At 66.5% G+C, this 55792-nt stretch carries 58 protein-coding genes and 1 tRNA gene (2 of these 59 cut by a window edge); 40 read left to right on the top strand and 19 right to left on the bottom strand.

Annotated features, from left to right (window positions below; translation table 11 throughout):
• Positions 1–376, top strand: the 3' portion of a protein-coding gene (locus tag KK488_RS06160; RefSeq protein ID WP_214622254.1) for an amino acid permease. The gene continues 1154 nt to the left of window position 1, outside the view; 376 of the gene's 1530 nt are visible here — the last part of the coding sequence; the start codon falls outside the window, past its left edge; the stop codon is at positions 374–376.
• A 90-nt stretch (positions 377–466) separates the two neighbouring features.
• Here KK488_RS06160 and KK488_RS06155 read toward each other — a convergent pair whose 3' ends face one another.
• The 5 genes from KK488_RS06155 to metX form a co-directional block, all read right to left on the bottom strand.
• Positions 467–1609 carry a 5-methyltetrahydropteroyltriglutamate--homocysteine S-methyltransferase gene (locus KK488_RS06155; RefSeq protein WP_214622253.1) on the bottom strand — a complete coding sequence of 381 codons (1143 nt, stop codon included), beginning with the start codon at positions 1607–1609 and terminating at the stop codon, positions 467–469.
• Between the two features lie 216 nt (positions 1610–1825).
• Positions 1826–3076, bottom strand: coding sequence for a multidrug effflux MFS transporter (locus tag KK488_RS06150; protein WP_214622252.1), 1251 nt, complete (start codon positions 3074–3076; stop codon positions 1826–1828).
• Positions 3077–3168: 92 nt separating this feature from the next.
• Positions 3169–3762, bottom strand: a complete 594-nt coding sequence (gene metW / locus KK488_RS06145) for a methionine biosynthesis protein MetW (protein WP_214622251.1) — start codon at positions 3760–3762, stop codon at positions 3169–3171.
• Entirely contained in the window at positions 3759–4193 is a 435-nt protein-coding gene (locus tag KK488_RS06140; protein ID WP_214622250.1) for a GNAT family N-acetyltransferase, read from the bottom strand. The genes metW and KK488_RS06140 overlap by 4 nt, the downstream gene beginning before the upstream one ends.
• Positions 4190–5335: a homoserine O-acetyltransferase MetX gene (metX, locus tag KK488_RS06135; RefSeq protein WP_214622249.1), complete on the bottom strand. Its 1146-nt coding sequence runs from the start codon at positions 5333–5335 to the stop codon at positions 4190–4192. Before metX ends, KK488_RS06140 begins: the two co-directional genes overlap by 4 nt.
• A gap of 92 nt (positions 5336–5427) precedes the next feature.
• Between metX and KK488_RS06130 the strand changes: the two genes are divergently transcribed.
• Genes KK488_RS06130 through KK488_RS06120 form a run of 3 tightly spaced genes read left to right on the top strand, consistent with a single transcriptional unit; the run spans position 5428 to position 8036 of the window.
• Positions 5428–5952 carry a flavodoxin family protein gene (locus KK488_RS06130; protein WP_214622248.1) on the top strand — a complete coding sequence of 175 codons (525 nt, stop codon included), beginning with the start codon at positions 5428–5430 and terminating at the stop codon, positions 5950–5952.
• Between the two features lie 54 nt (positions 5953–6006).
• A complete protein-coding gene (gene hisC, locus KK488_RS06125; RefSeq protein WP_214622247.1) occupies positions 6007–7128 on the top strand; it encodes a histidinol-phosphate transaminase in 1122 nt (373 codons plus the stop codon).
• A complete protein-coding gene (locus KK488_RS06120) occupies positions 7128–8036 on the top strand; it encodes a prephenate/arogenate dehydrogenase family protein (RefSeq protein ID WP_214622246.1) in 909 nt (302 codons plus the stop codon). The genes hisC and KK488_RS06120 overlap by 1 nt, the downstream gene beginning before the upstream one ends.
• Positions 8037–8088: 52 nt before the next feature.
• Here KK488_RS06120 and KK488_RS06115 read toward each other — a convergent pair whose 3' ends face one another.
• The 5 genes from KK488_RS06115 to dapD all read right to left on the bottom strand — a co-directional run bounded on the left by KK488_RS06115 (position 8089) and on the right by dapD (position 12787).
• Positions 8089–8559, bottom strand: a complete 471-nt coding sequence (locus KK488_RS06115; protein WP_214622245.1) for a hypothetical protein — start codon at positions 8557–8559, stop codon at positions 8089–8091.
• A 91-nt stretch (positions 8560–8650) separates the two neighbouring features.
• Entirely contained in the window at positions 8651–11023 is a 2373-nt protein-coding gene (locus KK488_RS06110; RefSeq protein WP_214622244.1) for a ribonuclease R family protein, read from the bottom strand.
• A 65-nt stretch (positions 11024–11088) separates the two neighbouring features.
• On the bottom strand, positions 11089–11544 hold the full coding sequence (locus tag KK488_RS06105; protein ID WP_214622243.1) for a GNAT family N-acetyltransferase: 456 nt from the start codon (positions 11542–11544) through the stop codon (positions 11089–11091).
• Positions 11545–11552: 8 nt separating this feature from the next.
• Positions 11553–11912, bottom strand: a complete 360-nt coding sequence (locus tag KK488_RS06100) for an energy transducer TonB (RefSeq protein WP_214622242.1) — start codon at positions 11910–11912, stop codon at positions 11553–11555.
• 32 nt (positions 11913–11944) lie between these two features.
• Positions 11945–12787: a 2,3,4,5-tetrahydropyridine-2,6-dicarboxylate N-succinyltransferase gene (dapD, locus tag KK488_RS06095; protein WP_214622241.1), complete on the bottom strand. Its 843-nt coding sequence runs from the start codon at positions 12785–12787 to the stop codon at positions 11945–11947.
• 169 nt (positions 12788–12956) lie between these two features.
• Between dapD and KK488_RS06090 the strand changes: the two genes are divergently transcribed.
• The 5 genes from KK488_RS06090 (at position 12957) to KK488_RS06070 (ending at position 18467) form a co-directional block, all read left to right on the top strand.
• On the top strand, positions 12957–13385 hold the full coding sequence (locus KK488_RS06090) for a GlcG/HbpS family heme-binding protein (RefSeq protein WP_214622240.1): 429 nt from the start codon (positions 12957–12959) through the stop codon (positions 13383–13385).
• 5 nt (positions 13386–13390) lie between these two features.
• Entirely contained in the window at positions 13391–15493 is a 2103-nt protein-coding gene (locus KK488_RS06085; RefSeq protein ID WP_214622239.1) for a malate synthase G, read from the top strand.
• Positions 15494–15835: 342 nt separating this feature from the next.
• Positions 15836–16522: a response regulator transcription factor gene (locus tag KK488_RS06080; RefSeq protein ID WP_214622238.1), complete on the top strand. Its 687-nt coding sequence runs from the start codon at positions 15836–15838 to the stop codon at positions 16520–16522.
• A complete protein-coding gene (locus tag KK488_RS06075; RefSeq protein WP_214622237.1) occupies positions 16519–17874 on the top strand; it encodes a sensor histidine kinase in 1356 nt (451 codons plus the stop codon). The genes KK488_RS06080 and KK488_RS06075 overlap by 4 nt, the downstream gene beginning before the upstream one ends.
• A complete protein-coding gene (locus KK488_RS06070) occupies positions 17871–18467 on the top strand; it encodes a hypothetical protein (protein WP_214622236.1) in 597 nt (198 codons plus the stop codon). The genes KK488_RS06075 and KK488_RS06070 overlap by 4 nt, the downstream gene beginning before the upstream one ends.
• Before the next feature lie 62 nt (positions 18468–18529).
• Here KK488_RS06070 and KK488_RS06065 read toward each other — a convergent pair whose 3' ends face one another.
• The 3 genes from KK488_RS06065 to KK488_RS06055 form a co-directional block, all read right to left on the bottom strand.
• Complete coding sequence (locus KK488_RS06065; protein ID WP_214622235.1) at positions 18530–19684, bottom strand: iron-containing alcohol dehydrogenase; 1155 nt, start codon at positions 19682–19684, stop codon at positions 18530–18532.
• A 119-nt stretch (positions 19685–19803) separates the two neighbouring features.
• Positions 19804–20820, bottom strand: coding sequence for a helix-turn-helix domain-containing protein (locus KK488_RS06060; protein WP_214622234.1), 1017 nt, complete (start codon positions 20818–20820; stop codon positions 19804–19806).
• 153 nt (positions 20821–20973) lie between these two features.
• Complete coding sequence (locus KK488_RS06055) at positions 20974–21396, bottom strand: DUF4168 domain-containing protein (RefSeq protein WP_250890115.1); 423 nt, start codon at positions 21394–21396, stop codon at positions 20974–20976.
• A gap of 288 nt (positions 21397–21684) precedes the next feature.
• Here KK488_RS06055 and KK488_RS06050 point away from each other — a divergent pair, with 288 nt between their 5' ends.
• Positions 21685–22638 (top strand): AraC-like ligand-binding domain-containing protein, encoded by a 954-nt coding sequence (locus KK488_RS06050; RefSeq protein WP_214622233.1) that lies wholly within the window; start codon positions 21685–21687, stop codon positions 22636–22638.
• Positions 22639–22764: 126 nt separating this feature from the next.
• Positions 22765–23772: an AraC-like ligand-binding domain-containing protein gene (locus KK488_RS06045; RefSeq protein WP_214622232.1), complete on the top strand. Its 1008-nt coding sequence runs from the start codon at positions 22765–22767 to the stop codon at positions 23770–23772.
• A gap of 15 nt (positions 23773–23787) precedes the next feature.
• Here the strand turns inward: KK488_RS06045 and KK488_RS06040 are convergent, their stop codons facing one another.
• Both KK488_RS06040 and KK488_RS06035 read right to left on the bottom strand, forming a co-directional pair.
• Entirely contained in the window at positions 23788–25374 is a 1587-nt protein-coding gene (locus KK488_RS06040) for a Na+/H+ antiporter (protein ID WP_214622231.1), read from the bottom strand.
• A 95-nt stretch (positions 25375–25469) separates the two neighbouring features.
• Positions 25470–25544: transfer RNA gene (locus KK488_RS06035), tRNA-Thr, on the bottom strand.
• A 114-nt stretch (positions 25545–25658) separates the two neighbouring features.
• Between KK488_RS06035 and KK488_RS06030 the strand changes: the two genes are divergently transcribed.
• The 8 genes from KK488_RS06030 (at position 25659) to dnaA (ending at position 35183) form a co-directional block, all read left to right on the top strand.
• Positions 25659–25817, top strand: coding sequence for a hypothetical protein (locus tag KK488_RS06030; protein ID WP_214622230.1), 159 nt, complete (start codon positions 25659–25661; stop codon positions 25815–25817).
• Between the two features lie 201 nt (positions 25818–26018).
• Entirely contained in the window at positions 26019–26645 is a 627-nt protein-coding gene (locus KK488_RS06025; protein WP_214622229.1) for a CerR family C-terminal domain-containing protein, read from the top strand.
• Between the two features lie 4 nt (positions 26646–26649).
• On the top strand, positions 26650–27651 hold the full coding sequence (locus tag KK488_RS06020; RefSeq protein ID WP_214622228.1) for an HlyD family secretion protein: 1002 nt from the start codon (positions 26650–26652) through the stop codon (positions 27649–27651).
• Between the two features lie 144 nt (positions 27652–27795).
• A complete protein-coding gene (locus KK488_RS06015) occupies positions 27796–29544 on the top strand; it encodes an ATP-binding cassette domain-containing protein (protein WP_349356856.1) in 1749 nt (582 codons plus the stop codon).
• Positions 29541–30698 carry an ABC transporter permease gene (locus tag KK488_RS06010; protein ID WP_214622227.1) on the top strand — a complete coding sequence of 386 codons (1158 nt, stop codon included), beginning with the start codon at positions 29541–29543 and terminating at the stop codon, positions 30696–30698. The genes KK488_RS06015 and KK488_RS06010 overlap by 4 nt, the downstream gene beginning before the upstream one ends.
• Positions 30695–31807 carry an ABC transporter permease gene (locus KK488_RS06005; RefSeq protein WP_214622226.1) on the top strand — a complete coding sequence of 371 codons (1113 nt, stop codon included), beginning with the start codon at positions 30695–30697 and terminating at the stop codon, positions 31805–31807. The genes KK488_RS06010 and KK488_RS06005 overlap by 4 nt, the downstream gene beginning before the upstream one ends.
• A 4-nt stretch (positions 31808–31811) precedes the next feature.
• Positions 31812–33275, top strand: a complete 1464-nt coding sequence (locus tag KK488_RS06000; RefSeq protein WP_214622225.1) for an efflux transporter outer membrane subunit — start codon at positions 31812–31814, stop codon at positions 33273–33275.
• Between the two features lie 471 nt (positions 33276–33746).
• Positions 33747–35183, top strand: coding sequence for a chromosomal replication initiator protein DnaA (dnaA, locus tag KK488_RS05995; protein WP_250890140.1), 1437 nt, complete (start codon positions 33747–33749; stop codon positions 35181–35183).
• Between the two features lie 306 nt (positions 35184–35489).
• Here dnaA and KK488_RS05990 read toward each other — a convergent pair whose 3' ends face one another.
• Positions 35490–36329, bottom strand: coding sequence for a flagellin N-terminal helical domain-containing protein (locus KK488_RS05990; RefSeq protein ID WP_214622224.1), 840 nt, complete (start codon positions 36327–36329; stop codon positions 35490–35492).
• Positions 36330–36711: 382 nt separating this feature from the next.
• Between KK488_RS05990 and KK488_RS05985 the strand changes: the two genes are divergently transcribed.
• The 20 genes from KK488_RS05985 to ung all read left to right on the top strand — a co-directional run bounded on the left by KK488_RS05985 (position 36712) and on the right by ung (position 53658).
• Positions 36712–37968: a sigma-54 interaction domain-containing protein gene (locus KK488_RS05985; RefSeq protein WP_214622223.1), complete on the top strand. Its 1257-nt coding sequence runs from the start codon at positions 36712–36714 to the stop codon at positions 37966–37968.
• A 17-nt stretch (positions 37969–37985) separates the two neighbouring features.
• Positions 37986–38342 carry a flagellar hook-basal body complex protein FliE gene (gene fliE / locus KK488_RS05980; protein ID WP_214622222.1) on the top strand — a complete coding sequence of 119 codons (357 nt, stop codon included), beginning with the start codon at positions 37986–37988 and terminating at the stop codon, positions 38340–38342.
• Positions 38343–38348: 6 nt separating this feature from the next.
• The gene (gene fliF / locus KK488_RS05975) at positions 38349–40100 is read left to right on the top strand and encodes a flagellar basal-body MS-ring/collar protein FliF (RefSeq protein WP_214622221.1); all 1752 of its coding nucleotides are present in this window, start codon (positions 38349–38351) and stop codon (positions 40098–40100) included.
• On the top strand, positions 40093–41106 hold the full coding sequence (fliG, locus tag KK488_RS05970) for a flagellar motor switch protein FliG (RefSeq protein ID WP_214622220.1): 1014 nt from the start codon (positions 40093–40095) through the stop codon (positions 41104–41106). Before fliF ends, fliG begins: the two co-directional genes overlap by 8 nt.
• Positions 41099–41764, top strand: a complete 666-nt coding sequence (locus KK488_RS05965) for a FliH/SctL family protein (protein ID WP_214622219.1) — start codon at positions 41099–41101, stop codon at positions 41762–41764. The genes fliG and KK488_RS05965 overlap by 8 nt, the downstream gene beginning before the upstream one ends.
• Positions 41761–43089: a FliI/YscN family ATPase gene (locus tag KK488_RS05960; protein ID WP_214622218.1), complete on the top strand. Its 1329-nt coding sequence runs from the start codon at positions 41761–41763 to the stop codon at positions 43087–43089. The genes KK488_RS05965 and KK488_RS05960 overlap by 4 nt, the downstream gene beginning before the upstream one ends.
• The gene (locus KK488_RS05955) at positions 43086–43514 is read left to right on the top strand and encodes a hypothetical protein (protein WP_214622217.1); all 429 of its coding nucleotides are present in this window, start codon (positions 43086–43088) and stop codon (positions 43512–43514) included. The genes KK488_RS05960 and KK488_RS05955 overlap by 4 nt, the downstream gene beginning before the upstream one ends.
• Entirely contained in the window at positions 43511–45229 is a 1719-nt protein-coding gene (locus KK488_RS05950; protein ID WP_214622216.1) for a flagellar hook-length control protein FliK, read from the top strand. Before KK488_RS05955 ends, KK488_RS05950 begins: the two co-directional genes overlap by 4 nt.
• A 12-nt stretch (positions 45230–45241) precedes the next feature.
• Entirely contained in the window at positions 45242–45871 is a 630-nt protein-coding gene (locus tag KK488_RS05945; protein ID WP_214622215.1) for a flagellar basal body-associated FliL family protein, read from the top strand.
• A gap of 38 nt (positions 45872–45909) precedes the next feature.
• Complete coding sequence (locus KK488_RS05940; protein WP_250890114.1) at positions 45910–46782, top strand: flagellar motor switch protein FliM; 873 nt, start codon at positions 45910–45912, stop codon at positions 46780–46782.
• 15 nt (positions 46783–46797) lie between these two features.
• Entirely contained in the window at positions 46798–47130 is a 333-nt protein-coding gene (fliN, locus tag KK488_RS05935) for a flagellar motor switch protein FliN (RefSeq protein WP_214622214.1), read from the top strand.
• Entirely contained in the window at positions 47127–47396 is a 270-nt protein-coding gene (locus tag KK488_RS05930; RefSeq protein WP_214622213.1) for a FliO/MopB family protein, read from the top strand. The genes fliN and KK488_RS05930 overlap by 4 nt, the downstream gene beginning before the upstream one ends.
• Positions 47389–48219: a flagellar type III secretion system pore protein FliP gene (gene fliP, locus KK488_RS05925; protein WP_250890113.1), complete on the top strand. Its 831-nt coding sequence runs from the start codon at positions 47389–47391 to the stop codon at positions 48217–48219. The genes KK488_RS05930 and fliP overlap by 8 nt, the downstream gene beginning before the upstream one ends.
• Before the next feature lie 16 nt (positions 48220–48235).
• Complete coding sequence (gene fliQ / locus KK488_RS05920; protein WP_214622212.1) at positions 48236–48508, top strand: flagellar biosynthesis protein FliQ; 273 nt, start codon at positions 48236–48238, stop codon at positions 48506–48508.
• Positions 48505–49284 (top strand): flagellar biosynthetic protein FliR, encoded by a 780-nt coding sequence (gene fliR, locus KK488_RS05915; protein WP_214622211.1) that lies wholly within the window; start codon positions 48505–48507, stop codon positions 49282–49284. The genes fliQ and fliR overlap by 4 nt, the downstream gene beginning before the upstream one ends.
• Before the next feature lies 1 nt (position 49285).
• Complete coding sequence (locus KK488_RS05910; protein WP_214622210.1) at positions 49286–50431, top strand: EscU/YscU/HrcU family type III secretion system export apparatus switch protein; 1146 nt, start codon at positions 49286–49288, stop codon at positions 50429–50431.
• A 57-nt stretch (positions 50432–50488) separates the two neighbouring features.
• The gene (locus tag KK488_RS05905; RefSeq protein ID WP_214622209.1) at positions 50489–50923 is read left to right on the top strand and encodes a hypothetical protein; all 435 of its coding nucleotides are present in this window, start codon (positions 50489–50491) and stop codon (positions 50921–50923) included.
• Between the two features lie 98 nt (positions 50924–51021).
• Positions 51022–52410: a flagellar filament capping protein FliD gene (gene fliD, locus KK488_RS05900; protein ID WP_214622208.1), complete on the top strand. Its 1389-nt coding sequence runs from the start codon at positions 51022–51024 to the stop codon at positions 52408–52410.
• A 72-nt stretch (positions 52411–52482) separates the two neighbouring features.
• Complete coding sequence (gene fliS, locus KK488_RS05895) at positions 52483–52851, top strand: flagellar export chaperone FliS (protein ID WP_250890112.1); 369 nt, start codon at positions 52483–52485, stop codon at positions 52849–52851.
• A gap of 81 nt (positions 52852–52932) precedes the next feature.
• A complete protein-coding gene (gene ung / locus KK488_RS05890) occupies positions 52933–53658 on the top strand; it encodes a uracil-DNA glycosylase (RefSeq protein ID WP_214622206.1) in 726 nt (241 codons plus the stop codon).
• On the opposite strand, the gene KK488_RS05885 is transcribed toward ung, so the two are convergent.
• On the bottom strand, positions 53655–54041 hold the full coding sequence (locus tag KK488_RS05885; protein WP_349356855.1) for a type II toxin-antitoxin system VapC family toxin: 387 nt from the start codon (positions 54039–54041) through the stop codon (positions 53655–53657). The genes ung and KK488_RS05885 overlap by 4 nt on opposite strands.
• The gene (locus tag KK488_RS05880; protein ID WP_250890111.1) at positions 54038–54274 is read right to left on the bottom strand and encodes a type II toxin-antitoxin system Phd/YefM family antitoxin; all 237 of its coding nucleotides are present in this window, start codon (positions 54272–54274) and stop codon (positions 54038–54040) included. The genes KK488_RS05885 and KK488_RS05880 overlap by 4 nt, the downstream gene beginning before the upstream one ends.
• A 185-nt stretch (positions 54275–54459) precedes the next feature.
• Between KK488_RS05880 and KK488_RS05875 the strand changes: the two genes are divergently transcribed.
• Positions 54460–55401: a DUF808 domain-containing protein gene (locus KK488_RS05875; protein ID WP_214622205.1), complete on the top strand. Its 942-nt coding sequence runs from the start codon at positions 54460–54462 to the stop codon at positions 55399–55401.
• Positions 55402–55493: 92 nt separating this feature from the next.
• Here the strand turns inward: KK488_RS05875 and KK488_RS05870 are convergent, their stop codons facing one another.
• Positions 55494–55792: the 3' portion of a hypothetical protein gene (locus KK488_RS05870; protein WP_214622204.1), read on the bottom strand. Its footprint extends 37 nt past the window's final position; only the last 299 of its 336 coding nucleotides appear in the window; its start codon lies off the right edge, out of view — the gene reads right to left on this strand; its stop codon occupies positions 55494–55496.

Raw genomic sequence — 55792 nt, 5'->3', positions numbered from 1 at the left:
CTTCGTGACCCTGTTCGCAGCCTTCTTCCCGGTCGGTCTGCTCGCCGACGTGTCCAATGCTGGCACGTTGTTTGCCTTTGCGGCGGTGTCGATCGCGGTGTTGGTGCTGCGCAGCACGGACGCCGGCCGCCTCCGTCCGTTCCGCACCCCCGCCATCATGATGACCGCGCCGCTCTCGATCATCGGTTGCGCGTATCTGTTCTACAGCCTCGATGCGAAGACGAAGCTCATCTTCGTTGCCTGGGCGGCGATCGGTCTTCTCGTCTATTTCACCTATAGCCGCGCGCGCAGCCATGTCGGGCGCGGGACGATCGAGGTACACGAGGCTGACAGTGATCTTCCGCCTTCGTCGGTGCCGCCGATCCCCGGCGCCTGATTAGAAGAGCCAGAACAGAAAGGGCCGCCCGACTGGATCGGGCGGCCCTGTTCTTTGTCTCGCCCGCGGATCAGGGCGCTGGCCGAAGGATCAGTCCGCGCCCCAAACCTCGGCGGCGACGTCCATGACGAGCTGCATCTTGGCGGTCTGCTGCTCGAAGGCGATATCGTTGCCATGAACCGTCGAGGCGAAGCCGCACTGCGGCGAGAGCGCGAGCTGGTCGATCGGGCAGAACTTGGCGGCCTCCTCGATGCGGCGCAGGATCTCGTCGCGCGTCTCCAGTTCGCCGAGCTTGGTGGTGACGAGGCCGAGCACGACCTGCTTGCCCTTGGGCACGAAGCGCAGCGGCGCGAAATCGCCCGAACGCGCATCGTCATATTCCAGCAGGAAACTGTCGATGCCGACCTCGTTGAACATGATCTCCGCGACCGGCTCATAGCCGCCCTCGGCCGCCCAGCTGGAGCGGAAATTGCCCCGGCACAGATGCATGGCGGTGAACATGTCGGCCGGCGCGGTTGCCAGCGCATCGTTGATCATCTTGGCATAATGGCGCGGCAGGTCATCGGGATCGAGGCCGCGCTTGCGGGCATTCTCGCGCTGCTTGTCGTCGCACAGATAAGCAAGGTTGGTGTCGTCGAGCTGCAGGTAGCGGCAGCCGGCGGCGGCGAGATCGGCGACTTCTTCCTGATAGGCCGAGGCGACGTCCGCGAAGAAGTCCTTCATGTCCGGATAGACCGCCTCGCTGATGCCTTCGCGGCCGGCGCGGAAGTGCAGCATGGTGGGCGAGGGGATCGTGACCTTGGCGGTCTCGCGCGTGACGCTCGCCAGATACTCGTAATCGGCGCGCTGGATTGGCCTGGCATGCGCGATCTTGCCGACCACGACCATCTTGGGCGGCGCGAAATGGACGTCCTTGCCGATGGCATTCTGGAACTGGACTTCCATGCCGCCTTGCTCCTCGATGCCGTCGAGCTGGAGCAGGAAATCGGTGTGGAAGAACTTCCGGCGGAACTCGCCATCGGTGATCGCCTTGAGGCCGAGGCTCTCCTGATAGGCGGCGATGTCGCGAATCGCCTCATCCTCGACGGCGCGCAGCGCGGCTGCGTCGATGGTGCCGGCCTGACGGGCATCACGCGCCTCGATCAGGGCCCGCGGGCGCAGAAAACTGCCGACATGATCGGCGTGGAAGGGGGGCTTCGCTTTCGTGCCCGCATCAATCTTGTCGTGCTTCATCGTCTCTCTCCGATGCTGTGGAAGCAGCACATATAAAGTAATCTTTATATATAAAAAGCTTTATATGTGATGAATTCGGAACGTGCGCCATACCGAGCCGGAACGACGACGGGACGCGCGGGGCGCCAACGCCGCAAAACGGGCCTCGATCACCAGAAATCCAGGATAGGTCCAGCATTCGCTGCGCGGACGCACGAAGTCAGAAAAGGCCGTGCCTCAGGGCGTCGGATGATTGGGCCGCAGCCCGGCGAGGCGGGGCCGCGTGAACAGCTTCCCCTTTTCCGCCCACAGGATGAAGCCGAGCGCGATGAGGCCGGTCACGAAGAAGCCCTGCGCGAGCGGCCCGGTGGTGCCGTCGAAGCGTTGGCCAGTCATCGCGCCGATCGCTGTCGCCAGCGCCATGCGCGCGAAGCTCTGGAAACTGGCGGCCGAGCCGGCGATCCGGCCGAAGGGCTCCATGGCGATCGAGCCGAAATTCGATCCTGTGAAGCCGACCATGCCCATGTTGATCGCGACCAGCGCGACGAAGAGGACCAGCGGCTCGGGGTGAAGCCGGCTCGCAAGGAGCTGGAGCAGGCTCAGGGTGATGAAGCCGAGCAATGCGGTGTGAGACACGCGGCGCGCGCCGAACCGCTCGACGATGCGGCTGTTCGAGAAATTGGCCAGGCCCATCGACCCCGCGACGCAGGCGAAGGCGATCGGGAAGACATCGGCCGCGTGGAACACGTCGTAGAAGATCTGCTGCGAGCTGTTCAGGAAGCCGAACATGCCGCCCATCATGAGGCTGGCACCCAGCATATAGCCGACGCCCTGCCGATCGGTGAGGCAGCTCAACCAGTTGCGCGCGATGGTCGGGATCGCGATGGGCTGACGATACTCGGCATGCAGCGTCTCGGGCAGCCGGAACCAGGCCCAGGTGAAGACCATGGCCGCGGCGACGGCGAGGACATGGAAGATCTTGCGCCAGCTTGCCACCTCGAGAACGAGCTGGCCGATCGACGGCGCGAGCACCGGCACGAGCATGAACACGATAATGATGAGACTCATCAGCCGCGCCATCTGGTCGCCGGCGAAGCGGTCCCGGATCACCGACACGGCGAGCACGCCAAGACCTGCGGCGAAGAAGCCATGGACCGCGCGCATCGTCAGCAGAATCTCGTAGGTCGGCGAGATGCCGCTGGCGAGGCCCCCGATCGCCGAAAATGCGATGGATAGCAGCAGCATCGGCCGGCGCCCGAACCGGTCCGAGAGCGGGCCAGCGACCAGCGAGCCCACCGCGTTGGCCATCATGTAGGTCGAGATCATATACTGCATGTTGTTGGGATTGGTGACATGCAGGGCCGCGCGGATCGCCGGAAAGGCCGGCAGCATCGCGTCGATGGCCAGCGCGTTCAGCGCCATGATTGACGCCATCAGCGCCACGAATTCGCGGTCGCGCATCGGGAAGGGCTTTGTCTCGGCGGACATGGGATTCGGCCTGATCGTTTGCTTGCTATTATTAACCGGGTGGTGTCCTATGCACGGACAGGCCCGATTTTGCCAGCCCGTGAGCGGAAGAATTATCCCCGCAGCAGAAACACCGCATGCTCGGCGAAGAGATTGGCGTTGGTCGAGCCGGTCTCGCGTCCGCCATTGAGGAACCATTGTCCGTCGATCTTCCAGCCATGCTCGCGCACCATCGCGCGGAAGTCGTCGATGGTCACATGATGGATGTTGGGCGTGTCGTACCAGAGATGCGGCAGGATCTTGTTGACCGGCATGCGCCCGCCGAACAGCAGGGAGAAGCGCCCGCGCCAATGCGCGAAATTGGGGAAGGAGACGAAGGCCTGCTTGCCGATACGCAGCAATTCCTGAACGACCTTGTCCGGCCGGCGCGTGGTCTGCAAGGTCTGGCTGAGGATGGCGTAATGGAAGCTGTTGTCGGGATAATAGCTCAGATCCGTGTCGGCGTCCCCTTGCACCACCGAGAGGCCGCGCGCCACGGCGCTGGCGACATTGGCAGGGTCGATCTCCAGCCCGCGCACGTCCGCTCCGGCAGAATCGCGCAGCGCCGCCATCAGCGCGCCGTCCCCGCAGCCGACATCGAGCACCCGCGCGCCGCGCGCGACATGTCGGGCGATGAGCGCCAGATCTGGGCGCAGCGTATCGGTCACGACGCCTGGCTCAGCATGCTGGCGAAATCCGACGCGAACCGCTCCATGTAGCGATCGGGCCGCATCAGCGCGTTGAAGCCGAGCGCGGCATAGACGCCGTGGGCATCCGCCGTGGTCAGGCCAATGCGGCGCAGGCCCTGAAAATCGGGATGGTCGAGGAACCAGCCGACCATGCGCCGTCCGAGCCCCTGGCCCCGCGCCGGCTCGTCGACCCAGACGTCGGCAAGCCAGGCGAACGTCGCATGATCGGTAATCATCCGCGCGAAGCCGATCTGCGCGCCGTCCGCATCGTAGGCGCCAAGGCAATGCGAGCCGGCGATGGCCCGCTCGACGATCTCGCGTGCGATGCCGGGCGACCAATAGCTGGATGCGAGCCAGTCGTGGATGCGCGCGACGTCGAGCCGCGGCTTTTCGTCAGAGAGCGTGATCATTCGCCGGCCCGCAGGAACCCGTCGATGACCCGGTTCATCTCCGGCGCCTCCAGGAGGAAGGCGTCATGGCCGAAGGGGCTGGCCAGCTCGACGAAGCTCGCCTCGCGCCCGGCTGCATGCAGCGCATGGACGATGTTGCGCGATTCCCGCGTGGGATAGAGCCAGTCGGTGTCGAAACTGATCAGGCAGAAGCGCGCCCGCGTCCGCCCGAAGGCGAGCGCGAGGCTGCCGTCATGATCCTCGGCGAGATCGAAATAGTCGGTTGCGCGTGTGATGTAGAGATAGGAGTTGGCATCGAACCGCTCGACGAAGCTGATGCCCTGGTGGCGCAGATAGCTCTCGACCTGAAAATCGGCGTCGAAACCGAAGGTCTTGCTGTCGCGCCCCTGCAGCCGCCGCCCGAACTTCTCGGTGAGGCCTGCCTCGGAGAGATAGGTGATGTGCGCGGCCATGCGCGCCACGGCGAGGCCCGCTGCGGGCGCGTCGCCATCGGCATAATAATTACCGCCCCGCCAGCGCGGATCGGCCATGATCGCCTGGCGCCCGACCTCGTGGAAAGCGATGTTCTGCGCGCTGTGCCGCGCGGTCGAGGCGATGACGATGGCGCCGCGCACCCGATCGGGGAAAATCGTTGGCCAGGCGAGCGCCTGCATCCCGCCCATCGATCCGCCGATGACGGCTTCCAGCTTCGCCACCCCGAGATGATCGAGCAGCATTGCCTGCGCGCGCACCATGTCGGCGATGGTGATGACCGGGAAGCGCATCGCGTAGGGCACGCCGATTACCGGGTCGACGCTGGCCGGACCCGAGGAACCGAGGCAGCTTCCCAGTACATTGGCGCAAATGATGAAATGACGATCCGGGTCGATCGGCTTGTCCGGCCCGACAGCGCGGGTCCACCAGCCCGGTTTGCCCGTCACCGGATGGCTCGAGGCGACGAACTGGTCGCCGGTCAGCGCGTGGCAGATCAGGATGGCGTTGCTGCCATCGGCATTCAGGCTGCCATAGGTCTCGTACGCGATGTCGACGGGCGCCAGCGCCCCGCCGCCGTCGAGCTTCAGCGGTCCGGGCAGCCGGACGGTCCGGCGCAGGCCGAAGCGCTGGTCGGTCGCGGCGGCGGCGATGTCGCTCTGCACGGACATGGCCCAGCGATTGAGCCGATGCGCAGGGCTTGTCAATCGGTGGGCACTTTTGTGGGATTGACGGGCAGCGGGTGGGCAGGTTCAACGGCTTTGTGACGGAAGCGATCGACAATACCGGACCCGTGCTGGTGATTGCAGGATCGGCACGCGCCGACGGCACCACGATGTTGATCGTGCGCCGGCTGCAGGGGTTGCTTGGCGAGCGGGCGGACGTCATCGATCTTGCAGAATGGCGCATCGAGCCGTTTCGCTATGGCGGCTCGCTGGACCGGGACGATTTCCGCGCGATCGCGCGGGCCATGGCGGCGCGGCGGCACACCATCTTTGTGACGCCGGTCTACTGGTACGCGATGAGCGGGATCATGAAGATCTTCTTCGATCGGTTCACCGATCTTCTGCGCCAGCCGGAGGGCCGAGCGCTGGCCGGTGGCACGCTGTCGTGCGTGGTTACCGGCACGGATCCTACCCCGCCGCCGGGCTTCGAGGAGCCCTTCGCACGCACCGCTGCCTTCTTCGCAATGGATTGGGGCGGGAAGACCTACGTGATGTCCGATCGCGGCAAACCGCTGGACGAAACGGCGCTGGCGCCGCTGGCCGGGCTTGCAGGACGCATCTGACCGCGCAAAGCCGCCCTTTGCCAATCACCCCGCGCGCCGCTAAAGGCGCAGGCCATGACAGACACAGATATCCTCACCGCCGACGCCCCCGTCCCCAAGGACTGGATCATGGCGATCGCACCCTATGTGCCCGGCAAGTCCAAGACGGACGACGGGCGCAGCGTCGCCAAGCTTTCCTCCAACGAGAATCCGTTCGGTACCTCGCAGGCCGTGCGCGATGCCTTCGTCTCGGCTGCGCCGGTGCTGGAGCGCTATCCGGACAGTGCCGCAGTCGAGCTGCGCACGGCATTGGGCGCGCATTATGATCTCGATCCGGAGCGCATCCTTTGCGGCACCGGCTCCGACGAAGTGTTGCACATGGCGGCCGGTGCTTTTGCCGGGCCGGGCGACGAGGTCATCTATGTGCGCTATGGTTTTACGGTCTATCCGATCGCGACCCGCCGCGTCGGCGCGACACCGGTGGTGGCGCCGGACAAGGATTATGCGACCGATGTCGATGCGATCCTGGCACGGGTGACGGACAGGACGCGCATCGTCTTCGTCGCCAATCCGAACAACCCCACTGGCACCTATTCATCGCGCGCAGAGATTGCCCGTCTGCATGCGGGGCTGCCCCGCCACGTGCTGCTGGTGCTTGATCAGGCCTATACGGAATATCTCGATTCGCAGGATGACGATGGCGGACTGGAACTGGCCCGTACCCAGCCCAACGTTCTGGTGACGCGTACCTTCTCGAAGATTTTCGGCCTGGCGTCGGCGCGCGTTGGCTGGGGCTATGGTAGCCCCGCTGTCATTGATGCGATGAACCGCATCCGCCAGCCCTTCTCGTTCAGCATCGCCGCCGGACGCGCGGCGATCGCGGCGCTCCATGACCGCGATTTCGTCGAGCGCAGCCGTGCGCATAATCTGGAATGGCGCACGCGCTTCGAAGCAGAGATCAACGCGCTCGGCAACAAGGGCCTGCGCGCCGTGCCATCGAAGGCGAATTTCAGTCTCGTCCTGTTCGAGGGCGAGACCAGTGCCGAGACGGCATACAAGGGCCTGATGGACGCTGGCTATATCGTGCGCTGGCTACCGGGGCAGGATCTGCCACATGGCCTGCGCATCACCATCGGCACGCCCGAGGAGATGACCGGTCTCATCGCCGCGCTGCGCAAGATTGTCGGCGCCGCCTGATGATGCCGTTCACGCGCATCACCATCATCGGCCTCGGCCTGATCGGCTCGTCGCTGGCGCATGCTATCCGCGCCTATCTGCCCACGGTGCGCGTGACCGGCCATGATGCGAGCCCGCAGGTACGCGAGATCGCGCGGCGCATCGACCTGTGCGATGACATTACCGATACGGCAGGCGCGTCGGTCGTCGATGCCGATCTGGTGATCCTCTGCGTGCCGCCCGGCGGGATGAAGGCGGCGGCGATGGCGATCGCCGATGACCTGCCGGCCGAGGCGATCCTGTCGGAAACTGCCTCCTGTCAGGCAAGTATCATCGCGGCGATCCGCGAGGTTCTGCCGGACGTTACGATGGTCCCGGCGCATCCCGTCGCCGGCACGGAGAATAGCGGGCCGGAAGCGGGTTTCGCGACCTTGTTCCAAAACCGCTGGTGTATCCTGACGCCGCCTGAGGGTACCGATCCTATCGCGATCGCTCGCGTCGAGGAATTGTGGAAGCGGATCGGCGCCAATATCGAGATGATGGACCCGGCGCATCATGACCTTGTGCTCGCCATCACCAGCCACCTGCCGCATATCATCGCCTACACGATCGTCGGTACGGCCAGCGACCTTGAGGACGTAACCCGCAGCGAGGTGATCAAATTCTCGGCCGGCGGCTTTCGTGACTTCACCCGCATCGCCGCCTCCGACCCGACCATGTGGCGCGACGTGTTCCTGGCAAACAAGGACGCCGTTCTGGAAATGCTCCAGCGCTTCACCGAGGATCTGACCCAGCTCCAGCGCGCGATCCGCTGGGGCGACGGCGAGGCATTGTTCGATCATTTCTCCAAAACACGTGCGATTCGCCGCTCGATCATCGAGCAGGGGCAGGATGATGCCGCGCCGGATTTCGGGCGCCATCACGAATAGGACTTCGACTGGGCCGGGTCTGTTTCGGCTGCGGACAAGCGCGGTCAGGCCCTCATCCATAGCGGGTGTGGACGGTCGTCACCTTGAAGGGCAACTCGATGTCGAGCTTCACGCTGGGCGTGGAAGACCGGCCGCCAGCCAGGCCCGGCGGCCGCACGATGACGGCGTTGCACAGCACGCCGGCCGCCGAGAAGCACCATTTTTCCAGCCATTCCCGATATTGCGTGGCGAGGTAGCTCGGACAATAGCCGACGGTCCGGCCGCCGATCTCGATGGCTACGGTATTTCTCTGGAGAGGGTTGCCATCCCGGCAGACGAGGGCTGCGATGCACTCCTGCCGGTCCCCGTTCGCCTTGCCGGCCGGGGCGAGATCGCGCAGCGTCTCTTCGAACGGCCCGACGCTGATCACGTCGAACGCAAAATCTCTCCGGCCATGCAGGAACAGGCCGAGACCCGGCCCTGCGGGTGCGGCCGCAGGGCGATGTGTCCGTCCCGCAAGGAGGCGAAGGAAAGAGGCGACCATTCCCGCTCCCATGCTCCATGTGCCCCGGAGCGTTTAGATCAGGCGATAGCTATCACCCTAGACGGGGAATGTTACACTCGTTGTGCGCGCATCAGCGCCTTTTGGTCGGTCCGCGCTTCGAGCTGGTGTGGCGGATGTTCGCCGGCCTGCCCTGCCGCCGGATCGGTCGGCCCGCGCCCGGCCTGCGCCGGTCGCCGCCGCGCACCGGGAGGTGGCTCGCGCCGACTGGCAGCTCGAAGCGCAGCGCGCCGCTGACCGGATCGGCCTCGACCAAGCGTAGATCGATCATGTCGCCGAGCGCATAGCGGGTGCCGCTATGCTCGCCTTCCAGAGCGTGATGCACCTCGTCATAACGGAAGCGCTCGGCGCCCAGCGTCGAGACCGGCACCAGCCCGTCACCGCCGAGTTCCACCACCGTCGCGAAGAAGCCGAAATTCTGCACGCCAGTAATGCGGCAGGCCAGGACCTCGCCGACCCGCGCCGAGAGGAACGCCGCGACATAGCGGTCGATCGTCTCGCGCTCCGCCTCCATCGCGCGGCGCTCATACTGGCTGATCCGCTCGCCGATCGGCGCGAGATCGGCAACGTCCTCGGCTGACAAGCGCGTGCCCGCGGCGATCGCCTTGTCCTTGGGCGCGGGTAGCTCAAGGCTGTAAGCACCCACCAGCGAGCGGTGGACCAGGAGATCCGCATAGCGGCGGATCGGCGAGGTGAAGTGTGCATAGCTGCCGAGCGCGAGGCCGAAATGCCCGGCATTGCGCGGGCCGTAATAGGCCTGCGTCTGGCTGCGCAATATCTGCTCCATGATCTGCGGGCGGGCGGCGGCATCGTCTGGGATCTGGGCGATGATGCGGTTGAAGGTCTTGGTGGTGATGACCTGACCGAGGGCGAGCGGGATTTCGAACGTGTCGAGATAATCCTTGAGCGCCGTCAGCTTCTCGCGGCTGGGCGGCTCGTGGATGCGATACATGACCGGCGCCTTCTTCGCCTCCAGCGCCTTGGCCGCCGCGACATTGGCGCTGATCATATATTCCTCGATCAGCCGGTGCGCATCGAGCCGCTCGCGGATCGCGATGCTGACGATGCGGCCGGCCTCGTCCAGCACCACGCGCCGCTCGGGCAGATCGAGATCGAGCGGATCGCGCGCTGTGCGCGCCTTGTCCAGCAGCCGCCAGCAGGCCCAGAGCGGCTTCAGCGCCGCCTCCACCAAATTGTCCGCCACCAGCCGGTTGAGCATCAGCGGATCGAAGCGCGGATCGGCGATGCTCGGGCCTGGCCGGCCGGCATCATGATCGATGGCGAGCTGCGCCTGCTCGTAGGGAATGTTGGCCGCGACGCGGATGACGGCGCGGGCGAAGCGCCAGCCCGTAACCTTGCCATGCTTGTCGATGACGAGGTGACAGGCCATGGCGGCCCGGTCCTCGGCTGCGCGCAGCGAGCACATGTCCGACGACAATGCATGGGGCAGCATCGGCACGACCAGATCGGGGAAATAGACGCTGTTGCCGCGCCGCCGCGCCTGGCGGTCGAGGGCTGAGCCGGGGCGAACATAATAGCTAACATCGGCGATAGCCACGATCGCCCTGTAGCCGCCCTCATTGGCGGGATCTTCATCCGCCGCAGCCCAGACCGCATCGTCGAAATCGCGCGCGTCGACCGGGTCGATCGCGACGATGGGAAGGTGACGCAGATCCTCGCGCTGGTCGGCATGGAGGGGCAGGTCATGGACCTTCGCGGCTTCTTCCTCGGTCTCCTCGGGAAATTCATGGGGGATGCCATATTTGTGGATGGCGATCAGGCTGAAGCTGCGCGGCTGGAAGGGATCGCCCAGCACTTCCGTCACACGTGCAAAGACCTTGGGCGGCCGCCCGCTGGTCTCGGCGAGGACGAGATCGCCCAACTCGGCCTCTCCCGCGTCGCTGATCGCGGTCTCGTGGCGGACGCGCTTGTCGACCGGGCGCAGGACGAGCTTGCCGCGCTCATCCTTGCCGACGACGCCGAGCATCTGCTCGGCGGCACCGGCGAGCTTCTTCATCGGATGGGCGATCCAGCCCCGGCCGGCTTCCTCGGTGCGCGCGAGGATGCGGTCGCCCACGCCCAGCGCGCCGCGCTTGCCGCGCTCCATGACGCGCAGGCGCGGGATGGGGATGCCCTCCGCCTCCCAGCGCTCGGGGACCGCGATCACCTGCCCGCCCTCGGCATCGACGACGCGCAGCACCGTTACTTTGGGCACGCCGCCCATCTTGTGAAAAGCGCGCGCCGGGCCGCTGTCGATCAGGCCTTCGTCGGCCATGTCCTTGAGCAGGGCCTTCAGGAGGATCTTCTCATTGCCTTTCAGCCCGAACGCCTTGGCAATCTCGCGCTTGCCGGCCGGCGTGTCGGACTCCGAGATGAAGTCGATGATCTGCTGACGGCTCGGCATGCCGGCCGGTTTGATGTGCCTGGGTTTGTGGGGTGATGCCATGGGCCGGGTATAGGGATCGGCGCGCGCGAGGGCCAATCAAATGAGGGTGATACCGGCGATGCGGCTCAGGACAGGGCGAGATTGTAGCTGTAGAAGGCCGTCTCGCGAACCCAGCCATTGGCTTCATAGATGTTTTGCGCGGTCAGATTGTCGATGGCCGTTGAGAGCGTCAGCCGCGCCGCGCCCTCCGTTCGGGCGAAATCGGCGGCGGCGGCGAGCAGGGCTTTGCCGACGCCGAGCTTGCGGCGCTCAGGGGCGACATACAGGTCGTTCAGAATGAAGATGCGCTGCATGCGCGTCGAGGTGAAGCTTGGGTAGAGCTGGGTGAAGCCGAGCGCCGCGCCGGCCTCGTCGAGCGCGAGGAAGATGGTCGATTGCGCGCGCTTGAGGCGCTCGGACAGAAATGCGCGGGCGCCCGACAGGTCGGAGGGCTGGGCGTAGAATTGGCGATAGGCGTCGAACAGCGGGACGAGCTGATCGAGGTTGACGATGGTGGCCTGGTGGATGTGCATGGGGATCATGTCCAGTGTCAGTTGGCCATCTTCCTCCAGTCGATCTTGCGGGTCTGGACGGATCGAACGGCACGTCCTTGTTCATCCTTAGCGGGCGTGACACGCGCCCTTCGCAGGACCAATGCACAAGATTGGCCATCAAGCTTGCCCGACCCGCTCGTTTCGATGATCGCGCAGTTTTCCGCACGGCCTTTTTCGGTGACGTCGAACTGGACAGTCGTGACGCCGGTCTTGGATTTGGCTGCGGCGTCCGCCGGATAATCGCCATCGTCCTGCCAAGTGCGGGGCTTGGGCAAATCGGACTGCGCCACTGACGGCGCTGCGATGAGCAGCGCCGTCAGTATTGCGGATATCGGCTTAGTTTTTCCCCGTCTCATGCCGTTTCACTAACATGAGGACAGGTTGCCCCTCAATCCCGCAGCAGGTCGTTGATCCCAGTCTTGGAGCGCGTCTGCTCGTCGACGGTCTTAACGATGACGGCGCAGTAGAGGCTTGGGCCGGGCGTACCGTCCGGGAGTGGCTTGCCGGGGAGCGCGCCGGGGACGACGACCGAATAAGGCGGCACTTCGCCCATGAAGACCTTGCCCGTGGCGCGGTCGACGATCTTGGTCGATTGGCCGATGAACACGCCCATGGACAGCACGGCGCCCTTGCCGATGCGCACGCCCTCGACGACTTCGGAGCGCGCGCCGATGAAGCAGTCATCCTCAATGATGACCGGATCGGCCTGTAGCGGCTCGAGCACGCCGCCGATGCCGACGCCACCGGAGAGATGCACGTTCTTGCCGATCTGCGCGCAGCTGCCCACCGTCACCCAGGTATCGACCATCGTGCCCTCGCCGACATAGGCGCCGATATTGGTGAAGCTCGGCATCAGGATGACATTCTTTGCGACATGCGCGCCGGCGCGCACGACGGAGCCGGGCACGGCGCGGAAGCCGGCGGCGCGGAACTCCGCCTCGCCCCAGCCGGTGAACTTGCTCGGCACCTTGTCCCACCAGTGACCGGCGCCCGGGCCATTGTCGATCAGGCCATTGTCGTTGAGGCGGAAGCTCAGCAGCACCGCCTTCTTGAGCCATTGATTGACCTGCCAGCCATTTGCCGTGGGCTCGGCCACGCGCGCTTCGCCCGAATCGAGGAGCGCCAGCGCGCGGTTCACCGCGGCGCGCACGTCCCCGCCGGTGGTGAGGCCGATATTGGCGCGGTCGTCCCAGGCCGTGTCGATGGTGGCGATCAGGGTCGTGTCGGTCATGGCGTCCTCTCGAGAGTCGTCTTTGGGGCGGAGTTGCGCGCCCCATAGGACAAAATGCCCAGCTGTGCACCCCGAACAAATCGTGAGAATTCGAACTATCGCCCGCGCGCGTGGACGGATATTGCCACACGGAGTATCGACATGCGTTACCCCAGATCAGGAGAGAGACATGGGCCAGATCACGCTTTCGCAAGCCAATGCCATCATCGCCGGCGCCTTCGCCAAGGGGGCGGAAGCGCGCCTCAATCCGCTGAGCGTCGTGGTGACGGATGCCGGCGGGCATCTCATCGCCTTCCAGCGTCAGGACGGCGCCTCGTTCGGCCGTGCGCAGATCGCGACCGGCAAGGCGGCGGGCGCGCTGGCGATCGGTGCTTCGTCGCGCCGGCTCGGCGTGATGGCGGAAGAGCGGCCCTGGTTCCTCGGCGCCTTTACCGCCTCGGCGCCGCATCCGGTGATCCCGGCGGCGGGCGGCGTGATCGTGGTCGATGCGAGCGGCGCATTCCTGGGCGCGGTCGGCGTCACCGGCGACACCTCGGACAATGACGAGGCGGCAGCGCTCGCCGGCATCGCGGCGGCCGGCCTCAAGGCGCAGGGCTGATCGTCATGACGAAGCAAGTGACACGCGCCGGCCTCTCGGTCGCGGCCGAGCTGGCGGACTTCATCGAAGGCCAGGCGCTGCCCGGCACGGGACTTACGGCTGAGGCTTTCTGGCAGGGCACGGCGGACATCTTCGCCCGCTTCGCCCCGCGCAACGAGGCGCTGCTCGCCAGGCGCGACGCTCTGCAGGCACAGATCGATGCCTGGCATCTGGCGCGCGCGGGCAAGCCGATCGATCAGGCGGAATATCAGGCCTTCCTGCGCGAGATCGGCTATCTGGTGCCCGAGCCGGCACCCTTCACGATCGGGTCCGACAATGTCGATCCCGAGCTCGCCAGCATGGCCGGGCCGCAGCTGGTCGTGCCCGTGCTCAATGCGCGTTTCCTGCTCAACGCGGCCAATGCGCGCTGGGGCAGCCTCTACGACGCGCTCTACGGGACGGATGCGATTCCGGGCAAGGCGGCGCCGGGCGGCTATGATGCGGCACGCGGCGCGCAGGTGATCGCCTGGGCCAAGGCCTTCCTCGACAAGGCAGTGCCGCTCGAGTCCGGCAGCTGGGCCGATCTCGGCGATTCATCGGACGGCATCGCACTGGCCGATCCGTCGCAATATGTTGGCAGGAGCGAGACGAGCCGGCTGTTCCGGCACAACGGGTTGCACATCGAGGTGGTCTTCGACCCGGCGCATCCGATCGGCCGGGACGATCCCGCCGGTATCGCCGACATCCTGCTCGAATCCGCGCTCTCGACCATCGTCGATCTGGAGGATTCGGTCGCGGCGGTGGACGCGCAGGACAAGGTCGCGGCCTATGCCAACTGGCTCGGCCTGATGAAGGGCGATCTGGAAGCGACCTTCGAGAAGGGCGGCAGGACGCTGACGCGCAGACTCGACGCAGACCGCGTTTATGCCGGGCCGGGTGGCGCCGAGGTGGTCCTCAAGGGCCGCAGCCTGCTGTTCGTGCGCAATGTCGGGCATCTCATGACCACGCCGGCGATTCATCTGGCCGATGGCGAAGAGGCGCCGGAGGGTATTCTCGACGGCATCGTGACGAGCCTGATCGCGCTGCACGATCTCAAGGGCCTCGGCCAGTTCCGGAACAGCCGCACTGGCGGCATCTATATTGTGAAGCCCAAGATGCACGGGCCGGATGAATGCGCCTTCACCAATGATCTGTTCGACGCGATCGAGGATCTGCTGGGCCTGTCGCGCCACCAGCTCAAGGTCGGCGTGATGGACGAGGAGCGGCGCACGTCCGCAAACCTGGCCGCCTGCATTCATGCGGTGAAGGATCGCGTCGTGTTCATCAACACCGGCTTCCTCGATCGCACCGGCGACGAGATGCACACCTCGATGCGGGCCGGGCCGATGATCCGCAAGGGCGACATGAAGAGCGCCGCCTGGATCAAGGCCTACGAGGATCGCAACGTGCAGATCGGCCTCGCCGCCGGCTTCTCGGGCCGCGCGCAGATCGGCAAGGGCATGTGGGCTGCGCCGGATCGCATGGCCGACATGCTGGAGCAGAAGGTCGGCCATCCGATGACCGGCGCCAACACCGCCTGGGTGCCTTCGCCGACCGCCGCGACCTTGCACGCGACGCACTATCACGCTGTCGATGTCGCCGCCCGGCAGGCCAAGCGGGCGAGGGAGCCGGTCGCCCCGCTCGACGCGCTGCTGACCATTCCGGTCTCGCCCGGCACCAACTGGTCGCAGGAGGAGATCGCGCAGGAGCTGGAGAATAATGCGCAGGGCATTCTCGGCTATGTCGTGCGGTGGATCGATCAGGGTATCGGCTGCTCCAAGGTGCCGGACATCAACGATATCGGCCTGATGGAAGACCGCGCCACGCTGCGCATCTCCTCGCAGCATATCGCCAACTGGCTGCTGCATGGGGTCTGCACCGAGGCGCAGGTCAATGCCGCGTTCGACAAGATGGCGGCGAAGGTCGACGCGCAGAATGCGGACGACCCTCTCTACAAGCCAATGGCAGGGCATCCCGAAAGCATGGCCTGGCAGGCCGCGCGCGCGCTCGTGTTCGAGGGGATCGCACAGCCCAACGGCTATACCGAGCCGCTGCTGCATATGTGGCGGCGGAAGGTGAAGGGAGACTGACCCTCTCGCCCGCAGGGGTAAGGGCATGACTCCACAGCCCTTGTCATAAATCTAACAGCCATTGTCACCGGACAGCGCCGCCCCCCGCGCGCTACACCTGATCCCGCAGCATCGAACCGCGTGGGCGGAGCAGCGGCGCTTCTGGGTGTGCCCTGTTCTGTTGCGGAGGACGGCGTGTCGGATGGCTCTGGTGGGCGGGCAATCCGACAGGGTCGAGCGGCGCGCCAGTGCGACCCGGCGCGCCGCTCGGCTGTTTCCGCGGCGAGAGGCCAAGCAGGAGCGGAGATTGTACAGCGCGCGCGAACGGATATACCGATCGGCGGGAGAGACGGTGGGGGACCGATGACCAGCCTCAATATCCTCTATGTCGAAGATGATCCGCTGGCCGCGTCGGCCGTGCGAGCGCTGGTCGTGCAGGGCGGCGACCGGCTTGCCTGGGAGCAATCGGGACAGGCAGGGCTGCAGCGCGCCGCGGCGGAGCAGTTCGACGTCATCATTCTCGATCGCATGCTGCCCGATCTCGACGGGCTCGTCATCGTGTCGCGCCTGCGCGCGGCGGGCGTCGAGACGCCGGTGCTGATGCTCTCCGCGCTCGGCCGTAGCGAAAACCGGATCGAGGGGCTGGATGCCGGGGTCGATGATTATCTCGCCAAGCCCTATGAGCCGCCGGAGCTGCTCGCCCGCGTGAAGGCGTTGCACCGCCGCTCATCGGGCAAGGTGCATGGCGCCGTGATCATGTTTGGCGCGCTCGAATGTCATGTGAAGGCGCGGACCGCCTTCCGGTGCGGCCGCCACATCGCCCTCAGCCCCCGCGAGTTCGAGCTGTTCCGCTATTTCATGGAGAATGCCGGTGAGACGGTGACGCGCGAGATGCTGCTGCGCGACGTGTGGAACATGAATTTCGATCCGCAGACCAATGTCGTCGACGTCAATATCGGCCGCCTGCGGCGCAAGCTGGAGGACGGCTTCAAGACGCCGGCGCTGGAGACGATCTGGGGCGCGGGCTATCGGCTAACGGCCTGCGAATGACGCCAGCCGCCAGGACCAGGCGCGGTTCGTCGATCGTCTGGCGTGTCGCCAGCGCCTCGCTGCTGGTGGCGATGCTGGCCGTGGCCATGCTGTTCGCCGTCTCCTGGTCGACGGTCGAGCGCAGCGCGAGCGAGGCGCTGGCGGCGACCGTGACGACCGATCTCGCCGGCCTGATCGACATTCACGCCAGCTCCGGCGAGACCGAGCTGATCCGGCGCGTCGCGGATCGCAAGGATGTCGTCAATCTGGAGGGGCGTCCGGCGCATTATCTCGTCGCGCGCGGGGACGGCCGGCCGATCGCCGGCGACATACGTGCCTGGCCGCATCTCTCGGCCGCACTGTCCGAGCAGGGCTACGTGACGCTGACCGGCGGCACGAAGGTCTATGCGCGGGCTGCGAAGCTCGCGCCGGACCTGCAACTGCTCGTCGCGCGCGAATATGCGCAGGATCGCGAGACGCTGTCGCGCCTGACGCAGATCTTCCTCGGCGTCGGCGCGGCGATCATCCTCGTGGTCGGGCTGGTCGCGGTGCTGACGGCGCGGGGTCTGGCGCGGCGGATCGAGCGGATCAACGAGGGATTGCGCGCGGCGGCGGAGGGCTATCCGGCTGCACTCGAAAGCCCCAGCCATCCCGGTGACGAGGTCGACGAGCTGGCCCGGCAGGGCGCGCGATTGCTCGCCCGCCAGGCGCAGCTGGTGCGGGTGCAGAAGCACATGTCCGATCATGTCGCGCACGAGATCCGCACACCGCTCATGCATCTCGATGGCCGCCTCGCCGCCGCCCTGGAGGCGCGCCCGGAGCCGGGTGGCAAGGGCGCGCTGACCCAGTCCCGCAGCGACATTCGCGGCATCGTCGCGATGCTGGATTCGCTGCTCGACATCGCCTCCAACGAAGGGCGGCGCGGCGATCTCGCCGGCCTTGCGGAGCTGGACCTGTCGAGCTTGCTCAGCGATCTTGCCGCGCTTTACGAAGGCAGTGTCGAGGAGATGGGCCTGACGCTGGAAACCGCGATCGAGCCGGGCGTCACCATGCTGGCCGAGCGGATGCAGATCGTCCGTCTGGTCTCCAACCTGCTCGACAATGCGATCAAATATGTGCCTGCCGGCGGGCGCGTCTCGCTGACCCTGACCCAGGGACCGCGCATCATCATCGCCGATGATGGCCCCGGCATCCCGCACGAGGATCGCGCGCGCATCTTCGAGCGGTTCGCGCGCAGCGCCGGCCAGGTCTCGCAGCCCGGGCATGGCCTCGGCCTTGCCCTTGCGCGCGCGATCGCGCAGCGGCATGGGCTGATGCTGCGCCTCGCCGACAGTGCGCGCGGCGCCTGCTTCATCGTGGAACCGGAGGCATGACACCTATCTTCCTCTCATCTCGCACGATCCTGTGCCTTGCCGTCGGCCTGCTGCTCGGCGGCTGCGCGCAATCCCGCGCCGTTAAGACGGCACCCGCATCCTATGCCGCCGAGCCGGCGCTGGCGGTTGCGCAGCTCCTGGCGGCGGCAGAAATGGTCGTTGCGCAGCCGGGTGCCGACAAGCCCGCCCTGGCGCCGACCCTGGCCGCGCTCGACGCCCTTGGCGCGCATTCCGCCGCCAATGAGGCCGATCCCGTTCCGCAATGGCGCGCGCTGGTGCCCGGCGGCCAGTCCGCGCCGCCGATGCGAGGGCGCATGCTGGGGCCTGCCTATCGGCGCGGTACGGTCGAGGCTGGCGCTCGCGTGACGCTGGATCAGCTGTTCGATGGCGGCCGGCAGGCCCGGGTCGCCGTGGCGACGCCCGGTGCCCTGCCGGTCGGCATGGCCGTTCTCGATGGCGCCGGCAAACCGGTCTGCCCGAGCATTGCGCGGCAGGGCCAATGCAACTGGGTTCCGCCGTTCAGTGCGCGTCACCAGATTGTGATCAGCAATCCGGGGGCGAAGCCCGCTGTTTATTATCTCGTCATCGACTGAGCGCGGCCAACGCTCCATCACCCCAGCGAACACTGGAGTGACGGTCAAGGGATCAGTCCCGGCTACAGCGCCGCTTCATAGATGCGCGCCGCGTCCTCCTCGGTCATCACGCGCAGGTTGCGCTCGAGCAAGCGCGTCACTTTCATGGCGCTGAAGGCCATGCGGGGAATGGAATTGGCGCTGATGCCCATGCCGGTGAGACCGGCGGGGATACCGATCCGCGCGGAAAGCTCGGCGACCAGCTCGATGCCGGCGCGCGCCGTCGCTTCGTCGCTGCCACCCTCCGCGACGCCGAGCGCCCGGCCGATCTCGGCATAGCGGGCCGGTGCGGCCTCCAGATTGAACCGCAGCACATGGGGCAGCAGGATCGAATTGGCGACGCCGTGCGGGATGTGGAACTCACCGCCCAGCGGATAGGCCAGCGCATGGACGGCGGCCGTGTTCACGGGCCCCAGGCACATGCCGCCATAATAGCTTGCCCGCAGCATCGCCTCGCGCGCGACCAGATCAGTGCCATCGACGCAGGCGCGCTCGATATGGCCAGCAATCAGCCGGATACCTTCCAGCGCGAAGATATCGACCACCGGATGCGCGAACTTGTTGGCAAAAGCCTCGATGCAATGGGTGAGCGCGTCGATGCCCGTCGACGCGGTGACGGCGCGCGGCATGGAGACGGTCAGCTCGGGATCGAGATAGGCGAAGTCCGGCACCAGATATTTGCTGACAACGCCTTTCTTGAGTTCTTCATCCTCGTCGCCAAGGATCGCGATCGGCGTCACCTCGCTGCCGGTGCCAGCGGTGGTCGGCACGCAGGCGAGCGGCAGCGACCGGCTGGTCAGCAGGTCGACGCCGATGGTCTCCTTGAGCTGTTGGCGCCCGTCGATCAGCGCCGCGACCAGCTTGGCGACGTCCATCGCACTGCCGCCGCCAAGGCCGACGACACCGTCGGCGCCGCACGCTTTTGCCTGCGCCATCGCGTCGTGGAAATTGTCGATCGTTGGTTCGCCGGTCAGCGCATCCCAGACGGTCACGCCGATGCCACGCCCTTCAAGCGCGGCGATGAGCGGGGTGCACAGGCCGCGCGTGGGCGGCGTTGTGACGAGGAAGACGGATTTGACGCCCAATGTCGCGAAATCATCGGCGCAACCGATGACGACGCCCTTGCCGATCCGGACCGTCCCGACATTGTGGATCGTCACGGGCGCATTGAGGGTCATTTTGGAACTTCCGTCGATATCGTTCTTGGGCCCGTCCATTTGCGAATGAAGGGCCCAACTCGCTTGCACGAAGCGGAACTATGCATTGAACGGAAGTCGTCGACGCCTGGGCAGCGGCGTTACCCGGCCTCTGCACCGACCGCGCGCAAGGGCATCCCGACACCGAGTTTTTCGCGGCGATAGACGCGCGGCGCCTGACCAAACCGCTCGCGGAAGCTGCGCGCGAAATGAGGGGCGCTGTTGAAACCCCAGCCAAAAGCGATGTCGGTGATGGTGAGATGCGCGGAGGCGGGATCGGCCATCTGCCGCGCGCATTCCTCCAGGCGCCGACGCAGCACATAGGCCGAGGCCGTCTCGTCGCCGGATGCGAAGATCATGCGCAGATAGCGTGAGGAAAGCTTGAGCCGGGTGGCGATGAGGCCCGGGCTGAGATCGGGATCGCGCAGATTCTCTTCAATGAACAGGCGCACCCGCGCATGCCGGCCGGTGAGCACGGCCGAGGCGGTGATCAGCCCGTCGAAGCTGATCGCAAAGGCCGTCGCGATCGCATCGAGCAGGTTGCGCGCGACTCGATTGTGCACAGCCTCGGGCAGGCCGCTCGCGAGTTGTTCGCATACGCCGAGGCAAAGCTGGGCCGCGCTCTCCGACAGACCCTCGTCCGCGCGCAGATGCCGCCCGCAAAATTGCTCGGGCGAAGGCAGATGCTCGCGGATCGTGCCGGCACCCGCGCGGATCATGAGCAGGTCCGCCGGTCCGTCGCTGGCATACACGTAAGGGACCGCATTGTTGCATAAAGTGAAATCGCCCGGCGCAAGCACGCTGTCCTGTCCGTAATGCGAGAAGCTGGCCGTGCCGCTCACCTGCAGCAGGAAGGCATAGGTCGGCTCGGCCACATAGCCGATCTGCTCGGCGGTGCGCTGGATGGTGCCGGCGGCGAGATCGAGGCGGATCATCGCAACCGATCCCAGTTGCGCGATGGTGATGGCCGGGCAATGTTCGGCGTCGCCCAGCGACGTGGCAGCCCTGTCCACATGCTCGGAATAAAGGTCGGTCCACATGCGGCTGCGCGACGCCTTGGGCGTCGGCGGGACGCGATGCACTTCGACCATTGTCCTGTTCTGCCCTTGCTCGCTCATCTCCACCGCCGGATGGACCGGTTGGTCCCCGGCGCAGGCGCATAAGTCTTATCAGCAACCGGTCGATTGTGAACCGCCGATCATCATGTCATCCCGGAAGAGCGGGTGGGGAAGAGGGACGTCTTCCGGGATGACAGGGGCAAGGCGCCCGGCTCAGGGCGTCGTTGTGGGGGCAGGCGTCGCGTCGGCAGCGGGTGCGGCAGGCGCGGGCGCTGCGAGCGAGGGATCGGCCCGCGCGGCGTCCTGAATACGCTTTGCCAGAGCCGGATCGGCCTCGGATGCCTTGGCGATCGCGTTGAACTTCACCGGATCAAGGCCCTGCGCCTGGACCGCGGCGAGCATTTTTGGCTGCTTTTCCGCCGGCGTGACGGCGGCATCCTGCTGGATCTTGTTGGCTGCGATCGCGGCGCGCGCAAAGGCCTTGAGATCGGCATCCGTGAAGCTGGAGGGGGCTGTCGGAGCCGAAGCGGAGGGCGCGGGAGCGGCCGGAGCCGGCGTCGTGGTCTGGGCCTGCGCGACACCGGTGGACATCATAAGCGCGCCGGTCAGGGTGGTCAAAACTATGGCTCTCATCATCTGCCTTTCTTGCCGTTGGAGACGGTGCGGGGGTGAGAGACAAAAGCTAGGGCCTCGATTGCCGAGGGCAAATATTGGTCGACCTGCCGTTCACCGGTCGGGACGGATCGAATATTATGCTGAAAACACAAATGGTTAAATCGGCTCGCTTTACCGCTGATCGCCCACGATCCGTCGTGATCCGGTCGGGCGGCCTCAAAGCCGACTGCCGTTGCAGTCAAGTCGTCCCACCCGACCATGCAATACGGTCCGGTAGGACCGGGCGATGATCCGGCATGAAGAGGGGCGATGGAAAGCTTCAGCACTGAGACGCTGGTTCGCGGCGGGCGAACACGGGCCTGGAACGAAATCTACTCGTCTCGGCTCTCGACGATCGATTTCATTCCGCAAAGCGGGAATTTCTCGGCCGGACTGAAGCTCGGCGGGCTGGGTCGGCTCGGCCTCGCCCGCCTGATGACCGGCCCCTGCACGATCCGCCGGACCGTCGACCATATCGACGATGGCGCCAGCGCGCGGCTCTATTCCTTCCTCATCCAGCTTAACGGCGAGGGGCAATTCGCGCAGGGCAAGCATGACGCCGTCCTGCATCGCGGCGACGTCACCCTGTGCGACAATGGCGTTCCCCACTGCTACCGCCTGGGCGGCGAGGATGCCGAGATGCTGCTGGTGCGCGTCCCGCATGAGCTGATCCGGGACTATCTGCCCTATCCGGAGCGACTGAGCGGGCGCCGTCTGCCAGCGCAGAACGGACTCGCCGTCATTGCCGCCGGCATGGCTTGCAGCTTGTGGCGGCAGATCGAGCGTGGACTCGATCCGGCTCATGAGGACAGCATCGCGCATCAGCTCCTCGATCTGTTCGCGACGTCCTACAGCATGGCCTACGGACCCGAGATGAGCGGTCCCTTCCCGGACGCGAAGCTTCATGCGCGGGCCGCCGGCTTCATCGAGGAGCATATTCGCGATGCGACATTGACGGTTCGTGGCGTGGCAGCGGCTGTCGGCCTGCCGGTCAGTGAACTCCTCGCGATGTTCGTGCAGCGCGGCGACAGCTTCGGCGGATATGTCTCGCGCCGCCGGCTCGATCAGGCCGCCCGGCAGTTGCGCAATCCCCGCTGGCGGGGTTCCACTGTCTCCGGGATCGCTTATGGTGTGGGCTATACCAGCGTGCCGCTGTTCACCCGGGCGTTCCACGCTCGGTTCGGAGTCAGTCCGGGGGACTATCGGCGCAGCCAGTTGCACTGACGGTTGTGGCCGAATTGCCGCATATCCTATAGGAAAATATCCGAGCCGGACGGTTCAAGCTCGACGGCGACAGACGAAAGTATAACGATACGTCGTTCCGTCAGATGATACCGATAAGGGCTGCCGGTGAGTGAGCGGGGAGAGGTGCGCGCTGCGGCTTATGCCGGACGCGGACAAAGAGCAGTTGAAAGCTTCAGCACCGAGGCGCTTGTCATCGGTGGGCGGACGCGCGCCTGGAACGATATCTATTCCTCACAGCTTGCCACCGCCGACTTCATTCCGCGGCATGTTGACTTCTCGGCCGGGCTCAAGCTCGGCGGCCTGGGTCAGATCGGTCTGGCGCGGCTGATGACCGGTCCCTGCACGATCCGCCGGACCGTCGACCATATCGAGGATCGCGGTGGCGAGCGGATCTATTCCTTCTTCATCCAGCTCAATGGCGAGGCGCGCTTCACGCAGGGCGCGCATGAGATTGTCCTGCGCCGGGGCGACGTCACGTTGTGCGACAACGGTGTGCCGCACTGCAACAGCCTCGGCGAGAATGCCGAGCTGCTGCTGGTGCGCGTGCCGGATGGGCTCATCCACGACTATGTGTCTCGTCCCGAACTTGTGCGCGGCCGCCCCCTGTCCGCGCGTGACGGCCTCGCCTTCATCGCGACCGGCATGGCCTGCAGCTTGTGGCGGCAGGTCGAGCGCGGCCTCGATCCGGCTCATGCCGACAGCATCGCGCATCAGCTGCTCGACCTGTTCGCCACCTCCTATAGCATGGCCTACGGGTCGGAGCTGAGCGGACCCTATCCGGACGCCCGGCTTCATGCCCGTGCGGTCGGCTTCATCGAGGAGCATATCCGCGATGCGAGCCTGAACGCGCGCGTGACGGCCGCCGCGATCGGCGTGCGGGCCGGCGAGCTGCTCGCCATGTTCCTGCGCCGGGGCGACAGCTATGGCGGCTATGTCTCGCGCCGCCGTCTCGATCAGGCCGCGCGCCAGCTGCGCAATCCCCGCTGGCGCGGCTGCACCGTGTCCGAGATCGCCTTCAGTGTCGGCTACAACAGCGTGCCGCTCTTCACGCGCAGCTTCCATCGCCGGTTCGGCGCCAGCCCCGGAGACTATCGGCGGGCCGAGCTGAACTGAGGTTGCCGGGCGCGGTCAGGACGCCTTGGCCGAGATCGCGCTGAGTTCCTCGAGATCCAGATCGCGCTCCAACTCCTGCAGGGTGCGCTCGTCGATGTCGCCGGCGCGGTGGAGGCGCAGCAGCTCCGCGCGGCCGGCGGCGATCGCCTCCAGCACCAGATCGAAATGAGCCTGGATGCGATCGGCATATTGATCCTCCTGCCCGGCATAGTCGGCGGAGATCTCGGCCTTGGCGCGGTAGCGCTTGAGAAGCTGCGGGTGAACGAGCTCGCCCGCCTCATTATAGGCGCGCCGTTCGACGATCTCGACCTGCGCCTGCGCCATCACCGCTTCGGCCTGCGACATGCTGACGCGCGGACCGACCCCGTCCGGCTCGCGCAGCTCCGCCCAGCGAATCACCGCGCCCAGGGACATGCCCTGGATGATCACGGTGGCGAGGATGACGGCGAACGCGCAGACCAGCATGAAGTCGCGCCCCGGCATGTCGGCCGGCACGGAGAGCGCCACGGCCAGCGTCACAACGCCGCGCATCCCGGTCCAGCTCAGCACGGCCGCCCCGCGCGCGCCGACCGGCTTGTAGCGCTTCCAGCCGAGCGCGCGCAGCAGCACAATGACCGCTTCCGAGCCATAGACCCAGGCGAAACGCGCCAGGGTCAAGGCGAGCAGGATGAGGAGGATCGGCCCCGCCATTTCTTGCAGCACGATCTCGAACCCGCCGACACGCTCGACGACGCCGCGCAGTGACGAGCCGATCAGCATGAACACCGAACCTTCGAGCAGGAAGATGAGCACCGTCCAGAAGGAGGTACCGCGCATGCGCACGGCCGCGCTGAACACGACATGCTGATACCAGCCGCAGACCAGCCCGGTGACGACGGCGGCGATGACGCCCGAGACATGGATCTGCTCGCCCAGCAGATAGGATATCCAGGGGACGATGACCGCCGCGGCGATCATGAGATACTCGTCCCCGAGCCGGCGCACGAGAAAGACCCAGACCGCGCCGATCGCCGCGCCGACCAGCGCGCCGCCGATCGCCAGGAAGAGGAAGCTGCCGAGCGCGTCCACCGCGCTGAACGAGCCGGTGACGGCCGCCGCGACGGCGAAGCGGAACAGCACGAGGCCGGTGGCGTCGTTGAGCAGGCTTTCGCCCTCGAGCAGGATGGACAGGCGCGCGGGCAGGGGGACGTTGGCCAGAGCGGCGCGGGCGGAGACGGCGTCCGGCGGCGACACGATCGCCCCCAGAGCGGCGCAGGCCGCCCAGGGGAGATCCGGCAGCAAGGCATGGGTGACCGCTGCCACCACGACGGTCGTGAAGATGACCGCGCCCACCGCGAGCGACAGGATGCCGATCATGTGCCGCTTCAGATGCCCCAGCGCGATGAACCAGGCGCCATCCATGAGCAAGGGCGGCAGGAAGATGACCAACACCAACGCCGGATCAAGCGAGATGACCGGCAGGCCGGGCAGGAAGGCGAGCAGCCCGCCACCGATCAGCAGCGCCGCAGCGGGTGGCACGCCGAGCTTCGTCGCGACATATTGGAGGGCGATGATCGCCAGCAGCATGGCGATCACCAGCTCGAACAATTGCATCGGCTCCATCAGCTATCCCCCGTCTTCGCCGAGCTGAAGCCTAACGCGCAGACGGGCGACGTCCAGCCCGAAGGCTGGCCGCGCGACGTCGAAACGGAGGGAAATGGTGCTGCCGGTGAGGATTGAACTCACGACCTCAGCCTTACCAAGGATGCGCTCTACCACTGAGCTACGGCAGCACTGGCCGGCTCGCGAGAAGGCACCCGCGACGGCAAGGCCGCGCCTATGGGCTTGCGGGGCGGGATTTGTCAAGGCGACTTGCGGGCTCAAAGCGGGATTCGTAGGACAGCGCGATGAGCAACGGCAAATCCGAGCGCGAGCAGCGACTGGCGCAAGCCCTGCGCGCCAATCTGCATCGGCGCAAGGGCCAGGCGCGCGAATGGGGGCAGGATGACGCGGAGACCGCATCGCCGCCGCCAGAGAATCGCGAACCGAATGGAAGGCCGGACTGAGGTTTCCCAGTATATTCTCTTCTCCCCAATTTCGGCTGAACTTCCGCGCTCGTTCAAAAGGCCAAGCCGGCCGTCCGTCCTGCCAGCAGCGCTGCTTCATAGTCGCGGGACCAGCCGGATTTACGCGCGATCCTACCTCGCCTCGACCGTTCACTTCCACTCATACTTGACTCTGTTCGTTCGATCGAACAGTTAGCTGGAATGGCGACTCAGGATCTCTCGCAGCGGATCATCGAGGCGGCGCTTGATCAGTTCGGGCGGCTGGGATTCGATGCGGCCAGTACGCGGGACATCGCCAGGGCCAGCGGCACCGCCATGTCGTCCATCACTTATCATTTCGGCGGCAAACAGGGGCTTTACCTCGCCTGCGCGGATCATATCGCGGTGGCGATCGGAAAGGTCCACGCACCGCTAATGGACGCGATCAAGGCCAATCCGCCCCACACGGTCGAGGCGGCGCGAGCGGGCGCGCTGGCGCTGCTCGAGAATTTCGCGCGCTTCATGCTGGCGCCCGACTCCGAGACCTATTGCCAGTTCATCGTGCGCGAGCAGCAGCACCCCACCGAAGCCTTCGAGCGCCTCTACGCGCATATGATGCAGCCGGTGCTGGAGACAGCGACGGTACTGCTCGGCATTGCGCGCCCCGCATTGGCCGAGCCGGTTCGTCGTGCCCTCGTCACCAATCTTCTCGGTATGGCGATCGTGCTGCGCGTGGGGCGCGCCTGCGTCGCCCGCGTCATGCAGGTCGACGACATCGATGCCGAGACCGCCGAACTGCTCATCACCACCCTGCGCGGATCCGCTCAGACATTGCTCACAGAGGATTGATCCCATGTCTCCCAAGCGCCTGATCCCGATCCTCATTGTCGCCGCCCTGATCGTCGCGGCGATCCTGACGCGCGGTTTCGGCCTGCTGCCCAAGGCCGACGGTCCGCTGAGCCTGTACGGCAATGTCGACATTCGCGAGGTCGATCTCGGCTTCCGGGTCGGCGGGCGCATCGCCGAGATCCCGGTCGAGGAAGGCGCGCGCGTGAAGAAAGGGGACCTCCTTGCCCAGCTCGACAAGAGTTCGATCGACAGCAGCGTCGCGCAGGCCGAGGCGCAGGTGGGCCAGGCGCAGGCCGAGCTGTTGAAGCTGGAGCATGGCAGCCGAGCGCAGGACGTCGCACAGGCACAGGCGCGCCTCGCCGCCGCGCAGGCAGCGGCGAATGACGCGGCCCGCGATTATGACCGTCGCAAGGATCTCGTCGGTCCCGGTGCGATCAGCCGTGGGATCTGGGATACGACGGTGGCGGCCCGGGATCGTGCGCAGGCGCAGCTCGCCGAGGCGAAGGCGGCTTACTCGCTCGTCAAGACCGGCCCCCGCGCGGAAGACATCGAGGCGGCCCGCGCCGCGCTCAAGGCGGCACAGGCCGCTCGGGGCAGGATCGGCACGGACCTGGGCGATACGCGCCTGCTCGCGAGCCTCGACGGCACGGTGGTGACACGGGCGCGCGAGCCCGGCGCGATCGTGGCCCCCGGCGAGACGGTCTTCACCCTCGCCATCGACAGGCCGCTGCGCGTGCGCGCCTATGTTGCCGAGAGTGACTTGAGTCGAATCGCGCCGGGGATGAAGGTGACAGTGAGCGCGGACGGCAATCCCAAGCAATATCAGGGCACGATCGGCTACATCTCGCCGCGCGCCGAGTTCACGCCCAAGTCGGTCGAGACGCGTGATCTGCGCACCGATCTGGTCTATCGCCTACGCATCAACGTTGATGATCCGGACGGCGCGCTGCGCCAGGGCCAGCCGGTGACGGTCGGCGTGCCGGACGCCAGGCCGGCGGCGAAGTAAGGACGATGTCGGCGCCGGCTTTGATCTCAGGCGCTGCCGTGTCCCTGCCAAGGCAGGAGCCCGGGGCGCAGCCGACGGCCCTCGCCGCCCTGGGCTCCTGCCTTCGCAGGAGCACCGGTTCGCGCGTGACCGGGCTGATCGCTCGTGGCTGAGCCCATCCCCGCCAATATCGTTGCGCAAGCACGCGGCATCGTCAAAAGCTTCGGCGGCGAGAAGCCGGCGCTCGGCGGGGTCGATCTTGCCGTCACGCCGGGCAAGGTCACGGGACTGGTCGGGCCGGACGGCGCCGGGAAGACCACGCTGATCCGCATCCTCGCCGGCCTGATGACGCCGGACGCGGGCGAGGTCTCGATCCTGGGCGGATCGCCGGCCCAGCGGCTCGATTCGATCGGCTACATGCCGCAGCGCTTCGGGCTCTACGAGGATCTCACGGTCCGCCAGAATCTGCTACTCTATGCCGAGCTGCGCGGCCTGCCCAGGGATGCGCAGGAAGCGGTGTTCAAGCGCCTGCTCGATTTCACCGACCTTGCCCGCTTCCAGTCCCGCCCGGCCGGCAAGCTCTCCGGCGGCATGAAGCAGAAGCTCGGCCTCGCCTGCGCCCTTGTCTCGACGCCGCCCTTGCTGCTGCTCGACGAGCCGGGCGTCGGCGTCGATCCGATCAGCCGGCGCGAGCTCTGGGCGATGGTCGCCGAGCTCACCAAGGAAGGTATCGGCGTGCTCTGGTCGACCGCCTATCTCGACGAGGCGGAGCTGTGCGACAGCGTCTATCTGCTGAGCGAAGGCGAATTGCTCTTCTCCGGGCCGCCTGCCGATCTGACCGGCGCGATCGCCGACCGGGTGATCAGCGTCACCGGCTTTGCCGATCGCCGCCGCCTGGCACTGACCAAGGCACTGGACCGCGATGACGTCATCGACGGCACCCTGCAGGGCCGCGCGATCCGCCTGTTGATCGGCGAGGGTCATCCGGTGCCGGACGCCGCCGCGCTCGATCTCGGCCCGGACACGAAGGTCGCGCCGACGCCCGCGCGATTCGAGGACGGCTTCATCGAGAAGCTTGGCGGCGGCCCGGAGGGGACGAGCAAGCTTGCCGCCGCTTATCGCGAGATTCCGCCGAGCGATGCCCCGGCGATCGAGGCGAAGGGCCTGACCCGGGTGTTCGGCGCCTTTACGGCGGCCAAGGACGTCAGCTTCACCGTGCCGCGCGGTCAGGCGTTCGGCCTGCTCGGCCCCAATGGCGCGGGCAAGTCGACCACGTTCAAGATGCTCTGCGGCCTCCTGACCCCGACCAGCGGCACCGGCTCGGTCGCGGGCTTCGATCTGCGCCGCTCGGCCGCGCAGGCGCGCAGCTCGCTCGGCTATATGGCGCAGAAATTCTCGCTCTATGGCGATCTCTCGGTCGGGCAGAATCTCGATTTCTTCGCCGGCGCCTATGATCTCTCCGGCGGCGATGCGCGCGAGGCGATCGAGCGGGTGACGCAGATCTTCGAGCTGGAGCAGCATTACAAGCGCAATGCTGGCACCTTGCCACTCGGCTTCAAGCAGCGGCTCGCACTGGCCTGCGCGGTGATGCACCAGCCGAGCGTGCTGTTCCTCGACGAGCCGACCTCCGGCGTCGACCCCGTCATGCGGCGCGAATTCTGGACGCACATCAACGGCCTCGTGCGGCGCGGCGTCACCGTGCTGGTGACCACGCACTTCATGGACGAAGCGGAATATTGCGATCAGGTCACCCTGATCTATCGCTCCCGGCAGATCGCCAGCGGCCCGCCCGATGCGCTCAAGGCGCAGGCCGGGGCGCTGACCGGCGCCGCCGACCCGACCATGGAAGACGCCTTCATCGCGCTCATCGACGCGTCGGATGCCAATCGGGATGAGGAGGCGGAGGCCGCATGACCGAGGAGGCCCTTCCCGTCGAGGCCGCCAAGCCGCAGGGCTCGTCCCGCCGCCGGCTGCTTGCGCTCATGATGAAGGAATATGCGCAGATCAGGCGCGATCCCTCGACCTTCCTCATCGCCTTCGTGATGCCGCTGCTGCTGCTCTTCCTGTTCGGCTACGCGGTCTCGCTCGATCCGCGCGCGACCCGAATCGGCCTCGTCGTGCAGGACGAAAGCGCGCCCGCCGCGCGGCTGGCCGAGGCGTTCGCGCGCTCACCCTATTTCAGCGTGACGACCCTGCGGTCGATTGCGCCGGCGCGCGATCTCATGGTTCAGGACAAGGTGCGCGGTCTGGTGGTCATTCCCGCCGATTTCGGCGCGAGTGTGGAAAAGGGGCGTCCCCAGCCGATCCAGATCGTCACCGACGGCACCCAGCCCAATCAGGCGACCTTCATCGCCTCTTATGCGGAAGGGGTACGCACCAACTGGATGATCAGCGAGATGGGGATGCGCGGCGCTCCGCCGCCGATCGACGTCTCCCAGCGCGTCTGGTTCAATCCGGGGTTGCAGAGCCGCTTCTTCCTCGTGCCGGGGTCGATCGCGATCGTCATGACCATGATCGGCACCTTGTTGACCGCATTGGTGGTGGCCCGCGAATGGGAGCGCGGCACGATGGAGGCGCTGCTGGCGACGCCGGTGCGGATGAGCGAGTTCATTGCCTCCAAGGTGCTGCCCTATTTCCTGCTCGGCCTCGCCTCGATGGCGCTCTGCACGGTGCTGGCGATCACCTTGTTCGGCCTCCCGTTCCGTGGCTCGGTGCTGGCGCTGCTCGCCATCGCCTCGGCCTTCCTGATGCCGGCGCTGGGCCTCGGCCTGTTCATCTCGTCGGCGACCAAGAACCAGTTCGTGGCGAGCCAGGCGGCGCTCTTCGCCTCCTTCCTGCCGACCTTCCTGCTTTCGGGCTTCATCTTCGAGATCGCGTCCATGCCCTGGCCGATCCAGGCGCTGACCTATGCCGTGCCCGCGCGCTACCTGATTCCCGCGCTGCAGACCGTGTTCATGGCCGGCGACGTCTGGCCGATCATCCTGCCCAACATCGCGATCATGCTGTGCTTCGGGATGGTTTTCTTCTTCCTCTGCTTCCGCGCGACGCGGCGGAGCCTCGACGCATGAGACTGATCACATCCCGGCTGCGCGCCATGGTCGTGAAGGAGATCCTGGCCCTGCTGCGCGACCGCAAGTCGCGCATGGTGCTGATTATGCCGCCGCTGGTGCAGCTGCTCATCTTCACCTTCGCGACCACGCTCGACGTCAAGAATGTCGACATCGGTCTGGTCGACCGCTCGGGCGGCGCCCATGCGCAGGAGCTGGTGCAGCGCATCCAGGGCAGCCCGCAGTTCCGCGACGTGATCGTCCTCCCCTCGACCCGGGCGATGGAGGAGGCGATCGACAAGCAGAAGGTCATCGCCGCGCTCGTCATCGAAAGCGACTTCGACCAGAAGATTGCGCGCGGCCAGAGCGCGACGCTCGGGCTGGTGCTCGACGGGCGACGCTCCAACGCCGCGCAGATCCTCGGCGGCTATGTCAGCCGGATCGCCAGCGAGTATGGCGCCGAGCTGAGGCCGGAAATGGCGCGGCGAGCCGGCAGCAGCGAGATCACCAACTGGTACAATCCCAGCCTCGATTTCAAATGGTTCACCTTGCCCTCGCTGGTCGCGATCATCGTCTCGGTGGCCGGGCTCGCCATCACCTCGCAATCGATCGCGCGAGAACGCGAGCTGGGCACGTTCGACCAGCTCATGGTCTCGCCGATGCGGGTGCACGAGATCTTGCTCGGCATGATGGTGCCGCCTTTGCTGGTCGGCATGTTCAACGGCGTGCTATTCCTGCTGGTCGCGAAATTCGCGTTCGGGGTGCCGTTCACCGGTTCCTTCCTGCTCTTCCTCGTCGCCATGTTCCTTTATCAGATGGCGCTGATCGGCATGGGGCTGCTGGTTTCGGCCTCGTCCATGACGCAGCAGCAGGCGTTTCTCGGCTCCTTCCTCGCGACCACGCCGCTGATCCTGCTCTCCGGCTATGCCGCGCCGATCGACAATATGCCCGACTGGCTGCAGATCGTGACCTATGCGGACCCGATCCGTTATTTCCTGATCGTCGTGCAGGGCCTGTTCCTCAAGGCCATGCCGGCGTCCGTCGTCTTCCACCAGCTCTGGCCGCTCGCGATCATCGCGGCGATCTCGCTCGCCGCGGCGGCCTGGCTGTTTCGTGCCCGAATGGAGTGAAGCCATGACCGCCCCCCGTTCTCCACACCATTTCTCCGCTCTCGCCGCCGCTCTGCTGGTCTCGGCCTGCGTGCAGGGGCCGGACTACAAGGCGCCGCGGACGCAGGTCGCCAGTGCCTGGGTGGGGCAGGCCAATGCCGGCGCCGTGGCCGAGGGAAGCTGGTGGAAGGATCTGGGCGATCCCCTGCTCGATGCGCTTGTCGACGAGATGCTCGCCGGCAATCCGAGCCTCAAGGAAGCGCAGGCGCGCCTCGCCGAGGCCCGCGCCAATCGCGACGCGGTGCGCGGCGGGCGCCTGCCGCAGGCGTCGGTCAGCGCGACCGGCAATCAGGTCGAGCTCAGCAAGAACGGCCAGATCCCGGTCGGTCAGATTCCCGGCTTCTCGCGCAACTTCGCGCTGTTCGACCTTGGCTTCGACGCGAGCTGGGAGCTCGACATCTGGGGCCGCCAGCTGCGCCAGGACCAGGCGGCCGAGGCGCGCACGCAGTCGGCGGCGCTCTCGGTCGAGGGCGCGCGGCTGCAGCTCGTCGCCGAGCTGGCCCGTGCCTATGTCGATCTGCGCCTCGCCCAGTCCGACCGCGACACAGCGGTTGCTATGCTCGATGCGCGCGGCCGGCTCGCGGCGCTCACCGACCTGCGCGCCGCGCGCGGCGAGGCCAATGTGATCGACGCCAGTCGCGCCGGCAGCGACGTCGAGGCGGCCCGGGTTGCGCTCGCCAGCGCCGAGGCGGGCGTGCGCGGTGCAGCGCTGCGCGTCGCCACCTTGGTCGGCGCGGCGCCTGCCGACATAGTGACTCGTCTCGAGGCCCCGGGCGCGATTCCCACGGCGCCCGACGCCATTGCCGCCGGCCTGCCGTCCGACTTGCTGCGCCGCCGGCCGGACATATTGGGCGCCGAGCGTGATCTCGCGGCGGCGAGCGCGGACATCGGCGTCGCCAAGGCCGATCTCTTCCCGCGCCTGTCGCTCAGCTTTGCCCTCGGGCAGCAGGCGCGCGCGATCGGCGATCTGGCCGATGGCGCCAGCACCCGCCTGCAGGCCGGTGGTGGCCTGATGTGGCCGATCTTTAACGGCGGGCGCGCCCGCGCGATAGTGCGCGCCGCCGATGCGCGCGCGCAAGGCGCGGCGGCGCGTTACGACGCGGCGGTGATCGCGGCGCTCGCCGACAGCGAAGGCGCGATCAACCGGTTCGACCGCAGCCTCGCAGCCCTCGCCGCCGCCCGCGCCGCCCTGGCGCGGGAGGATACCGCGCTCGGCCTTGCGCGCCAGCGGGTCGCCGCCGGCGAAGATGACAAGCTTGCCCTGGCCCGTGCCGATCTTGCCCACCTCGCCGCCGCCCAGCAGCTCGCCCATGCCCAGGCCGGTGCGAGCGAAGCCGCCATCGCCGTGCACAAGGCACTCGGCGGCGGCTGGTCCCCCGACTCGTTGGCGGCGGCGGAGGCGGAGCAGGGTGAGGTGGCGCCGCGCTAAGCGACCCTCGCGGGAACATTGCGTGAATGTTCAAATGTGACGCTTTGGTTGCGCTTTTCGCAGTCAGTCACAAGAGAGTCGCGCGAGGCAGGATTCACCGCGATTCGCAGCTAATGTAAGCTTTGCAACGATTGGGCGTTGGTTGTTAAATACTTGAGAAACCGAAGAATAACGCGCCAGTAAAGCTATGCGACGGGAATCCTTGGTCAAGAACTTTATTTCAGATTTTTGACATGAGCAGCCCTTGATCGGGGGGCGTGGCACTGTCAGAACTTTCCTTCCGGCAGAGCCCGACTCACGGCTTTGTCATACAGCGATCGAAAACGGACATCGGACATGGGAACGCCAGTTCCCGTGCAGGGCAACTTTGTCCGTTTCAACGGGAGATGTCGGTCGGAGGCAAAAGGAACAGACGAGGTCGTGGCAGGGAACATGGGGCAGCAATTGGGCCAGCAACGATATGACAATGCGATGGAGAGGGTAAACCCGGCCGATACGTCGAACCCGCAGCCGGGGCAGGACAAGCTGGAGCGCGACTGGGCCGAAATCCGGACGGGCTTGCGGCGCGATATTGGCGTGCGGCTGTTCGATCAGTGGATTCGGCCGCTCCGTGTCGGCACCTTCTGTGTGCTCTCGGGTACGCTCGATCTGGAAGCGCCCTCGGAATTTTCCGCCAGCTATGTGATGAGCAATTTTGCCTCACGCATCGGCCTCGCCTGGCGCGGCGTCGAAGCGGGCGTGCGCGACATTCGCGTGGTACGGGCCAGGGGCGCGGTCGAGAGCATTGCGCTGACGCCGCAAGCCGCGCCAAAGACCGCCGAGATCGAGGGGGCCGCGACACGTGCTGCCCAAGCCTCGCGCATCGGCGATCGGGGTACACGCTTCGAGCCGCGCCACGATTTCGCGAGCTTCATGACCGACGATAGCAACATGCTCGCCTGCTCGGCCGCCAAGGCCATGGCCGCTGCCGTCAAGCCGCGCTTCAATCCGCTGTTCATCCATGGGCCGACCGGCTTCGGCAAGACGCATCTGCTGCACGCCATTGCCGGCGCCTATGGCGAAGCGCTGGGCTCGGACGTGCGCGAGGGTTCCATCCTCTATATGTCTGCCGAGCGCTTCATGAACGAGTTCGTGGCGGCGATCCGCGCCAACGACACCTTCGCGTTCAAGGCGAAGTTGCGCGCCGCACGCATGCTGCTGATCGACGACATTCAGTTCATCGCCGGCAAGGGGCCGACGCAGGAGGAATTCCTCCACACGCTGAACGATCTGATCGATTCCGGTGCGCGCATCGCCATCACCGCCGATCGTCCACCCCAGCAGCTGGGCGCGGTCGATCCGCGCATCCTCTCGCGCCTCGCGGGGGGGCTGGTCGCGGACATCCAGCCCGCAAGCCTCGACCTGCGTCTGCAGATCCTGACCGCGCGCCGCGCGATGGTCGCGCCGATCAATGTGCCGGACGACGTGCTGGCGCTTCTCGCCCGCTCGATCCGCACGAGCATCCGCGAACTGGAGGGCGCCTTCAACAAGCTGGTCGCCTATGCCCAGCTCGTCGACAAGGCGATCACCGTCGATCTCGCCCAGTCGATGCTGGCCGAGGCGCTGCGCGCGAGTGTGCGCCGCATCACCATCGACGAAATCCAGAAGGTCTGCGCCGCGCATTATCGCATCGACGCCTCGGAGATGCGCTCGCATCGCCGTGCGCGGGCGGTGGCCCGCCCCCGCCAGGTCGCCATGTATCTCGCCAAGAAACTGACGCCGCGCTCGCTGCCGGAGATCGGCCGGGTGTTCGGCGGGCGTGATCACTCGACGGTGATCCATGCGGTCAAGACGATCGAGGCAATGCGGCTCGACAATCCGGAAATGGATGCGGACATTCGCGCGCTGCAGAAACAGCTGGAAGGGTAAGAGATTTCTTCCCGGGCTCCGCTCGAGGAGGAAGTCGTCCGCAGGACAATGGAGGGCCGCCGCTGTTTCAGCGGCGGTTTTTCCATGCGTAAGCACAGGCCCAGAATTCCGCCCGTCATTGGGACGATCGGCTGTCCCGCTTTCGCAGAACAGGAGAAAACCCTCGCCCGGGGGAGCGAGGGTTTTCGGATTCGGTCCGATCGAAAGTCTTGACCCCCGGCACGATGGGGACTGTTGGGTGCCGGGGGTCAAAAGATCGGCGTCGGTGGACCAGTACCTTCACCGATCTATTCAGTGGCCTGTCACTTAGCGGAGCAGGCTCAGCACGCCCTGCTGGCTCTGGTTCGCCTGAGCGAGCATCGCATTCGAAGCCTGGCTGAGGATCTGGCTCTTGGCGAGCGCCGTCGATTCCGTAGAGAAATCGGCATCCTCGATCCGCGAACGTGCGTCCGACATGTTCGTAATGGTGGTATTCAGGTTGTTGACCGTCGCTTCGAGGCGGCTCTGCTGACCACCGATGGTGGCGCGGGCCGACGAGACCTTGTCCAGCGCCGTGCCGATCAGAGCGAGCGCCGCGGTGGCGCCAGCGCCGGTGGCGTCGGCGAAGGTCGCCATCGAGTTGATGCCGAGGTTGGTCAGGTTCATCGAAGCCAGCGACAGGTCGACCGTCTCGCCCGAGTTGTTGCCAACCTGGATCTTGACCGTGACCGGCGTGGTCGCCGAGCCCGAGCCGTTCAGCAGCGTGATGCCGTTGAAGCTGGTGCGGCTGGCGATGTTCGTGATCTGCGAGGTCAGCTGCGTGACTTCCGCCTGGATCGAGGTACGGTCGGTCTGGCTGACGGTGCCCGAGGAAGCCTGGACGGCCAGTTCGCGCATGCGCTGCAGGATGTTCGAGACTTCGCCCATCGCACCTTCCGCAACCTGCGTCACGGACATGCCGTCATTGGCATTGCGAGCGGCGGCGGAGAGGCCGCGAATTTCGGAGGTCATCTTGGTCGAGATGGCGAGGCCGGCGGCGTCGTCCTTGGCGGAGTTGATGCGCTTGCCGGTGGAAAGACGCTCCATGGCCTGCGACAGGCTGATGTTCGCCGAGCTGGAAGCATTCTGCGCACGAAGAGCAGAGACGTTTGAATTGATAACAGTCATGAGAAGTTTCCTTTCCCGCTTCAAATGGGGTCGCTGCCATCCTGGCGGTTGCGGCCTCGAAGCCCAGAACGGCAGGGGGCGGCAGGACTTTATGGGGACCCGGAAATTTTTTGCCGGATCGGCAAGTCAGTCCCTTGCCGGAGGCTCTCATGCGGACCCGTGATTCGTGTGCGCCTATCCTTTGATAGTTCGCGCGCGTGCGCGAGGCGGTGGGGCGCAAGATTATTTTTTCTCGCTCCGCCGTGGCCTCCCGGCAGGAACTTGCCGCCCTCCGGCAAGGGCCCGGCACGATTAACACCTTGCTAAGCATTTTCGGCGACAAGCTGTTCATCGAAAGGGTCACGGCTCGGGGGAGCACGGACCACCAAATGGGGACTGACGCATGTTGCCTGTCGACATGAGCCAGCGCGTCCACCGGCTGTTGCCGGACCTTGGCGCCTGGCTTGACACTGCCTGCTATTCCATTCGTCCAGTGGACGCCCAGGCGCCGCGTGGCAAATCCACGCAGCGCATCCTCCTTGCCGAGGAAATCGCCCATGCGACCTGCCGCGACATCTTGATCGAATGGCGCGAGGGTGAGCCTCGGCTGATGCCGGCGGTGGACGGCTTTCCGGCCCGCATCGCCTTCGGTCCTCAGGACAAGGTGATGGCCTTCGCCCTGATTGCCGAGCTGCTGCGTCCGGTGCGCATGCCGGCGGTCGGCGACGATGCCAGCGCGACGCTGATGCGCCTCGCCGCGCGGATCGCGGCCAGCGACGCCACCGTGCTGGTCCAGGGCGAGACCGGCACTGGCAAGGAAGGCATCGCCCGCTTTCTGCATGATCATTCGCCGCGTGCCGACAGGGATTTCATCGCGGTCAATTGCGCCGCTTTGCCCGAGACGATGATGGAAGCCATGCTCTTCGGCCACAAGAAGGGCAGCTTCACGGGCGCTGGCGCTTCTTCCGACGGTCTGTTCCTCGCCGCCAATGGCGGCACTTTGTTCCTCGACGAGATTGCCGAACTGCCGCTGGCGCTGCAGGCCAAGCTGCTGCGCGCGCTGCAGGAGGGCGAAGTGCTGCCGGTCGGTGCCACGCACCCGGTGCCGGTCAATGTCCGCGTCATCGCGGCCTGCAACCGCGATCTGGCAACCGAGGCCGAGGCCGGCCGGTTCCGGGCGGATCTCTACTGGCGCCTCAACGTGATGCCGCTCCAGCTGCGCTCACTGGTCGAGCGGCCGGGCGACATCGTCGCCATCACCGCCGCGTTCCTGCTGCGCCATCAGAATCAGGGCAATGCGCCGACCGGTTTCGCCTGGCCGACCTGGGACGCGCTGAGCGGCCTCGCCGCCCATGCCTGGCCCGGCAATGCCCGCGAGCTTGGCAATGTACTCCAGCGCGCCATCGTGCTGCGCGAGGGCAGCCGCATCGAGTTGTGGGATCTCAGCATCGCTCCGGCGATCGCTCCGGTTCCGGCGCCGAACACCGTCGTTCCCGCCAGGTTGCAGGATGTCGCCCGCGCCTCCGCGGCGGACGCGATCCGCTCCGCGCTGCGCGACACGGGCGGGCATCGCGGCCGCGCCGCCGCCCTGCTCGGCATTTCCGAGCGCACCCTTCGCTATCGTCTCGCCGAAATGCGTGACCTGGCGATGGCTGGTTAAGCGAGGGAGCAAGAGAGATGGCAATTTCCGTCGATAATGTCCTGGCGCTGCGCCAGTCGATCCTCCAGCGCAATAATGCGCTCAAGGACGTGTCCAATGGCGCCGCAGGCGGCATCGGGGGCGGGGTTTCGGGCGCGCCCGATCAGGCCGGCAAGGCCGATTTCACCCAGGCGCTCAAGAGCGCGATCAACGGCGTCAACGACCTGCAGACGCAGGCCGGCGACGCCGCCGCAGCATATGAACGTGGCGACACCACCGATATCGCCGGCGTCATGCTGGCCAAGCAGCAGGCGTCGATCGGCTTCGAAACGACCCTGCAAGTCCGCAACAAACTGTTGTCCGCCTACAAGGACATCATGAGCATGCCGGTGTAATGTAAGATGAGCGACGCGAACATCACCACGACGGGCGGCGGCGCCGCTTCTGCCGGTCTTCCCGCTCTTGCCGCGCGCGGCCTTGGCGGCGGCGCCGAGGGTCTCCGACTCCGCCTGACCGGCTTCCTGGCGCAGCCCGCCGTCCAGCGCAGCCTGCCCATGGCTGGCCTCATCGGCGTTGCGGCCATGGCCGGGCTCGCCTGGCTGGCCTTGCGCGAACCGCCGCAGCGCGATCTGTTCCGCGGCCTACCCGAGGCCGATCAGTCGGCGGTGGCGGACGTCCTCACCAAGAGCAACATCGGCTACGGCTTCGACAAGACGACCGGCGCGATCACCGTCTCCGAGGACGATTATTTCAACGCCAAGATGAAGCTCGCCGGCGCCGGCCTGCCCAAGAGCGCGCCCGATGGCGACACCTTGCTCAACACCATGCCCATGGGCGCGAGCCGTGCCGTCGAGGGCGAGAAGCTGCGTACCGCGCGCGAAATGGATCTCGCCCGCACGATCGAGGCGATCGACGCCGTGCAGAAGGCGCGCGTCCACCTCGCCGTCGAGCCGCCGAGCATCTTCCTGCGCGAGCGTAACAAGCCGACCGCTTCGGTCATGCTCCAGCTCGCCGGCGGCCGCTCGCTGTCCGAGAGCCAGGTCGAGGCGATCGTCCATCTCGTCGCTTCGTCGGTGGCGGACATGTCGCCCGAATCCGTCTCGGTGGTCGATCAGAACGGCCGGCTGCTCAGCCAGAACAGCAATGGCGAGACCGATCGCCAGCTCGAGACGCAGACCCGCATCGAGGAGCGCTATCGCCAGGCGGTGACGGCGCTGCTGACGCCGATTGTCGGCGCCGGCAAATTCTCGACCGAAGTCCATGCCGAGGTGAATTTCGCGGAGCGGCAAGCGACGCGCGAAACCTACCCGCAAGATGAGGCGCGCCTGCGCACCGAGCAGGGCACCTGGAACAGCGACGCGCAGAATGGCGCCGGCGCTGCCCCCGGCGGCGTTCCCGGCGCGCTGCAGGCCAATCCGCCAGTCAATCCCGCCAATCCGGCCGGCCCGCCACCCACTGCGGCCCAGGCGGCTCAGGGCGGGGCTGCGGCGACGCCGGCAGTGCCCGGCATGCCGCCCTTCAAGACCGCCGAAACCTTCAACCGCAGCTTCGAGCTTGGTCGCGAGGTCTCGGTGACGCGCGATGCTGTCGGCACCGTCAAGCGCCTGTCGATCGCCGTCGCGCTCGACAATGGCCCGGATGGCAAGGCGCGCACGCCGCAGGAAATCGCCGCGCTCGAAGCGCTTGTGAAGGGCGCGATCGGCTTCGACCAGACGCGCGGTGACGTGGTCGCTCTGTCTGGCCGCAAGTTCGTCGACAATGCCGACGCGGTCGCCGCCACGCCCTGGTACGAGGCGAGCTGGGTGCCGCTGCTGGCCCGCAATGTCTCGGCCCTGCTGGTAACCTTGCTCCTGCTCTTCGGCATCGGCCGCCCGCTGCTCAAGCGCTGGGCCAATGCCAAGACCGCCGATCCGGCCGCCGCCATCGCTGCCGATCCAGCTGTCGCCAGGCAACTCGGCGACGAGATCCAGGCCGAGCTTGGCCGGGCCGCCGTCGCCGATCCCGACAAGAGGGTCACGCTCGACATGATCAGCTCGACGCATGATTATACCGATCGCGCCGCTCTCATCCGCAACTTCGTGAAGCAGGATCCGGACCGCGCCGCCCTGGTGGTGCGCGATCTCCTCAAGGATGGAGCCAAGGCCGATGCCTGACGCGGAAGCCAAGAAGATGTCGGGCAGCGCCGCTGCCGCCGTCCTCCTCATGCTGTTCGACGAAGATGAGGCTGCGCAGATTCTCTCGCGCCTGGAGCCCGACGAGGTCCGCCAGCTCGGCTATGCCATGTATGACGTGGCCGATGTCGAGGTCGACGAGGTCAATCTCGCGCTCGACCAGTTCGTCAACAAGGCCAAGGGCCGCACGACGATCGGCTATGGCGCCAGCAAGCATATTCGCGGCGCCATGCACAAGGCGCTGGGGCCGGATCGCGCTGACAATATGCTCGCCAAGATCACGCCCCCGACCAGCTCGACCAAGCTCTCCATGTTGAAATGGATGGAGCCGGTGGAAATCGCCGGGATCATCGAGCGGGAGCATCCGCAGATCATGGCGATCGTGCTCGCGCATCTCGATCCAGCAGCGGCCGCCTCCGTGCTGCAACTTCTCCCGGCCGACGCACAGGACGATGTCGTCTATCGCGTCGCGACGCTCGGCCCGGTGAGCGGCGAGGCGCTCGACGATCTCGAGCAGCTGATCGGCAACCGCTCCGGTGGGCCGCGTAGCGGCGGCCAGACCACCAAGCGCGGCGGCACCGTCGAGGCTGCGGCGATCATGAACAATATCCGCAAGGATCATGAGCAGCGGATCATGAAGGCGCTGACCAAGCGCGACCGGGCGGTTTCGCAATCGATCGAGGACGAGATGTTCATCTTCGAGAATCTGCTGGAGTTGGCCGACAAGGATCTCGGCACGGTCATGCGCTCGATCGACAGCGCCGTGCTGGTCGTCGCGCTCAAGGGCGCGAGCGACATGCTCAAGACCAAGATCCTCGGCTGCATGTCGCAGCGCGCCGCTCAGTCTATCGCCGACGAGATGGAGGAGCGCGGCCCGATGCGCCTTGCCGAGGTGCTCGACGCGCAGAAGCAAATCATCGCCGAGGCGCGCCGCATGGGCGACGAAGGCACGATCATGCTCGGCGGCAAGGGCGACGACTATGTCTAAGATCTGGTCAAGCGAACAGATGGGCGGGGTCGAGCCAATCACCGGTTGGGGCAATTTCGGCAGCCTCGGTAATAGCGGCCGAGCCTTCCGAACGCTCTACAGCGATGAGCAGGGCAGCCGCGCCTGGAATGTGACCCATCCGGGCCAGACGACGCATGCACCCGGCGTGCTCGAAGATGTCGACCCGGTCGAGCAGGCCGCGCAGGAGGCGTTCGTCCAGGGCTTCCAGGAGGGCGAGCGCGTGACCCGCGAGGCGCTGGAGCAGGACGATGCCGCGCGCAGGGACCTGACAACCGCGATCGAACTCATCGCCAAGGCTGGCGAAGGCACGCTCGCGACCATGATCTCGCAGGCCGTGATCCGCCTCGTCGGCCAGATCATCGGCGATGTCGCGGTTGATGAGCAGGTTCTGCAGGCGCGCTGCGCGGCAGTCGCCGCCTGCATCGACAGTGACGACGCGAAGACCGTGCTCGAGGTCAATCCCGAGGATCTCCCGCTGCTCGACATGGCGCAGACGGGCGTGGCGCTGGCCGCCAATCCCGATCTGCCGCGCGGCTCGGTGCGCCTCGCCACGGCCGATGGCTGGGTCGAGGATGGTCCGGACGTGCGCATCGCACGGCTCAAGGCGCTGATGGACGACATGGAGGGGCACATATGATGCGCGCCCACCTCGCTCAGGCGGCGAGGATCCTCGATCATATGCAGGTTCCCAATCAGGCGCCCCGCCATATCGGGCGCCTCGTCGGCCATGATGCCGGCATGCTGGAAGTGACGGGCTTTTCCCGCCCCATCGGCGCGGGCGCGCGCATCTATGCGGCGGACGGCCATCCCGTGCGCGCCGAGGTCGTCGGTTTTCGCGGCAACCGCACCGTGCTGGTGCCGCTCGATCAGGACGCCCCGCTGGAGAATGGCGCGCGCGTCGAGCCGGACAGCGCCGCGAACATGGTGCAGGTCGGTGAGGGGCTCATCGGCCGCGTCGTCGATGCGATGGGCCAGCCGCTCGACCGCAAGGGACCGATCCTCGCCAACGGGCAGTGGCCGCTGAATGGCGTGAAGGGCAATGTGCTCGATCGCGGCCGCGTGCTGGAGCGCTTCGACGTCGGCGTGCGGGCGATCAACTCGCTGCTGACCGCCGGGCGCGGCCAGCGCATCGCCATCATGGCCGGATCGGGCGTCGGCAAGTCGGTGCTGATGGGTCAGATGATCATGGGCGCGGAAGCGGACGTGGTGGTCGTCGGCCTGATCGGCGAGCGCGGCCGCGAGGTCAGCGACTTTCTGGAGACCAAGCTCAAGGGCCAGATGCACAAGAGCGTCGTGGTCGCGGTGCCGGCCGACCATCCGCCGGTACTGCGTCTGCGCGCCGCGGCCCGCGCGACCGCTATCGCCGAATATTTCCGCGCGCGCGGCAAGCAGGTGCTGCTGCTGATCGATTCCCTCACCCGCTGCGCCCACGCCCAGCGCGAGATCGGCCTGTCGCTGGGCGAGCCGCCTGCGATGAAGGGCTATCCGCCCTCGGCTCTCTCTTTCATTCCGCGCCTGTGCGAGCGCGCCGGCGTCGACAGCCGCTCGGGCGGCTCGATCACCGCGATCTACACGGTGCTGGCCGATGGCGACGACAATGACGACCCCATTGTCGACACCGCGCGCGCCATCGTCGACGGGCATATCGTGCTGTCCCGGCAATTGTCCGAGCAGAGCATCTTCCCGGCGATCGATGTCGGCAGGTCGCTCTCGCGCGTCATGGCCGACATCGTCGACGACGCGCATCTCGCGGCCGCCGCCACCTATCGCCAGCTCTGGGCGGCCTATGAGGAAAATCGCGACCTCATCCTGATGGGCGCCTATCGCCCCGGCAACGATCCGGTGATCGATGAGGCTGTGCAGCGCCGCGGCCAGCTGCTCGCCTTCCTCAAGCAGAGCAGCAAGTCGACCATCGATGCCGATGACAGCATCGCCGCGCTGATCGCGGAGTTCGGCGCGTGAGCCGGCTCATCGCCTCGCGCAAGCGGCTGCTGCGCGTGCGGCACGTCCAGCATAGCCAGGCCGTGAGCGCCGTCATGAGCGCGCGCGACGAGGCGAGCCAGATCGAGGACAATGCCCGGCGTATCGCAAAAGTGCGCGAGGAGTTGTTCGATGGCGAGGGCGTCACAAATGGCGCGCTTCTTGCTTCACGCAGGGAATTGGCCGGGCGTCTCGAGCGTGCCGGCCGGCAGCTCGACGGCGCGCTTTACGATGCGAACCGCCGGATCGACCAGCGCGATGCCGAGCGCATCGTGGCGGATCGCGATCGTGAGATTGCCGGGAGATTGAAGGACAAGGCTCATGCTGCCCGCGAGGCGCAGCGCGAGGCTCGTCTGGCGGCGCTGCCCAGCTACCGCCGGATGCAGAACAAGGGACTGGAAGAATGATCGATTTTGCAGGTCTGGTCGGCCGGGTCACCGGCAAGGGCGCCTCGGACACGGCGCAGGCCGGCGCGGGTGCAGCCTCCGGCAAGCAAGCCGGCGTCGCCGGCCGCGGTCAGTTCGCCGCCCTGGTAGACCGTGCCGCGCAGCTCGGTGGGCAGAGCAATCAGGCCGAGCCTCGCCTCGTGGTCGATAATGGATCGGATGGGATAGCAAGTGGCGGGCAGGGCGCGGCGGTGACGCCGCCCGCCGGCCTGACCGTCGTCACGCCCGATGGCGCCACCACCCCCATTCCCATCGACGGCGCCAGAAAACCGGTCGCCAAGGCGCCCCACGCGGTGCCCGTGACGCCCGATCAGCCGGGCTACCACGCCCCGATCATTCTCGTCGACGGCACCAACGCGACCGAAAAGCCCGGCAAGACTGACCCGGTCACGTCGCGCGCGGACGGTCAGGAGGGCGAGGAGGACGAGGCTGTCGCTGTCTTGGGCATCGCGCAGGGCGCGACCCAACCCGGTCCGGTCATGCCCCTTCCGGTGCAGCCCGTGACGGTGACGCCACCGAACATCCAGCCCGATGCCACGCCCACGAACGACTCGCCGAGCGGGGCGGTGGCCAAGGTCTGGACGCTGACGATGACTCCGGCCGGTCCGATCAAGGACGCGCCGCTCATCAAATATGCCGATCAGCCGGTCCCGACGATCAGCGATGGCCCGATCGCCAGCACGACGCTGCCGACCGCCGTGCCGCAGCCCGGCCTCGCCGCCACGGCGCAGCAGGCTGCTTCCGCGCAGACTGTCGCTGCGATGGCGCAGGACACGCCCGGCGCGCTGCCTCAGTCGGCGGGCGATCAGGGTCCGCTGACGCTCGATCCGCTCCCGGCGGTGACGCGCCCGGCCTCGACCCGCTCGCGTGGCGTGCCGCGCGTCGCAGCGGGCGATGTCGCAGCCGCATCGGTCGACCTCTCCTCCGGGACCGTCGCCTCGCCACCCGGTGATCGACCTGGACGCTCGACTGCGCCTGCCGCCAAGACAGTCGACGGCGCCCCGTTCGGCGCCGGCAATGCCGTCGCGGCCGATACGCCGCTCCGCGCAATCGTCGAAGGCCTGCCGCCGGTCATCCAGTCCGAGCTTTCCGCTCCCGCTGCGGCTGTCCGTGGCGTCGCCGGTCCTTCGACCGGCCAGGCACTGGGCGATCAGGTCATCGACATGGGCGTTTCCGGCCAGTGGATCGACCGCGTGGCGCGCGAGATTGCCGGCCTTGCCGATGGATCGGGCCATAGCCGCTTCACGCTCAATCCGCCTCATCTCGGCCGCCTCCAGGTCGATCTGTGGAGCGATCAGGGCACGACCAACGTCCGCCTCATGACCGAGACGGACGAGGCCGCCCAGCGCCTCGACGCGGGGCGCCAGGCGCTGCAGAACGATGCCCGCGTCGCCGCGCTCAGCCTCGGCACGATCACGGTCGAGAAGTCCTCCTCGGGCAGCTTCGATCAGGGCCGCGACCAGCAGCGCCCCGGCGGCGATCCTGCCGGCCAGATGCAACAGCAGGCCGGGCAAGGCCAGGCGCAGGGTCGCGCCGGCAATGGTGGTCAGGGAAATCAGGGACAAGCGAGCGACTGGGTCCGCCGGGTCGCTCGGGATGACAGCAATCAGCCGAGCGACGCATCCGCGCGCGCGCCCGCCCAGCGGGCCGCGGACGGACGCGTGCGCTTCGCCTAAAGGAGCAGACCGATGAGCGACGCAAAAGCAGATGCCGGCGCCAAGAAGGGCGGTGGCAAAAAGAAATTGATCATTATCGTTGGCGCGGTCGCCCTGCTGGGCGGCGGGGGCGCGGCAGCCGGTTTTTTTGCGGCCGGTGGCGCCCACAAGGAAGCCATTTCGGAAGATCCCAACAAGCCCAAGCTGGTGCTGAAGGGCGAGGATCCGGTCAAGATCGGCGAGGAAGCCGAGGCCAAGGCGAAGGAAGCCGAGGGCGAGGCACATGGCGCGTCGGAGGAGCATGGCAAGGGTGTCGATCTACCCCGGCCCAAGAATCCGTCCGCTTATCAGGCAACTTACTTCCAGATTCCTGCGCCCTTCACGTCGAACCTGATCGATAGCGACGCGTTCGCGCAAGTTTCGATCGCGGTTTCGACCTATTATGACCAACGCGTCATCCAGGCGGTGACGACTCACGAGCTGGCGATTCGTTCGGCGATCCTGCTGATGATGGCGCAGGAGCAGGAGGCCGAGCTCAGCACACCGAAAGGCAAAGAGGCTTTGCAGGCCAAATTGCTGAAGATCATTAACGATACACTGAAGGCGAACACCGGCTACGGCGGGGTTGATAACGTTTATTTTACCAATTTCGTTATTCAATAGCGCCGTGCCGGACGGGGGTCTGGCGGGGACTGAAGACGATGCAAGACGTGCAACCTTATGCCTTCGGGCGGCCCGGCAACCAGCCGGCGGCCGTGCTTGGCGGAATGGAGAAGCTGGGCGACCGGCTCGCCAAGCGCCTGCGCGCGATCATCGAGCCCTATAGCGGCGGCCGTCCGCTGGTGAGCGCACGGCCGCTCGACAATACCATGTTCATGATGTGGGATGCCTGCGTCCCCAGTTTCGTGAGCCTCTCGCTCTACCGCCTGCATCCGATCAAGGGCCCGGTGACGCTGCGGGTCGATGCCGATCTGGTGACGCAGCTGGTCGATCGCTTTTATGGCGGCCACAGTTCGCGCGGCGCCGGCGACCGCCGGGAGTTCACCCCGACCGAAACGCGCCTTGCGGTGCGCATTGCCGAGACTGTCGTGGCTGCCCTGGTCGACTGCTGGAGCGAGCTCGCGCCGGTGGAGGCCGTCCTGCTCGGCCGCGAGACCAACGTTGGCCAGGCCGAGATCATGGCCGGCGAGGCCGAGGTTGTCGTTCAGGCCTTCGAGATCGATCTGGGCGACAAGCATCACACCACCATCGAGATCGTCTATCCCAAGGATGGCCTTGCCGCTCTCGATATTGCCGGCACGGACAAGAGCGCGGCCCAGGACACGCGCCCGGCCGATCCGGTCTGGCAGGCCGGTCTTGCGAACCGTCTCGACGACGTCCGCTTCCCGGCGCGCACGGTGCTGGCGCGGCCCAATCTCAAGATTGCCGAACTGGTCGCGCTGAAGCCCGGCGACATCATCCCCATTCACATTGCACGGCACCTGCCGCTGCTGATCGGCGAGCGCGTCTTCGCGCACGGTTCGATCGGCGAACAGGATGGCTGCGCGGCCTTCATGATCGAAAAACTGGCGTAAGCAAGGACAAACATAATGAGTGATATGAGCGACGCCCCCCGGCTGGACAGCGAGATGCAGGCGGCAGACGCCGGCCTCGGCCGCAACATGCGGCTGCTCGCCGACATTCCGGTGCGCATGTCCGTGGAGGTGGGCTCCACCCAGCTGCGCCTGGCCGAGATCATGAACCTGGGCGAGGGCAGCGTCGTGCAGCTCGATCGCCAGGCCGACGAGCTTCTCGACATCATGGTGAACGGCACTTTGGTGGCACGCGGCGAGGTCGTCACCGTCAATGGCCGCTATGGCGTGCGGGTCGTCGAGATCGCCTCGACGGAGGCAAGACTTGCGGGTATTGAGCGCCGGGCATGAGCGCTCTTGGCTGGTATTTCCTGAAGCTCCTGATCCTGCTGCCGATGATCGGCGGCATGGCCTTTGGCGCGTTGTGGCTGTGGCGCAAATATCAGCCGGGTATGCTCGCCGGCCAGAATGACCGCAACGTCAAGCTGCTTGAAGTGCTGCCGATGGGCACCTTCGGCAAGCTCGCCGTCGTCGAGTTCGACGGCAAGAAGATCCTCCTCTCCGTCACGCGGGGGAAGATCGAGAAGATTTCCGAAAGCGATCCGCTCAATGGCTAAGGCCATGCGCTCGTTCGTCCTCCTGCTCGCCTTCCTGTTGAGCGCGACGAGCCTCGTGCAGCCCGTTTTCGCGCAGGCCACTCCGTCGACCACGCCCGTCGCCCAGGCGGCGCCCGCGGCGCCGCCCGCGGCCGCCGCGCAGGCCTCGGGCGCGCTCACCAAGGCGCTGGACGACGTCTCGGGCGATGGCCGCCCGCTCTCGCTGTCGCTGCAGATCCTCGTCCTGATGAGCCTGTTGACGGTGCTGCCGTCGCTCGTGCTCATGATGACCAGCTTCACCCGCATCATCATCGTGCTGTCACTGCTGCGCCAGGCGCTCGGCCTCGCCCAGACGCCGCCCAACCAGGTGCTGGTCGGCCTCGCCCTCTTCCTCTCCATGTTCGTGATGCGCCCGGCGATCGACCAGATCTCGCAGACCGCCTACACGCCTTATGGCGCGGGCCAGATCAGCATCGAGGAAGCGATCAACCGCTCGGGCAAGGTGTTCCACGGCTTCATGACCAAGCAGACCCGCCAGAGCGACCTCGCTTTGTTCCAGGGTCTTGCCAAGGCGCCCGCCTTCCGCACGCCCGCCGACATTCCCTTCACGATCCTGCTGCCCGCCTTCGTGACGAGCGAGCTCAAGACCGCCTTCCAGATCGGCTTCATGATCTTCCTGCCGTTCCTGATCATCGATCTCGTCGTCGCCTCGACGCTGATGGCGCTCGGCATGATGATGCTCTCGCCGACGATCATCTCGATGCCGTTCAAATTGCTGCTCTTCGTGCTGGTCGACGGCTGGGCGCTCACCATGGGCAGCCTCGCCGGCTCCTTCGCGACCTGACGGGAAGGAGCGATCCATGGACAATGGTGATTTCTTCATTGGCATCGCGCAGCAGGCGCTCTGGGTGGCGGCGCTCGCCACCGCGCCGATTCTGCTGCCCGCTCTGGTCTGCGGCATCCTCGTCGGCATGTTCCAGGCCGCCACCTCGATCAACGAGGCGACACTCTCCTTCGTCCCGAAGCTGATCGTGGTGGGCGCGACGCTCGTCCTGTTCGGCGCCTCGATCCTCATGCTGGTCGCGGATTTCACGCGCGAGATCTTCGAGCGGATACCGGACATCCTCGCGTGATTGCACCGGGCTTTGCCGGCGTCGAGGCGCAGCTCTGGCTTCTGCTGCTTGCGATGATCCGCCCGGGCGCCGCCTTCATCGCGGCGCCGGTGTTCGGCGCGGCCGCCGTGCCGGTGCAGCTGCGCATCATCCTCTCGATGGCGATCGGCATGGCCGCGCTTTCCAGCGTCCATTTCACCTTGCCGGCGGACGGGCTTGCCAGTTTCGCCGGCATCGCCCTGATCGGCGGCGAGGTCGTTGCGGGTCTGTCGCTCGGCTTCGCGCTGCAGATCGGCTATTCGGCGGCCTTCATCGCGGGGGAATCGATCGCCAACGCCATGGGCCTCGGCTTCGCCTCGATGGTCGATCCGCTGAGCGGCAACAGCACCGCCGTGGTCGGCCAGTTCCTCTCGATCATCGCGACCTTCCTGCTGCTCGCCATGGACGGCCATCTGCTGCTGATCCGCTACATCATCGCGAGCTATCAGGCGCTGCCCCCCGGTGGCGGGCTGATGCCGGCGGCCGTATTTCAGAGCATCGCCGCGTTCGGCGGCTCGATGTTCGCGATGGGGGCGGTGATCGCGTTGCCCGTCACTTTCACGATCATCCTCGTCCAGCTCGTCATGGCGATGCTGGCGCGCACCGCGCCCTCGCTCAATCTTTTCTCGGTCGGCATGCCCGCGACGTTGCTCGCCGGTCTCATCCTCCTCGCCGTCGGCGCGCCCGTGATGGGCGAGGCGATCACGCAGGCCCTGCGCTCGAGCCTGGACATGGTCCAGACCCTGTCGGGCGGCTGACATGGCACAAGAGGCGCCCAGCGGCGGCGAAAAGACGGAAAAGCCGACAGCCAAGCGCCTGTCGGACGCCGCCAAGAAAGGCGACATCCTTCAGTCGCGCGAGCTCTCCACCGCGCTGGTGACGATGGCCGGCATCGCCTGGCTCGCCGTGACTGGCCCGAGCATGGTCGGCGCGATCAAGCAGATGCTGGCCGAGGGCCTGCGCTTCGATGCGAGCGACGTGGCCGGCTTCGCGCCGGAGCAGCGCGCGGCGCATCTCCTTTCGACCATTGCCGTGCCGCTCATCGGCGTGCTGGCGGTGACGCTCGTCGCGGCCTTCGCCGCGCCCGCCATGCTCGGCTCGCTCGGCTTCCGCGCCGAGGCTTTCTCCTTCAAGCCGGGCAAGCTCAATCCGGCCAACGGCATCAAGAAGATCTTCGGTATCCAGGGCCTGGTCGAGCTGCTGAAGTCGATCGTCAAGATCCTCGTGATCGGCTCGATCGGCCTCTACCTGCTCTGGCAGCGGATGGGCGCGATCGCCAATATGGGCAAGCTCGGCATCGAGCCGGCGATCAGCGAATTGGGTTCGATCTTCATCTTCGTGGCGCTGGCGCTCGCCGCTTCGCTGTTCCTGGTCGCCGGCATCGACGTGCCCGCGCAGATGATCCAGCGCGCCCGGCGCCTGGGCATGACCAAGCAGGAGATCAAGGAAGAGCATAAGGAAGCGGAAGGCTCGCCCGAGGCCAAGGGTGCCATTCGCCGCCGGCAATATGAGACGCTCAATGGCTCGGTGCGCAAGGCGGTCGAGGAGGCCTCGGTCATCCTCACCAACCCGACCCACTTCGCCGTGGCGTTGCGCTATCATCCCGGCCGCGACGCCGCGCCGCTGGTCCTTGCCCGCGGGGTCGATGAGACCGCTGCGGCGATCCGCGCCTATGCCAATGAGAAGGAAGTGCCCGTCCTTCAATATCCGGAGCTGACCCGCGCCATCTACTTCACCTCGCGCGCGGGCCAGGAGATCGACGAGCGGTTGTTCATGGCGGTGGCGACCGTGCTCGCCTTCGTGTTCCGCGTCGAGAACCGCATGGCGAACGAGATGGATCGCCCGCATGTCGATCTGCCCGAGGCGATGCGCTTCGATTCGGATGGCAAGAACACAGTGAATTAAAGCTTCATTGAACTCGTCCGTCTTTTGGTGACGGGGACACATTAGAGATGGTGTGTCATGAGCGAATTCTTGTCTCGAACCGGGCCCGTGGCGCCGGTGGCCAGCGCAACCGAGCGCGGTCCCGCCGTGCGCCCGCCTGTGCCGGTAAAATCGATGCGCAGCGGCATCGAAACCGGCACGCATTCCGCGCCCGGCATCGCCGAGCGAACAAGCGCGGCGGCCGATTATGCAAAGCTCAAGGCTGATATTGCCGACGTGCTGGCGGGGATTCCGTCCGATCGCGTCGGGGGCTCGGAGGCGGCGCAGAAGGCTGAGCGCTCGATCGTCGCGCTGATGCCCGATCCGATCGTCGTGCTGCCCCTGCCGCCGGCAGATCCGATGATCGTCGCCTTCGTCGCGCAGGTCGCCCAGACGATCGCCCGGCAGACGGCGCAGACCCGCGCGGCCCAGGCCCACGCAACCCCGATCATCGTCGAAGCCGCCGCGAACTGAAGCCTGGGACGGCCCGATTGGGGAAAAGCGTTTTTCCTGCCCGGTCTCCCTAAAGAACCGCCGCGCACGGTCGTTCTGGGGAATGAAGGGAAATTCGCATGGTCGATATTGCATCCACTCTTGGCATCGGTTCGGGCATCGACACGGCCTCGCTCGTGTCCCAGCTGACCGCCGCGACCTACGATCCCAAAGCGAACGCGGTCAACACACGCGTCACGACCAACAGCGCGCGCGTCTCCGGCGTCGCCTCGGCCAAGAGTGCGCTCGACACCTTCTCGAATGCCCTGACCGAGCTGCTCAAGTCGGCCGACTATAACGGCACGCCCGTCTCGAACGACACGTCGATCGCGGCCGTCGGCCTGTTGACGGGCGGAGTGCCGACCGGTCTGCCCGCCCAGCTGGAAGTGCGCGCGCTTGCCAATGCACAGGTGCTGCAGGGACCGGCGCTGAGCGCTTCGACCGCCGTCGCCGGCACAGGCGATCTCACGCTGACCGTGGGCTCGACCTCCACCACGATCACACTCACCAGCCCCCACAACACGCTGCAGGATCTGGCGACCGCAATCAACAGCGCCAAGGCCGGCGTCAGCGCCTCGATCGTGACCGATCAGTCGGGCGCGCGGCTGGTGCTGAAGGGCGCGACGGGCGCAGCGAATGCCTTCACCCTGAGCGCCGGCGCCACCGCTGATGCCGATCTCCAGCGCTTCACCTGGGATGGCACGACCGGTGGCATGGCGCGCCAGCAGCAGGCGAGCAATTCCAAGATCACCATCGACGGCGTCGACATGGAGTTCGCTTCGAACCAGGTGACGACGGCTATTCCCTATGTGCGCATCGACCTCAACCGGGCTGCGCCGGGCACCACGGTCACCCTGGCGACCGACCAGCCCACCTCGAGCATGGCTGATCTGGTCGGCGAGTTCGTCTCCGCCTACAATAATCTCAAGACGGCACTCAACACGTCGATGAACGGCAGCTCCGACGGCAAGACCGTGGGGCTCCTGTCGTCCGACGGCGGCCTGCGCGAAATGTCGCGCCGCCTCGCCTCTCTCGTCTCGACGCAGCTCACCGACACCGGCGACTACAGGACGCTCGGCGATCTGGGCGTGCAGACGCAGCGCGACGGCACGCTGACGCTCAATTCGACGGTGCTCAACGCGGCGCTCGCGAAGAATCCGCAGGCCGTCACGCAGATGCTCAATCCGACAGTCCCGTCGACGACCAATCCGGGCATCGCGGGCGCGCTCAAGGGCGTCACGGACTATTTGAACGCCACCGATGGTCCGCTCGCCAGTTCCAAGGCGATCTACGACAATCTCGCCAAGAGTCTGCAGACCCAGCTCGACAAGATCGGCACGGACCGCACCGATTATAGCGACCGGCTGACGAAGACCTACTCGGCGATGCAGACGCAGCTGCTCAAGATCAAGTCGACCCAGTCCTATCTGGATCAGCAGATCGCGCAGTGGAACAGCAGCAAGAACTAAGCGCCCAGAACGCGCCGACCACGATCACGACCAGCAGAGGGGAACGAAAAAATGTACATGGGTCAGCAACCGATGAAAGCTCTCAAGCGCTATGCCGCGGTCGATACCGGCAGCCGCGTCGAGGGCGCCAGTCCCCACCAGCTCGTGAAGATCCTGTTCGATGAGCTGCTGCTTGCGCTCGACACATCGGCGCTGGCGCTGAAAGCCGGCGATCGCCACAAATGCCTCGATCGGCAGACCCGCGCGCTCGCCATTCTCCACGCGCTCGAGACCAGCCTCGATCACGACCGTGGCGGCGAAGTCGCGCTGAGCCTCGCCATCGTCTATCGCGAGGTGCGCCGCCGCACGCTGCAGGCGACCTCGACCGGGGAGGCTGCATCGATGGAAGACGCGCGCGGCTTCATCGCGGAAATCGCCAGCGCCTGGAATCAGATCGGCTGAACGTTTCGCTCCGGCGACGCCGGGGCTGATGCGGCCCATTTCCCCTTGGCAGGGATGGGCAGGGGGCGGTAGGCATCGCCCATGTCCGTCTCGCCCGCAGAGTCCCCCGCTATTCCCGAAGCACTCGACGCGAGCTGGCGGGACGCTCTGGCCGGGGAATTTTCCGCTCCTTACATGGCCGATCTCAAGCGCTTCCTTGTGGCGCGTCGCGCGGCCGGGGCGCCCATCTTCCCGCGCGGCAAGGACTGGTTCAACGCGCTTGCCATGACGCCGCTGACGTCCGTGCGCGCGGTCATCCTCGGGCAGGATCCCTATCATGGTCCCGGGCAGGCGCACGGCCTGTGCTTCTCCGTCCTGCCCGGCGTCCCGCCGCCGCCGAGCCTGGTCAACATCTTCAAGGAGCTGCGCGAGGATGTCGGCTTCGTCCCGCCCGGTCATGGTCATCTCGTCCATTGGGCACAGCAGGGCGTACTTTTGCTGAACAGCGTGCTGACGGTGGAGCAAGGCCAGGCCGGCGCGCATGCCGGCAAGGGCTGGGAGCGGTTCACCGATGCGGTCATCGCGCGCGTCGCGGCGCAGCAGGCGCCGGTCGCCTTCCTGCTCTGGGGCGCCTATGCCCAGAAGAAGGCGGCGTCCGTCGCCGATGCCGGCGGCGCCGGCCGGCACCTGGTACTCAAGTCGCCACACCCCTCACCGCTCTCGGCCCACAACGGCTTCTTCGGCTGCCGCCATTTCTCGCGCGCCAACGCATTTCTGGAAGCGAATGGCCGTGGCGCGATCGACTGGACCTTGCCCATTTCGGCTTAAACCTGCCGGATCGACCCCGGATAGCCGTTCAGCGCCGGATCGGCCGTCACCAGCGTCAGCCCCTCGATCAGCGCTTGTGCCACAAGCAGGCGGTCGAACGGATCGCTGTGCCGCGGAGGCAGGGCCGCGACGGCGACGACATGCTCGCCCGTCACGCTGATCTCCTGATAGCCATTGTCGATCAGGCCGCGCCGCAGCCGCTGGCCATCGACCAGCAGGTCCGGCCGCTCGACACTGCTCTTGACCGAAATTTCCCACAGGCTCGCCGCGCTGAAATGCAGGTCATTGTCCGGATCGCGCACCAGCCGCAGCGCGGTGGCGCTCAGGCGATCGGGCTGGCTCGCGGCGAGCAGCAGCAGCCGCGTGTCGAGCAGCAGCTTCACCGCGTCCGGTCGCCGAAGCCGGGCGCGGACATGCGGTCGAAATCGTCGGGAATGCGCAGCTCGCCCATCAGGAAGCCGGTGCGCCGCCGCTCGCGGGCGGCCGGGGCGTCCAGCGGCACCAGCTTGGCCATCGGCCGACCCGCCTTGGCGATGACGACGCTCTCCCCCCGCGCGGCGCGATCGACCAGGCGGGACAGGTGCGTCTTGGCTTCGTGGATATTGACGACGTCCATGATCCCTCCCGGACTAGACTAAGTAGCCTTAGTCCGGTCGCGATCTATCCACAAGTATTCCATCCCCGAGGTCGCGGGCAAGGCCGCCAGTTAGCTCCTGTGCTGGACGGAAGGACAGTCGCCTTTCCCACGGGCGAAAATTCCGGCAGGGAGAGACGCCATTCCCTCGAATCGGATCATCCTCCATGGCTTCCGGCCTCGCCGCCCTTCTCGATGACGTCGCCGCCATTGCACGCCTCGCCGCGGCCTCGCTGGATGACGTTTCGGCGGCGGCCGGCAAGGCCAGCGTGAAGGCGGCCGGCGTGGTGGTCGACGATACCGCCGTCACGCCGACCTATGTGACCGGCTTCTCGCCCGAGCGCGAGCTGCCGATGATCTGGCGCATCGCGCTGGGCTCGCTGCGCAACAAGCTGCTGATCCTGCTGCCCGCCGCCTTGCTGCTGAGCGCGCTCCTGCCAGTCGCGATCACGCCGCTGCTCATGATCGGCGGCGCGTTTCTCTGCTTCGAGGGCGCCGAGAAGATTCTCGAGATCGTCCATGGCGGCCATGGCGAGGAGGCGGCGCCCGAGGAAGGCGATCCGGCGCATCTGGAGAAGGAGAAAGTGTCCGGCGCGATCCGCACCGATCTCATCCTCTCCGCCGAGATCATGGCCATCGCGCTGGCCGACGTGGCGAGCAAACCGCTCTGGGAGCAGGGCGTCGTCCTCGTCATCGTCAGCATATTGGTGACCATCGGCGTCTACGGCGCGGTTGGCCTGATCGTGAAGCTGGACGATATCGGCCTGCATCTCGCCCGGCGCGGCGGCGCGGCGATCCGCGCCGTCGGGCGCAGTCTCGTCCGGCTGATGCCGATGATCCTGAGCTTGCTGGAGACGGTCGGCATGGTCGCGATGCTCTGGGTCGGCGGCGGCATCATCCTGCACGGCCTCGAGCATTCGCCGCTGTCCGCCCTGCCGCACCTGGTCCACGCGGCGAGCGCGGCGGTGAGCCACGCCGGGATCATCGTCTGGACGATCGGCGCATTGCTCTCGGCGATCTTCGGTTTTCTGGTCGGGCTGGGCGTCGTCGCGGTCGTGCATGCGGTCCAGAAAGTGCGGGGGAAGAACCAGGCGTTCACGTCACCTTGAACTCGTTTCAGGGTCCATTTCGCGGATTCGACCTGGGTCTGCGGGGCGGATGGATGCTGAAACAAGTTCAGCATGACGGGCGTTGGCGTGCCTCAGCGCTCCGGCAGGCAGCCGAACCCGTCCTTCAGCTTCGCCGAGCGCGAGGCGAGCAGCGGCACCGAGCCGGTCACGCGCCGCTCCCGCTCGTCGTCCGAATAACGGACCAGCGGCATCCAGTCGATCCCGGAGAGGTCGCCCCGGCAGCTCGCGAGATCGCGCCCCTCGATATAGCGGCACGAGCAGGCCATGCGCGCGCCCAGGCCTGCCGCCTGCCCCGCGTGACGCTGCCAGCCCGTCCAGCTGACCGCCGTGTAAAAGGCGATGAGCGCCACCGGCACCCAGATGAGGCGCC

This window comes from Sphingobium nicotianae, from assembly GCF_018603885.1.
Classification (GTDB): Bacteria; Pseudomonadota; Alphaproteobacteria; order Sphingomonadales; family Sphingomonadaceae; genus Sphingobium; species Sphingobium nicotianae.
This window is presented reverse-complemented; position numbering and strand designations above follow the sequence as displayed.

Bases quoted from the DNA above. Each gene is read 5' to 3' on its own strand.
- KK488_RS06155 (WP_214622253.1), bottom strand. From the start codon at position 1,609: ATGAAGCACGACAAGATTGATGCGGGCACGAAAGCGAAGCCCCCCTTC.
- KK488_RS06150 (WP_214622252.1), bottom strand. From the start codon at position 3,076: ATGTCCGCCGAGACAAAGCCCTTCCCGATGCGCGACCGCGAATTCGTG.
- KK488_RS06140 (WP_214622250.1), bottom strand. From the start codon at position 4,193: ATGATCACGCTCTCTGACGAAAAGCCGCGGCTCGACGTCGCGCGCATC.
- metX (WP_214622249.1), bottom strand. From the start codon at position 5,335: ATGTCCGTGCAGAGCGACATCGCCGCCGCCGCGACCGACCAGCGCTTC.
- hisC (WP_214622247.1), top strand. From the start codon at position 6,007: ATGACAGACACAGATATCCTCACCGCCGACGCCCCCGTCCCCAAGGAC.
- KK488_RS06120 (WP_214622246.1), top strand. From the start codon at position 7,128: ATGATGCCGTTCACGCGCATCACCATCATCGGCCTCGGCCTGATCGGC.
- KK488_RS06115 (WP_214622245.1), bottom strand. From the start codon at position 8,559: ATGGTCGCCTCTTTCCTTCGCCTCCTTGCGGGACGGACACATCGCCCT.
- KK488_RS06110 (WP_214622244.1), bottom strand. From the start codon at position 11,023: ATGGCATCACCCCACAAACCCAGGCACATCAAACCGGCCGGCATGCCG.
- KK488_RS06105 (WP_214622243.1), bottom strand. From the start codon at position 11,544: ATGATCCCCATGCACATCCACCAGGCCACCATCGTCAACCTCGATCAG.
- KK488_RS06100 (WP_214622242.1), bottom strand. From the start codon at position 11,912: ATGAGACGGGGAAAAACTAAGCCGATATCCGCAATACTGACGGCGCTG.
- dapD (WP_214622241.1), bottom strand. From the start codon at position 12,787: ATGACCGACACGACCCTGATCGCCACCATCGACACGGCCTGGGACGAC.
- KK488_RS06090 (WP_214622240.1), top strand. From the start codon at position 12,957: ATGGGCCAGATCACGCTTTCGCAAGCCAATGCCATCATCGCCGGCGCC.
- KK488_RS06085 (WP_214622239.1), top strand. From the start codon at position 13,391: ATGACGAAGCAAGTGACACGCGCCGGCCTCTCGGTCGCGGCCGAGCTG.
- KK488_RS06080 (WP_214622238.1), top strand. From the start codon at position 15,836: ATGACCAGCCTCAATATCCTCTATGTCGAAGATGATCCGCTGGCCGCG.
- KK488_RS06075 (WP_214622237.1), top strand. From the start codon at position 16,519: ATGACGCCAGCCGCCAGGACCAGGCGCGGTTCGTCGATCGTCTGGCGT.
- KK488_RS06070 (WP_214622236.1), top strand. From the start codon at position 17,871: ATGACACCTATCTTCCTCTCATCTCGCACGATCCTGTGCCTTGCCGTC.
- KK488_RS06065 (WP_214622235.1), bottom strand. From the start codon at position 19,684: ATGACCCTCAATGCGCCCGTGACGATCCACAATGTCGGGACGGTCCGG.
- KK488_RS06060 (WP_214622234.1), bottom strand. From the start codon at position 20,820: ATGAGCGAGCAAGGGCAGAACAGGACAATGGTCGAAGTGCATCGCGTC.
- KK488_RS06055 (WP_250890115.1), bottom strand. From the start codon at position 21,396: ATGATGAGAGCCATAGTTTTGACCACCCTGACCGGCGCGCTTATGATG.
- KK488_RS06050 (WP_214622233.1), top strand. From the start codon at position 21,685: ATGGAAAGCTTCAGCACTGAGACGCTGGTTCGCGGCGGGCGAACACGG.
- KK488_RS06040 (WP_214622231.1), bottom strand. From the start codon at position 25,374: ATGGAGCCGATGCAATTGTTCGAGCTGGTGATCGCCATGCTGCTGGCG.
- KK488_RS06030 (WP_214622230.1), top strand. From the start codon at position 25,659: ATGAGCAACGGCAAATCCGAGCGCGAGCAGCGACTGGCGCAAGCCCTG.
- KK488_RS06025 (WP_214622229.1), top strand. From the start codon at position 26,019: ATGGCGACTCAGGATCTCTCGCAGCGGATCATCGAGGCGGCGCTTGAT.
- KK488_RS06020 (WP_214622228.1), top strand. From the start codon at position 26,650: ATGTCTCCCAAGCGCCTGATCCCGATCCTCATTGTCGCCGCCCTGATC.
- KK488_RS06010 (WP_214622227.1), top strand. From the start codon at position 29,541: ATGACCGAGGAGGCCCTTCCCGTCGAGGCCGCCAAGCCGCAGGGCTCG.
- KK488_RS06005 (WP_214622226.1), top strand. From the start codon at position 30,695: ATGAGACTGATCACATCCCGGCTGCGCGCCATGGTCGTGAAGGAGATC.
- KK488_RS06000 (WP_214622225.1), top strand. From the start codon at position 31,812: ATGACCGCCCCCCGTTCTCCACACCATTTCTCCGCTCTCGCCGCCGCT.
- dnaA (WP_250890140.1), top strand. From the start codon at position 33,747: ATGGAGAGGGTAAACCCGGCCGATACGTCGAACCCGCAGCCGGGGCAG.
- KK488_RS05990 (WP_214622224.1), bottom strand. From the start codon at position 36,329: ATGACTGTTATCAATTCAAACGTCTCTGCTCTTCGTGCGCAGAATGCT.
- KK488_RS05985 (WP_214622223.1), top strand. From the start codon at position 36,712: ATGTTGCCTGTCGACATGAGCCAGCGCGTCCACCGGCTGTTGCCGGAC.
- fliE (WP_214622222.1), top strand. From the start codon at position 37,986: ATGGCAATTTCCGTCGATAATGTCCTGGCGCTGCGCCAGTCGATCCTC.
- fliF (WP_214622221.1), top strand. From the start codon at position 38,349: ATGAGCGACGCGAACATCACCACGACGGGCGGCGGCGCCGCTTCTGCC.
- fliG (WP_214622220.1), top strand. From the start codon at position 40,093: ATGCCTGACGCGGAAGCCAAGAAGATGTCGGGCAGCGCCGCTGCCGCC.
- KK488_RS05965 (WP_214622219.1), top strand. From the start codon at position 41,099: ATGTCTAAGATCTGGTCAAGCGAACAGATGGGCGGGGTCGAGCCAATC.
- KK488_RS05960 (WP_214622218.1), top strand. From the start codon at position 41,761: ATGATGCGCGCCCACCTCGCTCAGGCGGCGAGGATCCTCGATCATATG.
- KK488_RS05950 (WP_214622216.1), top strand. From the start codon at position 43,511: ATGATCGATTTTGCAGGTCTGGTCGGCCGGGTCACCGGCAAGGGCGCC.
- KK488_RS05945 (WP_214622215.1), top strand. From the start codon at position 45,242: ATGAGCGACGCAAAAGCAGATGCCGGCGCCAAGAAGGGCGGTGGCAAA.
- KK488_RS05940 (WP_250890114.1), top strand. From the start codon at position 45,910: ATGCAAGACGTGCAACCTTATGCCTTCGGGCGGCCCGGCAACCAGCCG.
- fliN (WP_214622214.1), top strand. From the start codon at position 46,798: ATGAGTGATATGAGCGACGCCCCCCGGCTGGACAGCGAGATGCAGGCG.
- KK488_RS05930 (WP_214622213.1), top strand. From the start codon at position 47,127: ATGAGCGCTCTTGGCTGGTATTTCCTGAAGCTCCTGATCCTGCTGCCG.
- fliP (WP_250890113.1), top strand. From the start codon at position 47,389: ATGGCTAAGGCCATGCGCTCGTTCGTCCTCCTGCTCGCCTTCCTGTTG.
- fliQ (WP_214622212.1), top strand. From the start codon at position 48,236: ATGGACAATGGTGATTTCTTCATTGGCATCGCGCAGCAGGCGCTCTGG.
- KK488_RS05910 (WP_214622210.1), top strand. From the start codon at position 49,286: ATGGCACAAGAGGCGCCCAGCGGCGGCGAAAAGACGGAAAAGCCGACA.
- KK488_RS05905 (WP_214622209.1), top strand. From the start codon at position 50,489: ATGAGCGAATTCTTGTCTCGAACCGGGCCCGTGGCGCCGGTGGCCAGC.
- fliD (WP_214622208.1), top strand. From the start codon at position 51,022: ATGGTCGATATTGCATCCACTCTTGGCATCGGTTCGGGCATCGACACG.
- fliS (WP_250890112.1), top strand. From the start codon at position 52,483: ATGAAAGCTCTCAAGCGCTATGCCGCGGTCGATACCGGCAGCCGCGTC.
- ung (WP_214622206.1), top strand. From the start codon at position 52,933: ATGTCCGTCTCGCCCGCAGAGTCCCCCGCTATTCCCGAAGCACTCGAC.
- KK488_RS05880 (WP_250890111.1), bottom strand. From the start codon at position 54,274: ATGGACGTCGTCAATATCCACGAAGCCAAGACGCACCTGTCCCGCCTG.
- KK488_RS05875 (WP_214622205.1), top strand. From the start codon at position 54,460: ATGGCTTCCGGCCTCGCCGCCCTTCTCGATGACGTCGCCGCCATTGCA.